The 44690-nt window shown below is 70.4% G+C and carries 44 protein-coding genes; 8 read left to right on the top strand and 36 right to left on the bottom strand.

The window, feature by feature from the left end; translation table 11 throughout:
* Positions 1-128 precede the first annotated feature (128 nt).
* Positions 129-581, bottom strand: coding sequence for a pyridoxamine 5'-phosphate oxidase family protein (locus IEQ44_RS08390; protein ID WP_193637992.1), 453 nt, complete (start codon positions 579-581; stop codon positions 129-131).
* 41 nt (positions 582-622) lie between these two features.
* Positions 623-1180, bottom strand: coding sequence for a hypothetical protein (locus IEQ44_RS08385; RefSeq protein WP_193637991.1), 558 nt, complete (start codon positions 1178-1180; stop codon positions 623-625).
* Positions 1181-1296: 116 nt separating this feature from the next.
* On the opposite strand from IEQ44_RS08385, the gene IEQ44_RS08380 reads away from it, so the two are divergent.
* Both IEQ44_RS08380 and IEQ44_RS08375 read left to right on the top strand, forming a co-directional pair.
* On the top strand, positions 1297-1710 hold the full coding sequence (locus IEQ44_RS08380; protein ID WP_193637990.1) for a DUF3054 domain-containing protein: 414 nt from the start codon (positions 1297-1299) through the stop codon (positions 1708-1710).
* 67 nt (positions 1711-1777) lie between these two features.
* Positions 1778-3349: a molybdopterin-dependent oxidoreductase gene (locus IEQ44_RS08375; RefSeq protein WP_319804574.1), complete on the top strand. Its 1572-nt coding sequence runs from the start codon at positions 1778-1780 to the stop codon at positions 3347-3349.
* Positions 3350-3400: 51 nt separating this feature from the next.
* Here the strand turns inward: IEQ44_RS08375 and IEQ44_RS08370 are convergent, their stop codons facing one another.
* The 18 genes from IEQ44_RS08370 to IEQ44_RS08285 form a co-directional block, all read right to left on the bottom strand.
* The gene (locus IEQ44_RS08370) at positions 3401-4072 is read right to left on the bottom strand and encodes a hypothetical protein (RefSeq protein ID WP_193637988.1); all 672 of its coding nucleotides are present in this window, start codon (positions 4070-4072) and stop codon (positions 3401-3403) included.
* Positions 4069-4365, bottom strand: a complete 297-nt coding sequence (locus IEQ44_RS08365; protein ID WP_193637987.1) for a hypothetical protein — start codon at positions 4363-4365, stop codon at positions 4069-4071. Before IEQ44_RS08365 ends, IEQ44_RS08370 begins: the two co-directional genes overlap by 4 nt.
* A 201-nt stretch (positions 4366-4566) precedes the next feature.
* Positions 4567-4725 (bottom strand): pyridoxamine 5'-phosphate oxidase family protein, encoded by a 159-nt coding sequence (locus IEQ44_RS08360; protein WP_193637986.1) that lies wholly within the window; start codon positions 4723-4725, stop codon positions 4567-4569.
* Positions 4726-4906: 181 nt separating this feature from the next.
* A complete protein-coding gene (locus IEQ44_RS08355) occupies positions 4907-6202 on the bottom strand; it encodes an MFS transporter (protein WP_193637985.1) in 1296 nt (431 codons plus the stop codon).
* Positions 6199-7467 carry a condensation domain-containing protein gene (locus tag IEQ44_RS08350; protein WP_193637984.1) on the bottom strand — a complete coding sequence of 423 codons (1269 nt, stop codon included), beginning with the start codon at positions 7465-7467 and terminating at the stop codon, positions 6199-6201. The genes IEQ44_RS08355 and IEQ44_RS08350 overlap by 4 nt, the downstream gene beginning before the upstream one ends.
* Positions 7460-9913: an ATP-grasp domain-containing protein gene (locus tag IEQ44_RS08345; RefSeq protein ID WP_193637983.1), complete on the bottom strand. Its 2454-nt coding sequence runs from the start codon at positions 9911-9913 to the stop codon at positions 7460-7462. The genes IEQ44_RS08350 and IEQ44_RS08345 overlap by 8 nt, the downstream gene beginning before the upstream one ends.
* A 69-nt stretch (positions 9914-9982) precedes the next feature.
* Positions 9983-10708: a phytanoyl-CoA dioxygenase family protein gene (locus tag IEQ44_RS08340; RefSeq protein ID WP_193637982.1), complete on the bottom strand. Its 726-nt coding sequence runs from the start codon at positions 10706-10708 to the stop codon at positions 9983-9985.
* 11 nt (positions 10709-10719) lie between these two features.
* Positions 10720-12138 carry a class I adenylate-forming enzyme family protein gene (locus tag IEQ44_RS08335; RefSeq protein ID WP_193637981.1) on the bottom strand — a complete coding sequence of 473 codons (1419 nt, stop codon included), beginning with the start codon at positions 12136-12138 and terminating at the stop codon, positions 10720-10722.
* A complete protein-coding gene (locus IEQ44_RS08330) occupies positions 12135-13034 on the bottom strand; it encodes a beta-ketoacyl-[acyl-carrier-protein] synthase family protein (protein ID WP_227487127.1) in 900 nt (299 codons plus the stop codon). Before IEQ44_RS08330 ends, IEQ44_RS08335 begins: the two co-directional genes overlap by 4 nt.
* Positions 13013-14077: a DUF2332 domain-containing protein gene (locus IEQ44_RS08325; RefSeq protein WP_193637979.1), complete on the bottom strand. Its 1065-nt coding sequence runs from the start codon at positions 14075-14077 to the stop codon at positions 13013-13015. Before IEQ44_RS08325 ends, IEQ44_RS08330 begins: the two co-directional genes overlap by 22 nt.
* The gene (locus IEQ44_RS08320; RefSeq protein ID WP_193637978.1) at positions 14074-14319 is read right to left on the bottom strand and encodes a hypothetical protein; all 246 of its coding nucleotides are present in this window, start codon (positions 14317-14319) and stop codon (positions 14074-14076) included. The genes IEQ44_RS08325 and IEQ44_RS08320 overlap by 4 nt, the downstream gene beginning before the upstream one ends.
* On the bottom strand, positions 14316-14879 hold the full coding sequence (locus IEQ44_RS08315; RefSeq protein WP_193637977.1) for an alpha/beta hydrolase: 564 nt from the start codon (positions 14877-14879) through the stop codon (positions 14316-14318). The genes IEQ44_RS08320 and IEQ44_RS08315 overlap by 4 nt, the downstream gene beginning before the upstream one ends.
* Complete coding sequence (locus tag IEQ44_RS08310; protein ID WP_498371222.1) at positions 14876-16546, bottom strand: asparagine synthetase B family protein; 1671 nt, start codon at positions 16544-16546, stop codon at positions 14876-14878. Before IEQ44_RS08310 ends, IEQ44_RS08315 begins: the two co-directional genes overlap by 4 nt.
* Before the next feature lie 3 nt (positions 16547-16549).
* Entirely contained in the window at positions 16550-17941 is a 1392-nt protein-coding gene (locus tag IEQ44_RS08305) for a hydroxymethylglutaryl-CoA lyase-like TIM-barrel protein (protein ID WP_193637975.1), read from the bottom strand.
* 1 nt (position 17942) lies between these two features.
* On the bottom strand, positions 17943-18965 hold the full coding sequence (locus IEQ44_RS08300; protein ID WP_193637974.1) for a TauD/TfdA family dioxygenase: 1023 nt from the start codon (positions 18963-18965) through the stop codon (positions 17943-17945).
* Entirely contained in the window at positions 18962-19753 is a 792-nt protein-coding gene (locus tag IEQ44_RS08295; protein WP_193637973.1) for a class-II aminoacyl-tRNA synthetase family protein, read from the bottom strand. Before IEQ44_RS08295 ends, IEQ44_RS08300 begins: the two co-directional genes overlap by 4 nt.
* Positions 19750-20868 carry an acyl-CoA dehydrogenase family protein gene (locus tag IEQ44_RS08290; RefSeq protein WP_193637972.1) on the bottom strand — a complete coding sequence of 373 codons (1119 nt, stop codon included), beginning with the start codon at positions 20866-20868 and terminating at the stop codon, positions 19750-19752. Before IEQ44_RS08290 ends, IEQ44_RS08295 begins: the two co-directional genes overlap by 4 nt.
* Entirely contained in the window at positions 20865-21086 is a 222-nt protein-coding gene (locus IEQ44_RS08285; protein ID WP_193637971.1) for a phosphopantetheine-binding protein, read from the bottom strand. Before IEQ44_RS08285 ends, IEQ44_RS08290 begins: the two co-directional genes overlap by 4 nt.
* Before the next feature lie 299 nt (positions 21087-21385).
* On the opposite strand from IEQ44_RS08285, the gene IEQ44_RS08280 reads away from it, so the two are divergent.
* Positions 21386-21556 (top strand): hypothetical protein, encoded by a 171-nt coding sequence (locus IEQ44_RS08280; RefSeq protein WP_193637970.1) that lies wholly within the window; start codon positions 21386-21388, stop codon positions 21554-21556.
* A gap of 3 nt (positions 21557-21559) precedes the next feature.
* Here IEQ44_RS08280 and IEQ44_RS08275 read toward each other — a convergent pair whose 3' ends face one another.
* Entirely contained in the window at positions 21560-23221 is a 1662-nt protein-coding gene (locus tag IEQ44_RS08275) for an ABC-F family ATP-binding cassette domain-containing protein (RefSeq protein ID WP_193637969.1), read from the bottom strand.
* Between the two features lie 212 nt (positions 23222-23433).
* Between IEQ44_RS08275 and IEQ44_RS17675 the strand changes: the two genes are divergently transcribed.
* From IEQ44_RS17675 to IEQ44_RS08260, 3 genes are read left to right on the top strand one after another with little or no spacing between them, the layout of a single operon-like run.
* Positions 23434-24063: a fasciclin domain-containing protein gene (locus tag IEQ44_RS17675; protein ID WP_193637968.1), complete on the top strand. Its 630-nt coding sequence runs from the start codon at positions 23434-23436 to the stop codon at positions 24061-24063.
* 52 nt (positions 24064-24115) lie between these two features.
* A complete protein-coding gene (sigK, locus tag IEQ44_RS08265) occupies positions 24116-24760 on the top strand; it encodes an ECF RNA polymerase sigma factor SigK (RefSeq protein WP_193637967.1) in 645 nt (214 codons plus the stop codon).
* Positions 24757-25467 (top strand): anti-sigma factor, encoded by a 711-nt coding sequence (locus IEQ44_RS08260; RefSeq protein WP_193637966.1) that lies wholly within the window; start codon positions 24757-24759, stop codon positions 25465-25467. Before sigK ends, IEQ44_RS08260 begins: the two co-directional genes overlap by 4 nt.
* A 42-nt stretch (positions 25468-25509) precedes the next feature.
* On the opposite strand, the gene IEQ44_RS08255 is transcribed toward IEQ44_RS08260, so the two are convergent.
* The 9 genes from IEQ44_RS08255 to IEQ44_RS08215 all read right to left on the bottom strand — a co-directional run bounded on the left by IEQ44_RS08255 (position 25510) and on the right by IEQ44_RS08215 (position 36996).
* Positions 25510-26937 (bottom strand): alpha/beta hydrolase domain-containing protein, encoded by a 1428-nt coding sequence (locus IEQ44_RS08255; protein WP_193637965.1) that lies wholly within the window; start codon positions 26935-26937, stop codon positions 25510-25512.
* Between the two features lie 120 nt (positions 26938-27057).
* Positions 27058-27249, bottom strand: a complete 192-nt coding sequence (locus IEQ44_RS08250; protein ID WP_193637964.1) for a hypothetical protein — start codon at positions 27247-27249, stop codon at positions 27058-27060.
* A gap of 471 nt (positions 27250-27720) precedes the next feature.
* Entirely contained in the window at positions 27721-28884 is a 1164-nt protein-coding gene (locus IEQ44_RS08245) for an acyl-CoA dehydrogenase family protein (protein WP_193637963.1), read from the bottom strand.
* A complete protein-coding gene (locus tag IEQ44_RS08240) occupies positions 28881-30923 on the bottom strand; it encodes an ATP-binding protein (protein ID WP_193637962.1) in 2043 nt (680 codons plus the stop codon). Before IEQ44_RS08240 ends, IEQ44_RS08245 begins: the two co-directional genes overlap by 4 nt.
* 10 nt (positions 30924-30933) lie before the next feature.
* Positions 30934-32580: an acyl-CoA carboxylase subunit beta gene (locus IEQ44_RS08235; protein ID WP_193637961.1), complete on the bottom strand. Its 1647-nt coding sequence runs from the start codon at positions 32578-32580 to the stop codon at positions 30934-30936.
* On the bottom strand, positions 32577-33749 hold the full coding sequence (locus tag IEQ44_RS08230; protein WP_319804573.1) for an acyl-CoA dehydrogenase family protein: 1173 nt from the start codon (positions 33747-33749) through the stop codon (positions 32577-32579). The genes IEQ44_RS08235 and IEQ44_RS08230 overlap by 4 nt, the downstream gene beginning before the upstream one ends.
* Positions 33746-35521, bottom strand: coding sequence for an acyclic terpene utilization AtuA family protein (locus IEQ44_RS08225; RefSeq protein ID WP_319804572.1), 1776 nt, complete (start codon positions 35519-35521; stop codon positions 33746-33748). Before IEQ44_RS08225 ends, IEQ44_RS08230 begins: the two co-directional genes overlap by 4 nt.
* A complete protein-coding gene (locus IEQ44_RS08220; protein ID WP_319804571.1) occupies positions 35518-36318 on the bottom strand; it encodes a TIGR03084 family metal-binding protein in 801 nt (266 codons plus the stop codon). The genes IEQ44_RS08225 and IEQ44_RS08220 overlap by 4 nt, the downstream gene beginning before the upstream one ends.
* Before the next feature lie 66 nt (positions 36319-36384).
* Positions 36385-36996: a TetR/AcrR family transcriptional regulator gene (locus tag IEQ44_RS08215; protein WP_193637959.1), complete on the bottom strand. Its 612-nt coding sequence runs from the start codon at positions 36994-36996 to the stop codon at positions 36385-36387.
* 162 nt (positions 36997-37158) lie between these two features.
* Here IEQ44_RS08215 and IEQ44_RS08210 point away from each other — a divergent pair, with 162 nt between their 5' ends.
* Both IEQ44_RS08210 and IEQ44_RS08205 read left to right on the top strand, forming a co-directional pair.
* On the top strand, positions 37159-38061 hold the full coding sequence (locus tag IEQ44_RS08210; protein ID WP_193637958.1) for a hypothetical protein: 903 nt from the start codon (positions 37159-37161) through the stop codon (positions 38059-38061).
* A 125-nt stretch (positions 38062-38186) separates the two neighbouring features.
* The gene (locus tag IEQ44_RS08205) at positions 38187-38972 is read left to right on the top strand and encodes an SDR family oxidoreductase (protein ID WP_193637957.1); all 786 of its coding nucleotides are present in this window, start codon (positions 38187-38189) and stop codon (positions 38970-38972) included.
* Positions 38973-39014: 42 nt separating this feature from the next.
* Here IEQ44_RS08205 and IEQ44_RS08200 read toward each other — a convergent pair whose 3' ends face one another.
* From IEQ44_RS08200 to IEQ44_RS08175, 6 genes are all read right to left on the bottom strand, one after another.
* Positions 39015-39641, bottom strand: coding sequence for a histidine phosphatase family protein (locus IEQ44_RS08200; RefSeq protein ID WP_193638012.1), 627 nt, complete (start codon positions 39639-39641; stop codon positions 39015-39017).
* Positions 39642-39774: 133 nt separating this feature from the next.
* On the bottom strand, positions 39775-40512 hold the full coding sequence (locus IEQ44_RS08195) for an amino acid ABC transporter ATP-binding protein (RefSeq protein WP_193637956.1): 738 nt from the start codon (positions 40510-40512) through the stop codon (positions 39775-39777).
* Entirely contained in the window at positions 40509-41393 is an 885-nt protein-coding gene (locus IEQ44_RS08190) for an amino acid ABC transporter permease (RefSeq protein WP_193637955.1), read from the bottom strand. Before IEQ44_RS08190 ends, IEQ44_RS08195 begins: the two co-directional genes overlap by 4 nt.
* A 32-nt stretch (positions 41394-41425) precedes the next feature.
* Positions 41426-42298, bottom strand: a complete 873-nt coding sequence (locus IEQ44_RS08185; RefSeq protein ID WP_193637954.1) for an ABC transporter substrate-binding protein — start codon at positions 42296-42298, stop codon at positions 41426-41428.
* A gap of 18 nt (positions 42299-42316) precedes the next feature.
* The gene (locus IEQ44_RS08180) at positions 42317-43894 is read right to left on the bottom strand and encodes a hypothetical protein (RefSeq protein WP_193637953.1); all 1578 of its coding nucleotides are present in this window, start codon (positions 43892-43894) and stop codon (positions 42317-42319) included.
* Positions 43869-44624 carry an ABC transporter ATP-binding protein gene (locus tag IEQ44_RS08175; RefSeq protein WP_319804570.1) on the bottom strand — a complete coding sequence of 252 codons (756 nt, stop codon included), beginning with the start codon at positions 44622-44624 and terminating at the stop codon, positions 43869-43871. The genes IEQ44_RS08180 and IEQ44_RS08175 overlap by 26 nt, the downstream gene beginning before the upstream one ends.
* Between the last annotated feature and the right edge of the window lie 66 nt (positions 44625-44690).

The following is a 44690-nucleotide window of genomic DNA, read 5'->3' as shown; positions in this document are numbered from 1 at the left end:
CACGTCACCCTCGCAACTGGCGCCACCGTCTCCGGATCCCCCACGCGAGCGGGAGCCGGTGTCCTGAGTGACGACCTGATGCGACTCTATTCGAACACCAGTTCGAACGCAACCCCTCGCCGCCCAGTTCAGTCCCCCGCCGAACCGACCGGGGCCTCGGCCAGTGCCGGGCCGTGGAGGATCCGGTCGACCTCGATGCGGATCGCCACTCGGTGGGGGTTCTCCGACGGCTGCCGGTAGCGCCGTCCGTAGAGCTCGACCGCCCGCGCCACCGACTCGGCGTCACTCACCACCCGCGCCGTGCCCTCGATGGTCGACCACTTGGGCCCCGCCACCTGGCAGACGGCCACCCGGGCGCCCTCGGGAGAATCCTGCGCGGCCTCGACGTTGCGCACCTTGCGCGACCCGGCCCGCGTGATGACCCAGGCGCACTCCTGCTCGACGTCGAGCGTCACGCCCACGGGCACGACGTGGGGGCGGCCGTCGGGCCGCAACGTGGTCAACGTGTTGAGGACGTAGTCGTCGTAGAACTCACGGATCGGTCCGGGCACGGAGTCCCAGCCGGGTCGGAAGAAGGTCATGGCGCCATTGTGACGGCCGGACCCTCACGTGGCGGGGCTGGTCAGGGGGTGGTGGTCACCGTGTACATCGCGGCGGCGTCGTCGCCCCCCGTGAGGCTGACGGAGACCGTGACGTCACCCTTCTTGGCGGTGAACATGATGAACTGCTGGCCCTTGCTCTTGCTGGTCATCCGGTCACCCACCGTGTAGCCCGACTCCTCGAAGCCGGAGGTCAGGTGGGTCACCTCCGCGTCGAAGTCCACGTCGGCCAGCGTCATCGTCACGAAGAGGTCCTCTCCCTGGGTGCTGGAGGAGACGATCGAGAAGTCGCTCTCGGGCAGGGGTACGTCGGAGGGGAAGGCGTCGGGCAGGTCGAGGTCCTCGCCGTAGGAGGTCGTGCCCTCGTCGGTCTCGACCTTGACGCTGCCGTCGTCGGAGTCGACGTCGACGTCGGCCGAACCGTCACTCTCGACGGCGCGCTCGATCGCCTCCTCGCTCGCCTTCTCCGCCACCTCACCGCAGCCACCCAGCGCCAGAGCGAGCGCGAGGAGGAGGGCCGGGGCCAGCACGCGGGCGCCACGTCGGGTCATGCCACCACTGAACCTGTCACGACTGCTCACGTCACCCTCCTGACGGTCACGACGTCACTGCGACCTGTGACGCCCCTCCAGTCTGGCACTGCCGCAGCGCCCCCGCCACACCTGGCGGGCAAAGGTTTGTGGGCAGAATCGACCCCATGAGCACGTCTCCGGCCACTCACTCCCCGAGCCCCACCCGCGCCGCGAGCGGCGTCCTGACGGCTCTTGCGGTCGACGCCCTGCTGGTCGTCGTCTTCGCGCTGCTGGGGGCGCGTACGCACCACGACGGCGAGCTGGGGCCAGGGGCGGTTGCCGACGTGGCTTGGCCTTTCCTCGTGTCCCTGCTGGCGGGCCACCTGGCGCTGGGGCTGGCCCGACGCGTGCCGGCGACCGTCTCGTCGGGAGCCGTGGTGTGGGTGACGACCCTGGTGGGTGGCATGGTGCTGCGCCGCGCGACGGGCGACGGCACTGCGCTCGCCTTCGTGGTGGTGGCGACCGCCTTCACGCTGGCGACACTCGTGGGCTGGCGCCTGCTCGTCCTGCTCCTTGCGCGGGTCCGCGTCCGTTCCTGACGCTCGCTCGCCGGCACGACGGCGCACGCCGACCCATCCGTCGAGGCGTCGGCAACGAACAGCATCTGTGCCGACACCCACGAGAACCACCGCGCGTCATGGACTCCACGGACTTGTCGCGACCTGCTTCGGCATGGCCCTGGCGCACCTGCTGGCTGCCCTCACCGTGCCCGACGCCTCCCCCGTCTACGCAGTCGGATCCACCGTCGTCGACCTGACCCCGACGCCGCTGAAGGAGTGGGCCATCCGTCAGTTCGGGACCGCCGACAAGGCCGTCCTGCTGGGCAGTGTCGTGGTGGTCGTCCTGCTCCTCGCTGCCCTGGCAGGCGTCGTGGCGCGGCGCCGGCCGGCTCTCGGGGTCGGCGCACTGGTCGTCCTGGCCGGACTGGCCACGACGGCCGCCGTGACGCGACCCGGAGCGGGTGCCCTCGACCTCGTCCCCGGCGTCGCGGCCGCGGTGAGCGGCGCCGGCGTGCTGCTCTGGCTCGTGCGGTGGGAGGCGCGTACAGCTCCGGCGACCGACCCGGGACCTATCGACGACAGTGCGATCGAAAGGAGTGCTGCCGACCAGTCTGCGGGACCGAGCCGACGCGGGGTGCTGCTGGCCAGCGCCGGCCTCACCGCCGTCGCGGCCGGCCTGGCCACCACCGGCGAGTGGATGCTCCGTCGCGCACGGCAGATCGCCGACGTCGTGCTCCCCAGGGCCGCCGACCCGGCCGGACCGTTTCCGACGGGCCTCGAGGAGACCGTCCCAGGGGTGACACCCCTGCGGACGCCGAGCGGAGAGTTCTACCGGATCGACACCCGCCTCATGCTGCCGCGCGTCGACGTCGACTCCTGGTCGTTGACGATCGACGGAGACGTCGCACGCGAGGTGAGCTTCACCTTCGACGAGCTGACCGCGATGCCGCTGACGGAGCGCGACATCACCCTCACCTGTGTCTCCAACGAGGTCGGAGGGCAGTACGTCGGAAGTGCTCGCTGGCTCGGGGTCCCGCTGCGCGACCTGCTTGAGCGAGCCGGGATCGAGGACACCGGGGCCGACCAGATCCTCTCCACCGACGTCGACGGGATGACCCTCTCGACCCCGCTCACGGTGGCCCTCGACGGGCGTGACTCGATGATCGCCCTCGGCATGAACGGCTCCGCGCTGCCGCTGCAGCACGGCTTCCCGGCACGCATGGTGGTGCCGGGTCTCTACGGCTTCGTCTCGGCCTGCAAGTGGATCACCCGCATGACGCTGACCACCTACGACGCCGAGCAGGCCTACTGGACCGAACGGGAGTGGGCGACCGACGCCCCGATCCGGGTCGCCAGCCGCATCGACACCCCGAAGGCGTTGTCCCGGCAGGAGGCCGGAGAGCTGGTCATCGGCGGCATCGCCTGGGCCCAGCGCGTCGGCATCGAGCGCGTCGAGGTGCGCATCGACGGCCAGGCGTGGCGCGAGGCCGTGATGGGCCCGGACGTCAACGACGACCACTGGCGGCAGTGGTACCTGCCGTGGCGGGCCGAGCCCGGCACCCACTACCTGGCCTGCCGGGCGATCGCGAAGGACGGCACCGTGCAGGAGGCAGTGCGGCGCACGCCCTTCCCCAGTGGCTCCAGCGGCATCCAGGAGATCGCCGTCACCGTCACCTGAGGCGTACGGGCCGCGGAGGGATCGTGGAGCCTGACCGGCCGACCTGTGGCCTCAGCAGACCTCGCCGAGGGCGTACTCGCCGGTGACGCCCCCGTCACCGCGACTGGTGAGGATGAGCGAGGCATCCACCGCGGGCGCCTCCGCCGTCGCAGCACGACTCATGCGCAGTGCCACGACCTGGGTCACGACCGGAGGCAACGCGACCTCCTCGGCGAAGCCGAGGTCGGCGCCCTCCTCGACCTGGTGGTCCACCTCGGAGACCGAGGAGACGAGGCGCGTCTGGAGACCTCGCGACTTCGCCTCGAGCTCGAGGTCCGCGGCCGCGAGCTGGGCATCGGTGCCCCAGTCCAGGAAGGTGACGGTGCAGGTCCGGCGGTGCACCGCGATCACCGACGCGTCATCGGGCAGGGGAAGGGCTCCGGACCACCAGTCCGGCAGCTTCAGCGGTGAGGCCGCCCTCGGGGCGGCGGCCGCCCGGGCCTTGGCCGGGGCGCGCGCGGCCGGCGCCCCGGGCTGCGACTCGTCGGCCGAGGGCGAGCACGCCGCCAGCCCACCGGCCACCAGCGCACCGGCGACCAGCGCCGCGGCCGCACGGTGGGAGCGGTTGACCCCTCGTCCTCGACAGCGCACGTTGACCTCCGGCAGAGCCGGACGGCGTTGACCTCCGGCAGAGCCGGATCGCGGCAGCCCGCGGCGACCTCGATGTCCGGCTGCCGCGATCATGGACCATCCACGGACCGGCGCGGGCAGAGTTCACCGAGGATCCCCAAGAAGACGTAGCCCTCTTGGGGGTCAGGTGACGGTGACCTGCCCCGCCTCGACGTGCCAGCGCCGGTCGACGCTGACGTTGTCGAGCAGTCGCCGGTCGTGGGAGACCAGCAGGTCGACCCGCGGGCCTGGAGCAACGCCATCGCTGCCCAGGTGAGCTCACCACCGCAAAGTCGACCCACGGGGCTGGCGACGTGGTCGGCCTTCGCCAACAGCGTCCGCACGACAGCCCGCACAAGGTCCGGCACGACCCCTCGAACGCGTCGGCCATCCGCAGCGCGTCGTCCAGGCGATGGGCACAGGACGTCTTGCAGCTCTCAGCCCTCCGAGGGAGGCCCAACCGCCGAAGTAGCCGGCCGGTGGACCCGTCCGGTCAGTGCCGGGCTGTGCAGAATCCGGTCGACCTCGATGCGGACGGCGACCCCCTGCTCGTCGTCGTCCAGGCAGCGCTAGCGGGCGGCGTAGAGCCCGACAGCACGGGCGACCGAGTCGGCGTCGGTCACCACCTGCGCGACGCCTTCGATGGTCGACCACCTGGAGCCGGCCAACTGGCAGACGGCCACGCGCGCTCCCCCGGGAGTGCTGTGGGCCGCCTCGATGTTGCGCACCTTCCGTGACTTAGCGCGCGTGACGATCCAGGCGCACCACGCTCGACGTCCAGCATCAACCCCACCGGCACGACGTGTGGCCCTCCGTCAGGAAGGATCGTCGTCAACGTGCTCACTAGGTGCTCGTCGTAGAACTCGCGGAGCGCGTCGGGCACGGCATCCCAGCCGGGACGGAAGTACGTCATGGCATCCCGCCGTCGACCTGGCCTCCGCCGAGGAGGCGGGTGATGGCGACGCTGAACACGACCCACGCCCCGATCAGCAGGGCACCGATGACCACCAGCGCTGTCCGGGCGCCCGTCACGGTCGCGAGGGCACCACCAAAGATCGCACCCAAGGGCATGGCGCCGAAGGCCATCGTGCGGAACGCGGCGCTCGCCCGCCCCATGGCCGAGGCGTGGACGCGTCGCTGGCGCTCCGTGATGCTGTAGATGTTGTAGATCGTCAGCCCGAACCCGTAGCAGCAGAAGGACGAGACGACCAGTACCGAGGTGCTCCACCCGTTCCCCTCGGCCAGCGGCGTCAGGAGGGGGCCGAAGGACGCGGCACCCAGTCCCAGGACGAGCACCCGGACCTGGCCGATCCACCGTCCCACCCAGTCAGCCGCCAGCGAGCCGGCGACGGCGCCGATGCTTCCTAGGCCGATGCACAGGCCGATGACGTCAGTCGTCATGCCCAGCTCCCGCACGGCGAAGACCATGAACACGGTGACGAATGCCTGTTCGCAGAAGTTGAACCACGCTCCCTCCAGCAGCATGGCCCTGAGCACGCGCTCGCGCCACAGGACGCGGAACCCGGCAGTGAACCGCCGCACGAAGCTGTCCTGGGCGTCGGTCCGCTCCTCCCGCTTCTCCGGAGTCCTGACCGACGCGAAGGACACGGCCGCGTACAGGTAGGTCAGGCTGTCCAGTCCCAGGGCGATTGCGGGACTCAGCACCTTCATGAGCCATCCGCCCAGACCAGCGCCCGCCACCTGAGCCACCGAGTACGAAGTCTGCACGCGAGAGTTCGCGGCCACCAGGTGGCGCGCAGGCACCACGCTTGGGAAGTAGGCGTACCAGGCCACCTCGAACATGGAGGACAGCGTGCCGAGGGCCAGGGCACACATGACGAGGGACCAGAACCCCAGCACGTCCGTGACGACGAGCACCGCCAGCAGGGCCAGGAGGACCGCTCGCGCGAGGCTCGTGCCGATCAGGACCGGTCGTCTCGGGATGGAATCCACCAGGTGCCCGAGGATGGGGCCGACCACCAGGATCGGCGCCAGCTGTGCAGCGGAGATCAGGCCGAGCTGGGTTGGACTGACGCCGAGGTTGAGCACGGCGACGAGCGGGATCGTGACCTGTGAGATGACGGTGCCCACCATCGACACCGAGTTGCCACCCCACAACCGCATGAAGTCCTTGTTCTGCGAGAGGCGCTCCTCGGGGACGGACTCTCCGGACAGGACGACCTCATCGGTCTCTGCATCACTCACGCGGACCTCAGCCTCCTTTCGATCAGGAGCAGGGTCTGCTGGAGGACAGCCTCGGCACCCGGCTCCTCGGGGACCCTCAGCACCAAGCGCAGCTGGTCGGACCAGAGGGCACGGAAGTAGAAGCGGGGACCGGTTGCCAGGGGCATCCGCTCCGTCTGGACGTGGGTGCCCCTGCAGGGGGCGCAGGGTCTCGCGCCGCCACTGTCCACCGGGGCTGCAGCCAGCTGCACGAGGTTGAACGACGGAAGGAAGTCCAGGTCACGGGGATCCAGCCCTTCCGCACCCAGGACCCGCTCCAGCTCCTCGACGTCGTATACCCCGGCACGCATCGCCAGCATCAACTCGCGCGCCACCTCCGCGAGGGACGCCCCCTCGACCGGGAGGACGATCGGCGCCCACTGGTTCATGGAGGTGACGATTCGAGCGCGGTCCTCCCCCAGGCGGTTCGAGACCATGGTGCGCAGCACTCGCCTCCCCCCGTCACCGTCGGTGCGCTCCAGCGCAGAGACGAAGGCATGGAGCAGGACGGCCGAGACGGGCACGCGTTCCTCCTCGGACCGCTGCACCACGGTGTCGCGGAGGTCGCACGAGCGCAGGGTCGCCTCGAGCACCCGGTCGTGGTCCGGCGCGGGCGGAAACCCTTCCGCCAGGGCTGAGCGCCATCGACGTAGGGCTCGCTCAGCGCTTCGTAGTCCGGCACTCCTCGTCTCGAGCTCGACGAGCGTCCGAGCCCCGTGCGAGGTCGTGTCGGCCAGCGCCTCTCCTGCCAGGAGGCGAGCGAGATCCTGGACGAGGACGGTCAGCCCGTGGGCGTCGGTCCCGAGGTGGTGGACGACGACGACGACGTGGTCGGCCACCCCTCCACGGGTGACCAGCGCCGCGGACCACGGAAGCCCTGTCCACAGGGGCAGGGGCCGTCGACGCAGACGGGCCAGAGGATTCGCCTCGTCGCCCACCTCCTCGCAGGTGAGCGGGAGCTCGACCTCCTCGAGAGCAAGGATGCGTTGACGTGGACGCGCACCCGCATCCCCACGCTCGAACCGTGTCCGCAGGATCTCGTGCCTCGCAGCCAGCTGCTCCAGGGCGCAGCGCAGGTCCCGCTCGCCCGTGTGCGGCGCGACGGAGAACGAGTCCGCCAGGACGGTGCGTGCCTGGACCTCGGCATGCAGCTCCCGGATGTCGCGCCACACCGAGACCTGGCCCAGCGACAACGCGCAGCTGTCTCCCGAGGACGACCTGGCGGACGCCGCAACCACGTCAGTCATCGGGCTCCGCCCGGAAGACGGCTCGCGTGGTGGCCTCGGCGAGGGCGCGGTCGGTCTCCTCGACCGAGTCGCCCACGGCGATCAGTGCGCCGAACCTGCCCACGGCCGCACGGGGCGGAAGGACGAGCTTCTGTCCCGGACGAGCGAGGGGGATGGCGGAGTGGATTCCGTCGACCTCGGCACACCCGGTCATGTCGACCTCCGCGACGACGCAGTCGCGCTCTGGGTAGAGGAACACGACCTGGGCGACGCTGTCGCGCAACGGCATGTGCTCCGGTGAGCGACCCAGGGCGATGTCCACGGCACAACCGACCAGGTCGACGCCCGTCGCGAGCTCCCCCAACAGCGGGATGAAGTCACCGCCCAGACGACAGTTCAGCTCGACCAGCCGGGGCCCGGCCGACGTCAGGCGAACCTCGGCGTGCGTCACCCCTGCCACGATGCCGAGGCGTGCGTGGACCTTGAGCATCAGCTCCTGGACGTCACCCGCCCAGGGCTCGTGGCGCCACGGGCGGACGACGTGGCCGACCTCCTCGAAGGACGGGGCGTACCCGACCCGTTTGTGGGCGACGTTGGCGGCGGTGGCGATCCCGTCGACGACCGTGCAGTCGACACTGAGCTCCGTCCCGTCCAGGTACTCCTCGACCAGCACCCCAGCCTCGTTCATGAGCCCCGGGAAGCCGGAGGACGCCACGGTGTTGTACGCCTGCTCGAGTTGCGCGAGGGAGTCGACGCGTGTCACTCCGGCACTGCCGGCGAGCGACCTCGGCTTGAGCACGAGGGGGAACCCCAGATCGTCGGCGGCCGCACGGCCCCCCGCGAGGTCGTGGACGAGACGGAACCTGACTCCCAGGCCCTCCTCCCTCTCCAGGGTGGTGCGAGTGCGGAACTTGTCCCGGCAGTTGGCCACGCCTTCGGCGGACGCACCCGGCACCCCGATCTCGTCTGCCAGCTGCGCCACCTCGCCCACGACGGACTCGTCCCAGGTCATCACTCCGACGGCCGGCCCCCCGGCCAGTTCGGCCACCTTGGAGCTCACGATCTCGGCCATCCCCTCCGCGCTCGTGCGGTGGTACGTCGCGTCGCAGTAGGCACGCTGCCAAGTGGCGGGCGAGCGGTTGACCAAGCTCACCCGCGCCTTGCGTGCCGCGCTGGCCATGGCGTATTCACGGTAGGCCTCGCCGCCGCTCCCCACCAGGACGAGCACGTCCTCGGGTACGGGGACACAGGTGAGCCTGACCCTTTCCGCAGCGGCGCGGACCTGTTCCTCGACCACCTGCGAGGTTGCGCCCGCGAAACGGAAGCGGGCGGCGTTGGCATAGCCACCCCCGGCGTGGATCATGGTGCCGGGCGCCGGGACGGAGGCAGAGGCCGCAGACCGCTCCGCGCCCGCCGTGTCCACGGCCTCGACGATGCACGGACGGTTCACCTGCGGCGGCACGAGCAGCCACCCGCCCACGGCGTCCGCGTCCGTCGTGCCGTCGCCGACGAGGTCCTCGAGGGGACGTCCGACCTGGAGGCCCACCGCGACCTCCAGGAGGTCGATCCCGTGGACCTCCCGCCACAGCATGGGAATCTCGGCACCCCCCGCACGACAGGCGACCTCGACCACCGAGAACTCGTCATCGCCCAGGTCGAAGAGCTCGGCGTGGAACACCACCGGCCGGCGCGTGAGAGCCCCGAGCAGCCGCTCGACCACATCCCCCGCGGCCTTGACGGTCCGCGGGTCTTCCAGCTCGAAGGATCCAAGTGATCGGCCGGTCTCGTAGGCCATGCAGGTGCCGAGGTAGCGAGACACGCGCGGCACGACCAGCTGACGCCCGTCGAAGAGCCCGTCCACGTGGACGATGGGTGCGTCGACGAACGACTGGACGACGAGGTCCTCGTCCGGGTCGATCCGGTGTACCTCGCTCGGACCGGAGAGTCTTCTCACGCCCGTGCTGCCGGTGCCTCCACGGGGCTTGAGGACCACGGGCCACCCATGGCGCGCCCCGAAGGCGAGCACATCGTCGGCGTCCCGAGCCGGTGAGGTCGCCGGGGCGCGGAGACCGGCCTCGGTCGCCAACCTGTGCATCTCGTACTTGTCGCGGAAGGGAGCGAGGTCGTCGGGCCTGTCGCCCGGAACCCCCAGGGCCTCCCTGACCTCCGCGGCGACGTCGAGGTCCCCCTCGTGCAGGGCCACCACCGCACACAGAGGGCCGTGACGCTCCACGAGGCGCCGTGCCGCGTCCACGATGACCGCTCGGTCGTCCGCGTCGTTGACCAGCGCTCCACTGGTCTCCACCACCACCGAGGACGCAGCGGTGGGCGGCACCTCCGCCGCCGCAGCAGGGACAGAGATGTAACTGACGGCGACGGTGTCGTGATCGATGTAGGACTCATAGGGCGCCAGCGCCCTGCCGTACCTGTTGATGACGACGACGTGCTCTCGAGCGGCTTGGGACATGTCTCCTCCGGAGGGGTTTCGCCCGTCATGAACTGCTCGACGAGCTGGCGACGCGGACCTGGTTCCTGGTCACGCCATGGAGCGGAGCTCCTCGAGACCCAGGACGTCACGAGCGTGGAACCCGGGGGCTCCGGCGTTGGCGAAGACAACGACCATCCCTCTCCGGTCCTCGGACGAGGTGTTGGGTCCGCTGGCGTGGACGAACAGGCGGTCCCACATCACTGAGTCCCCCGGAGCGAGGTGGAACTCGTGCCGCTCACCCAAGGTGTCGGACACGTGCGTCAGGGTGTCGTGCCAAGGGTGCTCGGCATCGGGGGCGTGCTCGATCACTCCTCCCGCGTGAGACCTCGGGTAGCCGTGGAGTCCCCCGTTGCGTGGCCCCACGTCCGTGAGTGCCGTCCACATGCTGAAGGCACCCGGGTAGTCGTGGGTCCACAACGCCTGGTCCTGATGAGGCGCGACGTGCGTCCCCACCTGGGCCGGCTTCAGAAACGCCGCGTGCAGGATGATCGCGGCCTGCGGGCCGATGAGGTCCTCCGCCAGGTCCGGGGCACCCATACGGTTCAGGATCGGCCCGAAGAAGCCCGGGTCGTTCCAGATCAGGCGACGCAGCTTCCGCAGTCGCCTGGTGTCGCCCTCCCCGTCGTACTGCGCCTGGTATCCGGGGGAGATGCGAGCACCCGAGTCCATGCGGTCGAAGTGCTCCAACAACGCGATCCGGTCATCGTCCTCGAGACGCTGTCCGAGCTCCGCGAAACCCTCCGCCGCCCATGCGGTGACGTCGTGCTCAACCACTGTTGCCTCCATCAGTTCGAGATCATTTCTTGCCAACGGACCATGGCCGCTCGTCGATCGAGCTTCTCCTGGCCGAGTCGTGCCAACGGTTCTGCTGTGAGGACCACGCGGCGGGGCGCCCGCTGTCGCCCGAGCGTCGCGCTGAGCTCCTTCTGGATCGCCTCCGCGGCGGGGACTGTGGGGGCGAAGACGATCAGTCCGACGTCCTCACCGGTCGGGAGGTCGAGTCGTACGGCGACGCTCTCCACGACTCCGGGGATCTGTCCGGCGGCCTCCTCGATCTCGTGCAGGTAGATCGTGAAGCCGCCCTTGAGGACCACGTCCTTGCGACGGCCCGTGATCCAGTACCGGCCCTCTGCGTCCCGCCGACCGAGGTCGCCCGAGCGGACCCACCCCTCGCGCAGCAACGCCGCTGTGTCCTCGTCGTTGTCGTAGTAGCCGCAGCTCTGCGACGGACCGGAAAGCTCGATCTCCCCCTCGCCCTCGCCCTCGACCACCGCTCCTTGGGCGTCTCGCAGGCGGGCCGACACCGTCACGGGCACCCCGATCGAGTGCGTGCCCCTGCCGTCCTCCAGGTCGCCGAAGAAGGCGGCGAACGCGACCTCGGTCATGCCGTAGACGTTGAGCAGGACGGCGTCGAAGCGGTCCTGGAAGAGAGACTGACCAGCGGCCGAGAGAGGCGCCCCGCCGCTCAGGCACGTGACGACCTCGCCCCCGGGGTCCTGTCCCATGCGGTTGAGGAGCTCCACCAGGGGCGGCACGAGGTAGGTGAGCTGGACACCATGCTCCCGGAGGAGCCTCCAGTGGTCTCGGGCCGACGTGAGCCCGAGCTCCGGCAGGACCACGACCGACATTCCCATGACGGCAGGCCACAGGTAGGTCATGCCGAGGACCCCGAGGCCGGACATCCTCATGCTGGCCCCGAAGACCATGGGCTGGTGCCCGAGGTGTTCGCGCATCTTCACGCCTGCGGTCTCGTACGCGTGCAGGAGCTGACCGTGAGTCAGCACGACGCCCTTGGGTGAGGACGTCGACCCCGACGTGTAGCTGATCATCGCCGTGTCGGCGGGCAGAGCAGGTGCATCCGGGTTCGCGAGGGCATTCGGCGAAACACCCCCTGAGTCGAGGAGGTGGGTCGCGCCGGAGCGCGTCAGCACCACCTCCCTCACTTGGCTCCCCCACTCACTGTCGACGGGGACCACCACTCCGCCCTGAGACCAGACCGCCAGGACCGAAGGGACCAGGTCCGGGTGGTCCCTCATGGTCACGGCGACGCGGGCCCGGGGAGGCAACGCCAGGGAGATCTCCCGGGCGCGGTCGACAAGCTGCGCCCAGGTGAACGTGACCTGGTGCGGCGCGCGCGCATGGACGAGCGCGGGGGCACCCGGCGTACGGACAGCCCTCTCCAGATAGACCTCGAGCAGCGTCATGTCCGCTCCATCCGCGCCAGGACGCAGTCCGCGGGACCAGTCGCCAGAGCGAGCACCTCGGTGACGTGCGCCCCGAGGTCAGCCAGGTTCACCAGGATGTCGGGCGTGCCCAGGTGGCTCAGGCGCCCGACGTTGGAAGTGAACACCTCCTCCACTCCCAGGGTGCTGGCGAAGAGCCTGAGGGTCGGCAGGCCATAGTTGTTGCAGACGAGCACCTGGGGCTGGGCCCCGGCGGCCGCACTGGGACGCAATGTCTTGAGTGCCCGCCCCAGGGCCACCAACGACGGGCCGAAGTCCTCGGCGGCGTCGAACTCGGAGATGCCGAGGAATGCCTGGCGTCGCATCCAGTCCAGCCTCCACCCCGCCCCGCCCACGCTCACGATGCAGCTCGCGACGCCATCACCGATCGCAGAGATCGACGGCGCCAGGACGCGGGAGTCGTCGTCCCTCAAGGCCCCGACCGCCACGACGAGCACGGAGTCGGCGCGCTGTGCCTCGACGAGGAGGGAGGCGTACTCCAGCGCACTCATCACGGCCGCACAGCCGCCGAACGTCATGGCGGTGAGGGAGGCGTGGCCCAACCCGAGGTCCGACAGGAGCCGGTGCAGTCGGCCTCTCAACTGCTCGTGCCCCGCCCGTGACTCCGTGCTCGTCATCGTCTCGGTCGCCACCAGGACGTGGTCCACGGTGTCCACCCGGACCGAGGCCAGGGTCTCCCTGACCGACAACTCCACCAGTGAGAACTGGTCCTCCGTCAGCGGGCAGAACCGCTGTCCTCGCGCGTAGAGCGCCTCGGCCATCTCGGCCGAGATGCTCGGGACCTCCTCGAGGAGGGTTCCTGTGCCCACTGCTGTGGCCAGGGAGGAGATCACGCTCACTGCGCCACCGGGTGCCACGACACACCCATGCCGTGGGGGTTCATGCGGCCGAGCAGCATCCGGCGCCCCGTGGGCCACAGCTCACAGGTCAGCTCGACCACGCTCGAGTCGTCGGCGGTCGGCTCCATGGAGACCCACGCGAACGGCCTGTCCTCGGTGGCCGACTCCCCGAGCTCACGGACCGTGGAGACGAACTCGTCGCGCGCCGCCGGGTCGAAGTAGGGCAGGACGATCGAATGGAAGACGACGGTCGCCACCCCCACGTCACCTCCGCGGGCGACCTCTTTCACCCACGGTGTGGCGTCCGACCGGTCGATCCGGAGCGGCGGCTGCGACCGAGCCACCTTGATGGCAGCACGGACGCGTCGCCCACGGTCGACGTGCTCGGGCCAGACGAACGACTCCAGGAGTTGGGCCGAGGCGTCCTGGTGCACGTCGATCGGGTTGAGGTCGCAGCCCCGTCGCTCGACGACGTCGGCCTGGACGGTGGGCGGCGCCCCGTGCGCGAACTGCCCTACGAGTTTCAACGGCGAGTCCGCGGGCCCCCACGACGACGTCCCGGCGTCGACGTAGTACTGGTCCATCAGGAGGTTCAGTCCCCCGCTCGCCCCCACCTCGAGCAGGCGCACCGGAAGGCCGATCTCGGTGGCGACGAAGTTGATCGCGGCGGACAGCGGTGCCGCCCGGCTCACCTCGTTTGTCTGGACGCCGATCTTCATCTCGTTCGACACCTGCGCCAGGTTCGCCTTGAGGAAGTCGATGAACTCCCCTGCCACGCGACTCGTGTCCGTTTCGCCCCCGAGCACGGGGTAGCGCTGGCGGATCCAGGGGGCTGACTGGGCCAGCGCCACCCGGTTCACCGCACCGAACAGGCGAAGGCAGAGCGCCGACTGGACGGGGTCCTGCTCCTCGGACGTCAGGAGCTTGGTGACGACGTCGTCACGCCCGAGCCGTGCGAGGAGCTCGTCGATGAGCGCCACGTACGTAGGTGCACCGTTCTTCTCGCACAGGCGTCGCTGCCACTCGCAGCCCGCCTGCACCTCGGCGATGGTGAGCGTCATGCCATCACCAGCTCGCGGTAGGCGGTGCGGAGGGAGGCGAGGTCCTTGGCCGAGGCCTGCGCCGGGTCGATGGCGGTGCCCGTCAGCTCCTCGAGGAAGAAGAAGAACTCAAGGACGAGGAGCGAGTCGAGCAAACCCGACTCGATCAGCTCCGTGTCGGCGTCGACTGCCGCGGCCCCCTCCCCGAGCCGCTGCCGGAGGAACGTGGCCGCCGATTCCATGAACTGCTGTTCCGAGATCACTCGTGACTCCTCTGTGGTCCGGTCGCGAAGGCCAGGGCGACCTGCGCGACGTCGTGCGTGAATTCGTGTCCCACTCCGGGAACGGTGACGTGGCGGGCCCGCACGGCACCCACGTCCGTGCGGACGTCCTCGGTGCGGACGAACGGGTCGTCCTCGCCGGTGACGGTCAGCACCTCCTCGCAGGGCGGGGCGCCGTCGGGAAGGCGGCCGCACGCGAGGACAACCCGGTGACACAGGGGGCTGTGCCGCAGGAGCGCGGCAGCGACCGACGCCCCCTGCGAGAAGCCCACGAGGACGGTCCGGTCCGGGGAGGCTCCGTGCCTCGCCTGTGCGGCTCGTACGAGCCGGGCCACGTCGGGGGAGACCTCCCTGGACCACTGCCGCACCAGGTCCATCTGCGAGGTAAGCGGATACCAGGCACGCCCTCGTCCCACCAGGGAAGCGCGGACGGGCCCGTCGGGCGCCTCCAAGGGCACGGATTCGTGCCCGGCGCTGAGCGCCTGGGCCATGTCCGCGCCAGTGCCTCCGTAACCGTGCAGGGCGATCAGCAGGGTGGTCATCCCCGTGACTCCAGCCAAGTGAGCCAGTGGATCGTGGAGAGGAGGTTGAAGGCGGTGGGAAAGGCAGATTCCTGGCCGCCGGCAAGGCGCTTCCGCAGCGTCTGGACACCGTCCGGGCATACTCCGAGGCAGTCGTTCAGGAGGCCCACCGAGTCCGCGAGTTCGGCATCGACCCGCGGCAGTAGGCTGCCACCGAGCCACCGTGCCACCGGCGCCCTGAATGGGATCTTCGGCACCTCTCGCCGGCCTTCGCCCACGAGGTCGGAGAAGGCCTCCCGCAGTGCGACCTTGGTCTCACCGCCCCGCACGAGCTGCGAAGGGGTCAGACGGGACGCCAGTGCGGGCACACCTCCGTGGAGGAACGGTGTCCTGCCTTCGATGCCCTGTGCCATCAGCAGGTGGTCGGTGCGCCGCAGCAGGGGTTCGAGGCTGTGTTGGAGTTCGTGACTGCGCACGACCTCGCAGGCAGGTCCCTCGGGAAGCTCACCTCGGAAGGTCTCAACGGCCTCCTCGACGACGTCACAGCCCAGAAGCTCCGTGGCCATGGTGCGCCGTTCCTCGGCGAGGTAGAAGTCCAGGGCGGTCGCGTGCTGTCCCGACCGCAGGTTGGCATACCTCTGGTAACCCCCGAAGAGTTCGTCCGCACCCTCCCCCACGACGAGGACGGTGATGCCGCTCTCACGAGCGAGGCGCGCCAGGCGGGCGTACATCGGGAGACTCGACATGCCGGTCGGCTCACCCATGACCTGCACCGCGGAAGGCAGTTCGTCGAGCAGGTCGGCTGCCTCGAAGGGCGTCCAGCTGTGCTGCCACGAGCGGGTGCCCGAGAGGCCCAGCTCAGCTAGTTCCCGGACCCCATCACTGCTGCCCTCGGGGCAGATGCTGACCGTGGGGAGGTCAGTGACCCCCCGCTCGGCGAGAAGTGCCGCCAAGATCGTGGAGTCCAGGCCACCGCTCAAGGCCAACCCGATCGGTCGGTCGGCGAGCAGGACCCGGTCGACGGCCACAGAGACCGCCTCCCGGAGCTCCGCCGCGGACGGAGTCCCGTTCCCCACCGGCTCGGGCACCGCCACGCCACCGTGCCGGGTGGAGACGACCTTCCCCCCGGACACCGTGAGTCGCTCACCGGGCCGCACCGGACGGATCCCCTCGAAGAAGGAGCCACCGTCCACGACCCTCCGCCCGGTCACCAGGAACTGGGCGAACGCCTCTCTCCGGACAGGGGCCGGCCCGAAGGCGTCAAGCAGTGGGGTGACCTCCGAGGCGATGGCGACGCCCTCGTCGGACTCCCGCACGAAGAGCGGTTTGATCCCGAGGGGGTCCCGCGCGACCTCGAGCCGACCGTCCCGCGTGGCGCTGACCACCGCGTACATGCCATCTGCACCGGGTGCGCAGGCGAGTGCCTCCTCGAGGCCCCCGGCGGGCGTACGACCGCCCGCGTGGTAGACCTCACCGTTCAAGGCGTGCACCTCGTCGCCGGCGGTGAAGGGTACGTCGTCGGACGCCGCGCTGCGGACCCTCAGTCGCGCCATCCCGATGGATGACGAGCCCCGTTCCAGGACACCGCTCCCGTCCGGACCCCGATGGTTCAGCTGCGCCAGGAGTCGCGCCGTCAGGGCGGCCGAGCCCTCGGGGTCACGCAGGCTCACGGCCGCAATTCCACACACGGGTCATACCCCCACGGGGTCGAGCAGGCTGGAGTTGTAGTCACCGGCCAAGACGTAGTTGAGGTAGGTGCCGGCACCGCCGACCACGCGGTAGCTGTGCCTCACGCCCGCCGGGATGAACACCGAGGCCGGGCTCTGGACGGTGAAGTACTCCCCGTCGAGGCTGACCTCCGTCCTGAGTCCCTGGTAGTCGTCGTCGGCACCGAGGAAGACGAAAAGGCTGTCGCAGTGATGCACGTGCTCGTCGACGTGCCCGGCACCGTACTCGTCCAGACGCGGGATCCGGCGGGCGATGCAGTACTGCCCGGAGCCGGGGACGAATCTCTCGTCGACGAGAACGAACCGATCGCCCGGGCCCGCACGGTGGTAGCGCAGCTCCTCCGCCGAGATGATCGGAGGGTTGACGATCCACTCGTTCGGGACGGGTGGCAGCGGGTTGCCGCCCAGCACCCGCTCGACGCCGAAGCGCGCCGGATCGATCCACTCGTACGTCTCCGGATCCCGGCCGACAGCCGTCACGTGCAGTTTCGCGACGTGCCGGAAAGCATTGGCACCCACGACCGGCCGGCGGTCATCGGGGGCGGACCGGGAGTACGCCCCAACCCGACGGCTCAGGTCTCGCATCGTCTCGCCGGCGGGAAGCTCTCTGCCGTCGCGGTATGCGAGGTTGGCCAGGAGCGTCGTCAGGTCGACGATCCCGGCCCGCTCGCCCAGACCGTTGACCGAGGTGGAGATCCAGTTCGCCCCGGCATCCATGGCAGCGAGCGCGTTGGCCATGGCCAGGCCGCGATCGTCGTGCAGGTGTACCTCGAGGTCCGCCTGCCCCACAGCAGCCCTCAGCGACTGGACGACCTCCGCGATGCGCGTGGGTTCCAGTATTCCCACTGTGTCGGAGAGGCAGACCCTGGCGGCCCCGGCCGCGAGGGCGATTGCGTTGGCCTCGAGCATGACCTCGAGGTCCGTACGACTTCCGTCCTCCACGGTGAACCGCACCGCGAGCCCACGCTCACGGGCACAGGACACTGACTCCTCGATCCTGCGGAAGAGGTCGTCGCGTGAGCAACCCGGCATACGGCTCGCCATCGACAGGGGGTTGACGCCGAGGAAGATGCCGACCCACTCCGCTCCCGACTTGGCCACGGCGTCGACGTCGGCCTCCAGCGCCCGGGCGTGGCCGAGCACAGGAATGCGCCCCTCTAGCGCGTCGACCACGGCCGATACTCGATACAGCTCCTCGCTGCCGATGCCAGGGTGCCCACACTCGACGGTGGCGACCCCGCACCCGGCCAACTGCAGCGCAACCTCGATGCTCTGCTCCACCGAGAAGGTGCCGCCTGCGCTCTGCATCCCCTCCCGCAGGGTCGCGTCGATGATCTTCACCTGTCGCTGCTGCACGTCATTCCCCCATCACGTCGGCGGGCCACACACCACCGCGGTACTGTCCCCGACCCGTGGCTCCGAAGAGAGGCGCGTACTCCGGCGGCAGCTCCGGGCTCTCGTGAAAGCTCAGCCACAGGCGGACGAGCAGGCGCCCGCCCTCCCCTGTCCGGTCCCTGAAGGCCGCCCTGGCGTGCAGCAGGTGGAAGTTGTTGATCAACTGGAGGTCCCCCGGCCGAAGGTCCATTGCCAGGGAGACTTCGGGCCGGTGCAGGACCTCGTCGAGGAAATCCATCGCCTCGACCTGCCTCGGTGTGAGGCGCGGAGCGTCGGCGTGACGCTGGGACCCCTCGATGAACCGCCGCACGTACCGCGCGGCGAAGTCACCGTCGGTCCGGCTGAAGACGGGCAGCGGGATCCATGCCGCATCGCCCTCGCGCTGCTCGTCGCGCTGGTCGTTGGGGAACGGGCCGTACAGGACCGACAGCAGGTCGGGACGCTCGGCCAGCACGATGTCGTGGAGCGCCTTGCTCGAGACGACCTGACTGCCCCCTCCTTCCTCGGCAGCACGGATGCAGAGGAGCCCGATCACGTCGGTGCGGTCCGCGTGGAACGGAAGGGCACTCGCGCTGCGATGACCCCGTTGGTTCGGCTCGCTGATGTCTGCGCCCCGGTCGGCCACCTCCACGACGTATTGACCGGCCTTGGTCTGGGAGACGGGGCGCCCGAGCAGGGACCCCAACATCCAGTAGGCACCGACGGCCTCATCGCCCAACGGGAACCCGTTCAGCAGCACCATCCCCAAGTTTCCCGCGAGACGACTGCGCACCTCTGCTGCGAACCGTTGCAGCGCTCTCGAGGTGACCGGAAGGAGCTCACCGACACGGTCCGGGTACGCCGGGTCCACGTCGCGGGCGAGTGCCACCAGCTCGTCGGCTACCTCTGACGGCACCTCCAAGCGCCAACGGCCCGGATCGGTGGACAGCTCAGCACCGAGCCAGCCGTGGCCCACGGGGGTGACGGCGCTGTCGACGACGGTCATGACTGCTCCTCCATCCAGGACTCCAGGCCGGCACCGTGACGGTGACGCAGCGCCAGGACGATGCGGTCGAGCCCGAAAGCGACGCAAGCGCTGTGCAGCTCTTGCCCCTGCGGGTCGGTGATGTCAAAGGTCTCCCCGAAGTGCGCCTTGTGGTAATTGGCCGAGGCCACTGCTTGCTCCAGACCGTCGGCCACGGCGACCATGGCCTCCCACTTGAGTTGCTGGCCGAGCTGGGTCTGAGCCATGAGGCGCCCAGGGCGACCGAAGAACGGGTCGGACGCGGGAGCAAGAGTGGGCTCCAGGCCGAGACTGGTCAGCCACTGCGCCATCTTGTCCAGCTGAATGTCACGCCAGGCCGTCAGTTCGTCGGCGGGGCCGATTCTCACCACTTCGTACATGCGGAACGACCGCAGCCGTCCCGGTTCACTGGACGCCTCGGCCCGGAAGCAGGGGGCCTCCACGCCGAAGGTCAGTGACCGATCGAGCACCCTGTCGGCCACCAACGGGTAGACGTGGTGGCATGCCGCCGGCGTGAGGACGAGGTCCGTCGCGGCGGGGTCACCGCCGTTCGGTGCAGCGTGAACGCTGCCGAGGAGCTGGGGAAACGTGTCCGGGTAGCCTGCACGCTCCGCCGTCCCGCGAGCCATCACCGGGGGCGCCAAGAAGTGGTCGGAGCGGTCACAGTCGAAGACGGCGCCCAGTTGCGACCTGAGCAGTTGCAGCAGTCGCTCCGTCGGGGCCGAGGTCAGCTCCACGCCCCACCCGAGGTCAAGGTCAGTGGCGGTCACGAGTCGCCTCGCAAGGTCAAGAGCAGCTGGGCATTGTTCTCCATGAGCCTGCGATTTCCAATCATGAGGGGAGCGCTGTGGATGTCTCTCAAAATCCGCGCGATCGAATGGGGGCCTGTCTCAGCGAAGGCCGGCATGCCGCACGAACGCAGGGCCAGTCCGACGACCTCCACCGCGGTCTCGGAGACTCCCACCTTCAGGGCGTTCATCTCGAGAGCCAGGGCGAACGTCGACCTGGCCTCTCCTTCCAGGACCGGCTGCGCCGCTCGCAGGCCCGAGTCCAGCTGCGCACCAGCCGCCGCGAGGAGAACGTGGGCCCGCGCGAGCACAGGGTCGGCAGTGGACCTGGCCTTCGCCATGGCGAGGGCGCGACTCACGGCCTCCTGGGCCAGCCCGATCCAGACGGCCGACCAGAGGACGTGCGAAAGGGGAACCATCGTGCTGCCCGCGATTTCCGCGAACGGGACCGGAAATACCTGGTCGGGATCAAACTGGGCCTCCACCTGGAAGGGAGGACTGCAGGTCCCCCGCATGCCCAGCACGTCCCACTCCCCGGTCCGGTTGAGGGTCACCTGCTCCCGGACCGCGAGGACCGCGACCTGATCGCTCCCTCCCGTCTCGTCGTCACGGCGCGCGGTAATCAGGTAGGCCTGCGCGTGCTCGCCGTAGGACACCGTCGGCGCTCGCTTGGAGAGGTGATGTCCTCCATCGCTCACACCCGCCTTGCTGCGGCGCAGGTTGCCGCCGACACCCACCTCGCTGGTGACCGAGGCGATGAGCCACTGCTCCCGCAGCGCACGGTCCAGCAGGGGCAAGGTCGGATGGTGCCTCACCAGGCAGGCGAGCTGGACCTGGTGCATGGCCCAGATCATCGCGGTCGATCCACAGGCCCGCGCCAACCTCTCGGCCACCACCACCATCTCCGACACGGACATACGGTGCGCCGCGCTCAACAGGTCGTTCTCGCGCAGTGACTCCACGGCCTCGTGCGGGAAGCGTGCCTCGCGGTCCACCGCTCGTGCGTGCGCCGCAGCGACGGCGACGACACGGGTCAGCGGATCCGTCGGCTGGTGGGCACCCCTGGGCGGCGAGCTGTCCTCGGCCCGGACGCTCATCGAGCCGACGCGCCGTTGGACTCGAGGACCGCCGAAAGCGTCCGAATGCTCCTGAACGTCTCGAAGGTCAACGCCTCGTCCGGCAGCTCGACCTGGAACTTCTCTTCGAGTACGAGGAGCAGCTGGACGCTGGTCAGCGAGTCCATGCCAGCAGCCCAGAGGTCTCCGTCCTCCTCGATGGAGAAGGCGATGTCCGCCAGCGCTGGAAGTCCGACCATAGTCGTACGAATTTCTTGCACCACAAAATAAACCCTTGCCCGAGATGGCCCTACCGGTCGGTAGGTGAGTGACTGCCTCAATCAAGCCTTTGGCTGCGGCTCACGTCAATGGCGTCCCACATGTTGTCTATGCGGTGGAATTAAGCTTGCCAAGCGCTATAGAGGCCCTGCTCCATCATCAAAGTTGATGATGGAGCAGGGCCCCTCTCGCCTGAAAGCTGTTTGGGGCGTATGGGTCGCAGTCAGGGAAAAACGGGGGCCATGCGGACCGTCGCTGCCCTGGTCCCGGGAGTCGCCGCGTGGCTCACCATGCTGGTCGCCGGCTGTTACCGCGGCGCCTGACCAGCGACGGCACGGCACCGGCCTTCGTGCTGATCGTTACCGGCCCACCCTCGCCACGCTGCTGGGCCGGCGGCTCGTCGCCCTCGTGGCACGGCGTCACCGAGATCCAACCGCTGAGCCGCGGGTGAGCGTCAGACGCGTATGACGCGCCCCGACTCTACGTGCCAACGCTGGTCCACCTCGACGTTCTCCAGCAGCCGACGGTCGTGCGAGACCAGCAGCAGCGTGCCGGGGTAGGACTCCAGCGCCTGCTCGAGCTGCTCGATCGCCGGCAGGTCGAGGTGGTTGGTCGGCTCGTCGAGCACCAGCAGGTTGACCCCGCGCGCCTGCAGCAGCGCCATCGCCGCTCGGGTCCGTTCGCCACCTGACAGTCGGCCCACCGGGCTGGCCACGTGGTCGGCCTTCAGGCCAAACTTCGCCAGCAGCGTCCGCACGTCGGCCGGTGCCATCTCCGACACCACCGCCTCGAACGCCTCCCCCAGCGGCAGCGCGTCGTCGAGCCCGGTGCGCGCCTGGTCGATGCGGCCGACCTGCACCGAGGCACCCAACGAGGCGCGTCCCTCGTCGGGGGCGACCTCGCCCAGCAGCACCGCCAGGAGCGTCGACTTGCCGGCGCCGTTGGGTCCGGTGACCTGGATCCGGTCGCCGGCGTCGACCTGCAGCGAGACAGGCCCGAGGGTGAAGTCGCCGCTGGGGTCGTCCGGCGTCGAGCTGCGGCGTACGACCACCCCGTCGAGCACGGCGGCGACCGACGACCCGCGGGGCGCGGCAGCGATGTCGAACTGCAGCACCCACTCCTTGCGCGGCTCGGCGACCTCGTCGAGCCGGGCGATCCGCGACTCCATCTGGCGCACCTTCTGCGCCTGCTTCTCGCTCGACTCGGCCTGCGCACGGCGGCGGATCTTGTCGTTGTCGGGACTCTTCCTCATCGCGTTGCGTACGCCCTGCGAGCTCCACTCGCGGGTGGTGCGGGCCCGCGCCACCAGGTCGGCCTTCGTCGACGCGAACTCCTCGTAGGCCTCACGCGCGTGCCGCTTCGCCACCGCCCGCTCGGCCAGGAACGACTCGTAGCCACCGTCGTGGACGGTGACCTCCTGCTGGGCCAGGTCGAGCTCCACGACGCGGGTCGCGCAGCGCGCCAGGAACTCGCGGTCGTGGGAGACGAGGACGACGCCGGCGCGCAGCCCCTGCACGAACCTCTCCAGCACCTCCAGCCCGTCGAGGTCGAGGTCGTTGGTCGGTTCGTCGAGCAGCACCACGTCGAAGCGGCTGAGAAGCAGCGCCGCCAGCGCGACCCGCGCCGCCTGCCCACCCGAGAGGGAGGTCATCGCCGCGTCCGGGCCGACGTCCAGCCCGAGGTCGGCAAGCACCTTCGGCATCCGGTCCTCGAGGTCGGCGGCACCCGACGCCATCCAGCGGTCGAACGCCGCCGCGTAGGCCTCGTCGGCGCCGGGAAGCCCGGTGCCCAGGGCGAGGGAGCTCTGCTCCATCTCCACCGTGGCGTCGCTGGCCCCGGTGCGGCGCGCCAGGTAGGCGGCCACGGTCTCTCCCGGCACCCGCTCGTGCTCCTGGGGCAACCAGCCGACGAAGGCGTCCGCCGGGGCGTACGACACCGAGCCCGACAGCGGCTCCAGGTCGCCGGCCAGGATCCGCAGCAACGTCGACTTGCCCGACCCGTTGGCGCCCAGCACCCCGACGACGTCACCCGGTGCCACGACGAGGTCGAGGCCGTCGAAGAGGGTGCGGTGGCCGTGGCCGCCGGCCAGGTCCTTCGCGACGAGGGTTGCGCTCACCCGGACAGCCTAGAAGGCCACCCGCGCCGCCCCCGCAGACCGACGCCGCCCACGGACCGTGGAGGGCAAGGGGTGAGCAGTCGACGAAATTCCTTGAACTTTCTTCCAGCCGGACCAATCCGCCCCGGCGCTCGCTCCGAACTCCCCGTGACGGCAGCAACACGCAGCCGTCAGGCACTGACCGTGAACCATCCGCACGAAAGGCATTCGTCATGAAGCTCTCGCACCGTTCCGTCGGCCTGGCCGCCCTGGCCCTCACCGTCTCCCTCGGCCTCTCGGCCTGCGCCGAGGACGAGGACTCCTCCGCCAACGACACCGCCGAGACCCCGGCCGCCACCCCCACGCCGATGGAGGACGACTCCACCGCCCCCGCCGCTGACGCCGCCTTCGGCCCGGCCTGCGACCAGCTGCCCGCCGAGGGTGACGGATCGGCCGCCACCATGGCCGACCAGCCCGTCGCCACCGCCGCCGCCGGCAACCCCCTGCTGACCACCCTCGTCTCCGCCATCCAGGAGGCCGGTCTGGTCGACACCCTCAACTCCGCCGAGGCCCTCACCGTCTTCGCGCCCACCGACGACGCCTTCGCCAAGATCCCCGAGAAGGACCTCAACGCGCTGCTCGCCGACAAGGAGGCCCTCACCGAGGTGCTGACCCACCACGTCGTGGGCGCCGAGGCCGGCCCCGACGCCATCGCCGGTGACCACGAGACGCTCAACGGCACCACCGTGACCGTCGAGGGCTCGGGCGAGGACTGGACGGTCGACGAGGCCGCCATCGTCTGTGGCAACATCGACACGGCCAACGCGAAGGTCTACGTCATCGACACGGTGCTCATGCCCTGAGCACCTCAGGTGCTGACGACCCCCTGAGCGACCACCCCTACTGAGGATCGCCGTGGACCATCTCCGGCCCGTGCCGCCCCCCGAGGACTCCGCCCCCGCGGAGCCCTCGGGGGCGCTGGCCCCCGCCTCGACGGCCGGCACCGTCGGTCCGGCCGAGCTGGCCGACCTGCTGCGCGCCTCGGCCCGCGGCGACCAGGCAGCCTTCGCCCGCTTCTACGAGGCGACGAGCGCGAGGGCGTACGGCATGGCCCTGCGGGTGGTCCGCAACCCGGCCCACGCGCAGGAGGTCACCCAGGAGGCCTACCTGGAGGTGTGGCGCCAGAGCGCCCGCCACGACAGCAGCCGCGGCTCGGCGATGGCCTGGCTGATGACGATCGTGCACCGCACCGCGGTCGACCGGGTGCGCTCCACAGAGAGCGCCACCCGTCGCGACCAGGTCTGGGAGCGCGAGAGTCGCGAGGTCGACCACGACCAGACGCTCGAGGCGGCACAGGCCTCGCTCGAGGGCCAGAGGGTCCGTCGGGCGATGGCCGAGCTGACACCCATGCAACGCGAGGCCGTCGAGCTGGCCTACTTCGGCGGCTACACCCACACAGAGGTCGCCGCCATGCTCGAGGTGCCACTGGGCACCGCCAAGACCCGAATCCGAGACGGCCTGATCAGGCTCCGAGACACCCTGGGGGTGGGCACACCATGAGCGACTTCCACCTGCTCACGGGCGTCTACGCCCTGGATGCCGTCGACGACGCCGAGCGCGAGCACTTCGAGCGCCACCTGGCCGACTGCGAGGAGTGCGCCGAGGAGGTCGACTCGTTGCGCGAGGCGGCCGCCCTGCTGACCGAGCTCACGGCGGTGACCGCACCGCCGGCCCTGACCGACGACGTACGCAGCGCGGTCGCGCAGGTCCGTCCGTTGCCGCCCGTGGTGCGTCGCCGCGTACTCCCGCGGCAGCGCGCCGGACTGCTCGCCGCCGCGGCAGCCGTCGTGGTCGCCGGCGCCGGCGTGGCCGTGTGGAGCTCGCTGGGCGACGGGCCTGACTCCACCACCCACACCCCGACGGTGGCCGAGCGGGTGCTCGCCGCCGACGACGCGCAGCGTGAGGTCGTCGACCTCGGGGAGGCCGGTCGCGCCACCGTGGTGCGCTCGGTCTCGCAGGACCGCGCAGTGCTGCTAACCGAGGACATGGTCGCCCCGCCGCGCGGCAAGGTCTACCAGGTCTGGTTCGCCACGCCGCAGGACGACATGGTGCCCGCCGGCGTCATGGCCCGCACGCCTGACCAGACGCTGGTGCTCGACGGCTCCGCCCGCGACGCCACCGGCGTCGGCATCACCGTCGAGCCGATCGGCGGGTCGAAGGCCCCGACCTCGGACCCGATCGTGCTCTTCGACCTTGCCGAGAGCTGAGCCTCACGCCGTCGGGCGCCGGCACAGCCGCAATCGCAGGCGTCAGCGAGGGAGCGGAGCCTTCCTCACCGCAGCGATCGCGGCGTGGGCGTCGGACCAGGTCATGTGGCCGCGTGCCGCCGCCAGCATGGTGCGCACGGTGTAGGCGGTCACGTAGGAGTGGCGCGTCGGGTAGAGCTCGCTCAGCCGCTCCGTGGTGAACCTCTTCGTGGTGCCGAAGAGGCCGCAGATGAAGTTGCCCGCCTCGGTCGAGGAGTTGCCCAGCCCGGAGTGGGTGGCGACCGGCACGTCGAGGTCTGGCAGGCGTACGCCTCCCTTGGCGTTGCCGTCGCGGTCGCGCTGGATGACGTTGTCGACGATCTCGATCGGCTTGGCGGCGGGCGGACGGATGCCGAAGGTGACCCAGCGGTCCATCGCCGCGTAGGCCGCGTTGGCGGCGTGGCGGAAGGGGAAGTCGTTGACCGGCTTGTCGCAGCCCATCAGCCAGGCCACGCCCTCCGGGGTGGTCTCCTTGCCGAGCGTCGACTCGACCGTGTGGACGTCGGCGTGGGCCGAACCGGCCACCTCCCAGGTGTGCACCTTGCCGCGGTTGGGCTGACGCACCGACTCCCAGTTGCCGAGGTCGCCCTCGGTCTGGAGCTGGAAGACGGGCACGCCGACGTCGGTGCGGATCGTCGGCGAGTAGTCACCGAAGAAGCCGTCCTCGGCCAGCGGCGCGGAGGGCGCGTAGCGCGAGTGGATGAGGAACCCGTCGAAGACCCGGTCGGCACGGTGCAGGGCGTTGACGTAGGTCGTCAGCCGGAAGGCCGACTGCGACTCACCGGAGGCGATCACCTTGCGCGGGCGCAGGCCGTCGAGCATCTCGGCCGCCTGCTTGCGCACGGCCCTCCCGGCCTGGGCGTAGATGTCGTAGCTGAAGGCATCGGAGGTGATCTCCAGGGGCTCGTAGCGCGGGTCGTTGCGCTTGGCGGCCTCCACACCGGCTCGCTGGGCGGAGACCCCGACCCAGGCGGCCCCGCTGGCCAGGATCCGGTCGCGAGCCTGGACGAAGCTGGGCGCCACGTCGGCGCCCGTGCTGACGTTGAGCCACTCCACCCACACCGTGCCGTTGAAGCGCCTCGGGTCCTCCGGACGGTTGACGATCAACCGGGTGGTGAAGGGCACGTCGGCGCGGTCGACCTCAGCCTCCCACTTGCCGTCGGGCCCCCACTCGCCGACCTCGCTGTAGGAGTCGGCCTCGCCGGAGAGGAAGAACTCGGACTCCACGTAGCCGGCCGGGGCGGTCAGGTCGCCGATCGAAGCCTGGGGCCGCCCTTCGGGCGCCCGGACCAGGCCGTCGGTGTCGGCGACGCTCCGCCCGGAAGGGGAGTCGGGAAGGGCCTGCGCCCCGGGGACCAGGGCAGCTGGTGCCGCCACCAGCGCAGCGGCGAGAGTCAGGGTGGTGGCGAGCAGGCGCGTGCGCACAGACATGTGGGTTCCCTCCCAAGATCCCGGCCGCGCCCTCCAGCACGACTGATCATGTCTAGCGGGTTCCGACGCCTCAGCACAATGGGCGCAGCGCCTCACGATTCAGCGGCTCACAAGGAGACTTCACCGACGGGCAGACCTCGACCCGCGCCACAGGCTCGAGGCGGCGAGCGCCATCAGTCCCAAAACGAGCAACGCGGTGCTCACCCACTTCGCCGCTTGTTCGTCCACCAAGGACCAAGTGCCGACCAGGAGCATCACCGCGATGACGACGACCCACCCATGGCGGCCCAGCCACGTGCCCAGCGTGTCCATGATGATCACCTCGATGTGCAGTGGATGGAGAGACAACTGATCCCATCAACGCTTACGGGTCGTGGTCATCACGATGATCACCACGGCCATGGCCGAGGTCAGCGCCATGATGATCAGGGGCAGGGCCATTCCAAACATCTGAAGTTCACTCCTCTCGCGACGCCGGACGCGGGCCATGTGATTGAGCGGTCCTGCGGGTGTTGCGGCGGGCTGTCGACCGGCCCCCAGGAGCCAATCATGGAACTGACCTGGCGGCAACCAGGACAAGGCGCTCGCGAGCCAATGGGCCGGGCCCGGGGCTCACGATTCAGCAGGCAGTTCACGGCGCCACCCGCCCCCGCTGAGCGGGGACAGACGATGTCGCGGGTCGAAATGCCTGCCGAATCGAGTGCGTGAGGCCGGAAAGACGACAGCCGCCCGGCGCTGGGAGGTGGCCGGGCGGCTGTCGGGTTCTGCGGGGGGGGGGGTGACTCAGTAGGACTTCGGCAGCCCCAGCGAGTGCATCGCCACGAAGTTGAGGATCATCTCCCGGCTGACCGGGGCGATCCGGCCGAGGCGGGCGGCGACCATCATGTTGGCCAGGCCGTACTCGACGGTGAGGCCGTTGCCGCCGTGGGTGTGGACGGCGATGTCGGTGGCGGTGCAGGCGATCTCGCCCCCGGCGTACTTGGCCATGTTGGCGTACTCACCGGCACCGAAGTCGTCACCGGCGTCATACATCGCGGCGGCCTTCTGCCACAGCAGGCGAGCCTGCTCCAGCTCGATCTTGGCCTTGGCGAGCGGGTGCGCGATGCCCTGGTGGGAGCCGATCGGCGCCTTCCAGACGGTGCGGGTCTTGGCGTACTCCACGGCCCGGTCGATGGCGAACTTCGCCATGCCGCAGGAGAAGGCCGCGCCCATGATCCGCTCGGGGTTGAGGCCGGCGAAGAGCTGCACCAGGCCGGCGTCCTCGTCGCCGACGAGCGCGTCGGCGGGCACCCGGACGTCGTCGATGAAGAGGGTGAACTGCTTCTCCGGCGCCGACCAGGCCATGTCGATGACCTGCTTGGAGAAGCCGTCGGCGTCGGTCGGCACCACGAAGAGCGCCGGCTTGAGCTTGCCGGTCTTCGCGTCCTCGGTGCGCGAGACGATGAGGACGTACTGCGCCTCGTCGACACCGGAGATGTAGGTCTTCTGGCCCTTGAGCACCCACTCGTCACCGTCGCGGCTCGCGGTGGTGGTGATGTTGTGGGAGTTGGAGCCGGCGTCGGCCTCGGTGATGCCGAAGGCCATCGTGATGGAGCCGTCAGCGATGCCGGGCAGCCAGCGCTGCTTCTGCTCGTCGGTGCCGTAGCGACCGATGATGGAGCCGCAGATGGCCTGGCTCACGACCATCATCAGCAGCGGGGCACCCTGGCCGGCGGCCTCCTCGAGCACCGCGGCCAGGTCGGACATGCCGCCGCCACCGCCGCCGTACTCCTCGGGAATGTTGACGCCGAGGAAGCCGTTGCGGCCCATCTCCATCCACAGCTCGGTGGTCTTGCCACCCTCGCGGGCCTGCTTCTCGACGTACTCGCGGCCGTACTTGCCGGCGAGCTTGGCGACGGCCTCACGCAGCGCGACGCGCTCCTCGGGCTCGGTGAACGCAACGGTCATGCCTCTGCTCCTTCTGCACTGTCGGAGTCGCCCTCGACGACTGCGAGGACGTCGCCGGCGCCGACCTGGCTGCCGGGCTTCACGTTGATGCTGGCGACCACACCGTCGGTGGGGGCCGCGATGGTGTGCTGCATCTTCATCGCCTCCATGACCAGGACGGTCTGGCCGGCGGTGACCTGCTGCCCTTCCTCGACCGCCACGGAGATGACGCTTCCGGGCATCGGCGCGAGCAGCGAACCCGTGGCGACCTGGTCGGCCGGGTCCACGAAGCGCGGCACCTTGGTGAGCTTGACGTAGCCGCTCGGCGAGTCGACGTGGACCACCGGGGCGGTGACGTCACCGGCGTCGATCGCGACGGCGTACGTCACGGCGACGCCGTCGTGCTCGAGGGTCACCGAGGTCGTCGACGCAGCGAGCACGGTGCCGGCGGCACCGGAGTAGCCGTCGCGGCCGCCGTACCACTCCACGCGGACCGGCTCGTCCGCTCCGTCGAGGGCGAGCTCCGTCACCTGCGGGGCGGAGACGATGTTGCGCCACGCCACCGGGATGCCGCGCTGCACGGTGCGGGCCTCACGGGCGCGCTCCATCAGGGCGACGGTGGCGGCGAAGGCGGAGCGCTCCACCAGGGTCTCGTCGACGCCGGTGCTGCGGGTGGCGAGCTGCTGGACCTCGAAGAAGTCGGTGGAGACGTCACCGGCCGCGAAGACCGGGTGGCGCAGCACCTCGACGAGCAGGTCGCGGTTGGTGGTGAGGCCGTGGACCTTGGCCTTGGCCAGCACGCCGGCGAGCTGGCGCAGGGCATGCTCGCGGGTGGCGGCGTGGACGATCACCTTGGCGAGCATCGCGTCGTAGTGCGTGCCGACCTCGGAGCCGGCGACGAAGCCGGTGTCGAGGCGCAGGCCGCCGGGGGTGGCGCCCGTGGCCGGGTTGGCGAACTCGGTCTGGACGCCCGGGATCTCGAAGGAGGCGAGCGTGCCCGACTGGGGCTGCCAGTCGTTGGCCGGGTCCTCGGCGTAGAGGCGGACCTCGACCGCGTGGCCCTGCGGCTCACCGACCTCGACGGAGACCGTACGACCCTCGGCGACGGCAATCTGCTGCTCGACCAGGTCGACGCCGAAGATCGCCTCGGAGACCGGGTGCTCCACCTGGAGACGGGTGTTCATCTCCAGGAACCAGAAGCGGGTCGGGTCGTTCGCGTCGACGAGGAACTCGACGGTTCCGGCGCCGACGTAGTCGATCGCCGCGGCGGCGTTGCGAGCCGCGTCGTGGAGCGCGGCGCGGGTCTCCTCGGAGAGGCCGGGGGCCGGGGCCTCCTCGATGACCTTCTGGTGGCGACGCTGGATGGAGCAGTCGCGCTCGCCGTAGACGGCGACGTTGCCGGCGCGGTCACCGACGACCTGCACCTCGACGTGGCGGCCGTGCTCGACGTACGGCTCGACGAAGACGGTGCCGTCGCCGAACGCGGACGCCGCCTCGGCCGACGCCTTCTCGACCTCGGAGGCCAGGTCGGCGAGGTCGCGGACGATGCGCATGCCGCGACCGCCACCGCCGGCGCTGGCCTTGACCAGCAGCGGCAGGTCGGCCTCGGTGGCCGTGGTGCCGAGGTCGGCGAGCGCGGGCACGCCGGCGGCCTCCATCAGCTTCTTCGACTCGATCTTGGAGCCCATCGAGACGATCGACTCCGGGTCGGGGCCGATCCAGGCGATGCCGGCGGCGATGACCTCGCGGGCGAAGTCGGCGTTCTCCGAGAGGAAGCCGTAGCCGGGGTGGATGGCGTCGGCGCCAGTCTTCTTCGCGGCCTCGATGACGAGGTCGGCGCGCAGGTAGGTCTCCGCCGGGGTGTTGCCCGGCAGGCGGACCGCCTGGTCGGCCTCGGCGACGAACGGCAGGCCGGCGTCGGCGTCGGAGTGCACCGCGACCGTCTCGATGCCGAGGCGGCGCGCCGTGGTGAAGACCCGGCGGGCGATCTCGCCGCGGTTGGCGACGAGGACGCGGGTGATCGTGCGCGGGGGGATGGCTGGTCTGGTGGTGTCAGTCATGGGTTTTCACTCACATCCTGAAGACGCCGAAGCGGTCGGTGCCCTCGGTGGGGACGGTGTCGATGGCGGAGAAGGCGATGCCCAGCACGGTGCGGGTGTCGCGGGGGTCGATGACGCCGTCGTCGTAGAGCATCCCGCTCAGCACGTAGGGCAGCGACTGCTCCTCGACCATCTGCTCGACGAAGGCACGCATGCCGGCGTCGGCCTCCTCGTCGAACGGCTTGCCCTTCGCCTCCGAGGCGGCACGCGAGACGATCGAGAGCACGCCCGCGAGCTGGGCCGGACCCATGACGGCCGACTTCGCGTTGGGCCAGGTGAAGAGGAACCGCGGGTCGTACGCGCGTCCGTTCATGCCGTAGTTGCCGGCGCCGTAGGACGAGCCGATCAGCACGGAGATGTGCGGCACGGTCGAGTTGGAGACCGCGTTGATCATCGCTGCGCCGTGCTTGATGATGCCGCCCTGCTCGTATTCCTTGCCGACCATGTAGCCGGTGGTGTTGTGCAGGAAGAGCAGCGGGGTGTTCTTCGCGTTGGCCAGCTGGATGAACTGGGTCGCCTTCTGCGCCTCCTCGGAGAAGAGGACGCCCTGGGCGTTGGCCAGGATGCCGATCTCGCGCCCGTGCAGGCGGGCCCACCCGGTGACGAGCGAGGAGCCGTAGAGCGGCTTGAACTCGTCGAAGGGCACGGCGTTGCCCTCGGAGACACCGTCGACGATGCGGACGATGACGTCACGCGGGTCGAAGGGCTCCTTGAGGTCGGTGGGGATCAGGTCGAGCAGCGTCTCCGGGTCGTGCTCGGGCTCTGCCCAAGAAAGACCGGCAGCCGTACGCTCGCCCTCCGGACGCGCCTTCTTCCAGTTGAGGCGGGCGACGATGCGGCGGCCGAGGCGGATCGCGTCGCGCTCGTCCTCGGCCAGGTAGTCGGCCAGGCCCGAGATGCGGGCGTGCATCTCGGCGCCACCCAGCTCCTCGTCGTCGGTCTCCTCACCGGTGGCCATCTTGACCAGGGGCGGGCCGGCCAGGAAGACCTTCGCCTGCTCCTTGACCATGACGGTGTAGTCGCTCAAGCCGGGCACGTAGGCGCCACCGGCGGTCGAGTTGCCGAAGACCAGCGCGATGGTGGGCTGGCGACGACCCGAGGCGCGGGCCAGATCGCGGAAGATCTTTCCGCCGGGGATGAAGATCTCCTTCTGCGTGGGCAGGTCGGCACCGGCCGACTCGACCAGGGAGATCTGCGGAAGGTTGTTCTCCTCGGCGATCTGCGCGGCCCGGAAGGTCTTCTTCAGCGTCCACGGGTTCGAGGCGCCACCCTTCACGGTGGGGTCGTTGGCGGAGATCATGCACTCCACGCCCTCGACGACGCCGATGCCGCAGACGGTGGAGGCGCCGACGGTGAAGTCGGAGCCCCAGCCGGCCAGCGGGCTCAGCTCGAGGAACGCGGTGCCCTCGTCGATGAGCAGCTCGATGCGCTCACGCGGCAGCAGCTTGCCGCGCTTGTGGTGGCGCTCGATGTACTTCTCGCCACCTCCGGCGACGGCCTTCGCGTGCTGGGAGTCGAGGTCGGCGAGCTTGCCGAGCAGATGGGCCCTGCGCTGCTCCTCGACGGTGAGCTCCTCCGTGGCCTCGGCCTCGGTGGCTTCAGTGGTGGTCTCGGTCATTTCGCATATCCCAACAGCTTGGCGGCAAGGTCAGTGAGCACTTCGGTGGCGCCTCCACCGATCGGCAGCAGCCGGGCGTCGCGGTAGTGCCGCTCCACCTCGGTGCCGTGCATGTAGCCGGTCCCGCCGTGCAGCTGCACGGCCTGGTCGCAGACGTAGGTCGCGGCGTTGCAGGCGGTCTCCTTCGCCAGGCACGCCTGGGCGATGACGGCCTCGGTGGGGCCTCCGGCGTCGACGTACTGCTGGGCGACGAGGTGGGTGTAGGCCTTGGCGGCCTCCACCTGGCGACGCATCTCGACGAGCTTGTGGCGCACCACCTGGCGGCTGATCAGCGGCTTGCCGAAGGTGTCACGCTCACGGCAGTAGTCGACCGTCAGGGCGAGCGAACGCTCGGCGATGCCGTAGCCGTGGATGGCCAGGGCCATCCGCTCGACGACGAACTGCTCGGCGATGTACCAGAAGCCGGCGTTCTCGTCGCCGACCAGGTTCTGCACCGGCACGCGCACGTCGACGTAGGAGATCTCTCCGGTGTCGGAGGAGTGCCAACCCATCTTCTGCAGCTTGCGGTCGACCGTGAAGCCGGGGGTGTCGGTCGGCACCACGATCATCGAGATGCCGCCGGCGCCCGGGCCACCGGTGCGGACGGCGGTGGTGACGAAGTCGGCACGGGTGGCGGAGGTGATGAAGGTCTTCGACCCGTTGATCACCCAGTGGTCACCCTCACGCACCGCGGTGGTGCGGATGTTGCCGACGTCGGAGCCGCCGCCGGGCTCGGTGATCCCGAGCGAACCGATCATCTCGCCGGCGAGCGTGGGGCGGACGTACGTGTCGATCAGGTGGTCGGAGCCGTGCGCCACGATGTGCGGGCAGGCGATGCCGTGAGTGAACAGCGCGGACATCAGGCCCGAGGTCGCGCCCTCGGAGAACATGCCCTCCTGCAGCGCGACGGTGTCGAGCAGCCCGCCGCCGGAGCCACCGACGGACTCGGGGAACGAGACCCCGAGCAGCCCGGCGGCCGCGGCCTTGACGTGGAGCTCGCGCGGGAGGGCACCGGCGTCCTCCCACTCCTGAATGTGGGGGGCGATCTCCCGGCGGGTGAACTCGGCAGCTGCGGCCTTGAGCGCAGCGCGGTCCTCCACCGAGGAGAGTTCTTCGGCGACTGCCGTCACAGCAGGCCTCCTTCGACAGTGACGAAACGGGATCGGACCCACTCGCCCAGGGCCTTGGCCTGGGGGTCGACGCGGGTGGACGCGGCGACGCCTGCCCCGAGCAGGCGGTGGATGACGACGTTGACGGCGCCCAGCTGGGGCAGGGCGTAGACGTCGACGTCGAGGTCGGCGGCCTCGGGCACGAGCTCGCGGACGCGCTCGGGCGTCACGAAGTCGAGCAGCCAGGCCACCCGGGCGGCGTACTTCACGTCGGACTCGGCCCCGTTGTCACGCGGGATCCAGAGGCCGAGGTTGGCGTTGCCGCCCTTGTCGCCGGAGCGGGCGTGCACGAGGCGACCCAGCGGGACGGTCTCACCCTCGGCGGTGGCGGGCACGACCGTCGCGGCCCCGCGGGAGGCCGTGCGGCCGGCGTCAGCGACGCCGTCGAGCGGGGCGTACGCGGTGGGGTCGGCGATGAGCTCCCGGGTGCCGTCGGCGTGCACGAGGGTGTGCGCGACCTCGCTGCGGGAGACGTACTCCGGGCGGTAGATGCCGTAGGGCGATGCCGGGGTGGGCGGGCCGACGAGGGTGCAGCCGGGGTAGGAGGCAAGCGCGATCTCGACGGCGGGGGCGGTGAAGCCCTTGCCGGCAACCTTGGCGTCGGCGTCGAGGCACATGACCCGCAGGATCGTGGCGGCCTCGGCCATCGTGGCCGGGTCGTCGACGGGCGGCGGGCCCTCGGACCAGACGACCGTGGCGGGAGCCTTGTCGCCCCACGCCTCGGTGACCTGGCGCTTGATCCAGTCGACCTTCTCGTCGGTGTCGAGGCCGGTGATCAGGAACTCCATCGAGTTGCGCCAACCCCCGAGCTCGTTGACGCAGACCTTGAGGGTCTCCGGCGGGGCCTGGCCGGTCACGTGGGCGATCGCGACCCGGTCCTCGCCCTCCTGGCTGACCTCGATCGAGGTCAGGTCGGCGGTGGCGTCGGGGCCCAGGTAGAGGCCGGACTGGATCTCGTAGACCAGCTGCGCGGTGACGGTGTCGACGGTGACCGCGCCGCCGGTGCCGGCATGCTTGGTGATCACGCTGGCGCCGTCGGCGGCGATCTCGGCGATCGGGAAGCCCATCGCCTTCGCCCGCGCGCCCTTCGGCAGCGCGAGGAAGCCCGAGAAGTTGCCACCGGTGGCGTGGGTGCCGCACTCGATGACGTGGCCGGCGACCATCGCGCCGGCGATCGCGTCGTGGTCGTCGAGCGTCCAGCCGTGGTGGGCGGCGGCGGGGCCGACGATCACCGAGGCATCGGTCACGCGGCCGGTCACGACGACGTCGGCGCCGGCGTTGAGCGCAGCGGTGATGCCGAAGCCACCCAGGTAGGCGTTGGCGGTCAGCGCGTTCGTGAAGCCGAGCTCGGCCGACTTCGGTCGCAGGTCATCGCCCTCGACGTGGGCGATCTTCACGTCCAGGCCGAGCCCGGTCGAGACCTCACGCAGCTTGTCGGCCAGGCCGGCGGGGTTGAGTCCGCCGGCGTTGGTGACGACCTTGACGCCCTTCTCCAGCGCGGTGCCCAGCGCGTCCTCGCACTGGCGTACGAAGGTGCGGGCGTAGCCGAGGTTCGGGTCCTTGAAGGTGTCGCGGCCCAGGATGAGCATGGTCAGCTCGGCGAGGTAGTCGCCGGTCAGGTAGTCGAGCGGTCCCCCCTCGAGCATCTCGCGGAAGGCGGACAGCCGGTCGCCGTAGAAGCCGGAGCAGTTGCCGATGATCGCGGGACGGGCCGCGGAGCTGTCGGTGCTCACTGGTCGTCCCCCTTCGGGGCGCGGCCACCGCCGGCGGGACCGGCGAACGCCTGGGCGATGGTGAGCCACTGCTCGGCGTCGGCGCCGGTGGCGACCAGGTCGGTGTCGTCGCGGTGCACGCGCTGGGTGACCAGTCGGCAGAAGTCGAGGGCCGAGCCGGTGACCTTCTGCGCGGCGTCCTCGGGGCCGTACGTCCACACCTCGCCCGACGGGGCGGTCAGCTCGACGCGGAACTCCTCGGCCGGGGCCTCGAGCTCGTTGTTCTTGAACGAGTAGTTGCGGGTGCGCACGCCGATGTGGGCGACGTGGCGGATCCGGTCGGTCGGCTCCAGCTCGACACCGAGGGCGTCGGCGACGTCGAGCCCGTGGGCCCAGGTCTCCATGAAGCGGGCGCTCGCCATCGAGGCGGGCGACATCGGCGGGCCGAACCACATCATCTTCTCGCCCTCGGGAAACTCCCGCAGTGTCTGGACCAGCGCCGGGCGGGCGGCGCGCCAGCGGGCGAGCAGGTCGGCGGGAGCCGCCTCGGCGCCCTGGAGCGCCATCTCGTCGACGTACCCGGTGGGGTTCATGATCGCGCCCATCACCTCGGCGTCCCACGCCTCCTTGTCGCGTGCCGCCTTGACGGCAACCTCGTCGGTCCAGGCGAGGTGGGCGATGGTGGTGGCGACGTCCCAGCCCTCGGCAGGGGTGGCGGTGCGCCACTCGTCGTCACTCAGGCCGGCGACGAGCTCGTCGAGCCGGTCGCCTTCGGCGGCCAGGTCAGCCAGCACTCCTGTGAGCACGCTGTCAGGCACGGTCACGCTCCTTGGGGGTCGATGGATCTGTGGGGGTCTGGAGAAGGGCTGGAGCGATGCCCCCCGTCATGCGTTGCGAGCCAGTTGGGCGTCGAGGGTGACCGCCCAGGCGTCGAGGATCCGGCCGCGGCGGCGCGCGTCGTCGGAGATGGTGTTGGCCAGGCCGAGGCCACGCACGAGGTCGAGGGTGGCCTGGACGAGCTCGCGGGTGCCGCGGGCCGAGCCGTCGACGCCCAGTGCCGCGGCGGTGAGCTCGTGGGCCTGGCGACCCACGCGCTGCTCGAGTGGACCGACGGCCTCGGCGAGGGTGGGGTCGGTGCGGGCGGCGACCCACAACTCGAGCGCCGCGGCGAAGATCGGCGAGGTGAAGTGCTCGGCGAGCAGCTCCAGCACCGCACGCGTACGCCGCTCCCCCGTGGGGGCGTCGGCGAGCGCGGCGGCGAGCTCGCCGGCGCGGGTGTCGGCGATGTGGGCGACGGCAGCGACGACGAGGTCGTTCTTGGTCGGGAAGTGGTGGAGCTGGGCGCCGCGGGAGACCCCGGCTCTCTGACTGACCAGCGTGGTCGAGGTGCCGGAGAATCCGTGCTCCACCAGGCACTCCACCGTCGCCTCGAGGAGGCGGGCCCGCATGGCACGGGTGCGTTCCTCCTGGGGGACGCGTGTCGGCGAGGTGCTCATGGCGGCAAGCCTGCAACGGCGACTTACAAACAGTCAAGCCTGTTGGTAAGTTTTCTCGGACATTACCGGTCTGGACCGTTGCACCGAGCTGTCACCGAGACTCACTAGGGTGTGCCTCACGCGAGGGGCCGGGTCAGGACGCCCGGACGAGAAGGAGGCGGCGTGTCGACCTACGGCAACGACCCGAACAATCCCTACGGCCAGGACCCCCAGGGGCAGCCAAGCCAGGACCCTTACGGGCAGCCCGGCGGCCAGCAGCCCGGTTACGGCCAGCCGAACTACGGGCAGCAGGGCGGCTACGGCCAGCCCGACTACGGCCAGGCACCCCCGCCCCCGCCCGGGGGCCCCGGGTACGGCGGTGGAGGTGGTGGTGGCGGCGGCTACAGCGTCAGCAACGCCTTCTCGTGGGCCTGGAACAAGTTCAAGGCCAACGCCGCGATGATGATCGGTCTCGTGCTGGCCTTCTTCGTCGTGGTCTTCATCGTGTCGTTGGTGAGCAGCTTCATCACCGGTGGGTTCAGCTCCTCCAACGAGGTCACCGTCAACGACGACGGCACGGTCGACTTCGGCGGCGTCGGCGCAGCGGCCGGCGTCAGCAGCATCGGCTCCATCCTGAGCAACCTCCTCACGACGCTGATCAGCCTCTTCTTCATGGCGCTGCTGGTGCGTGGAGCCCTCAACGTGGCCAACGGCCAGGGATTCACCAACCTCACCCAGGGCATCGACTGGCTGCAGATCCTGATCGCGTCGCTGATCATCAGCGTCGCGACCACGATCGGACTCATCCTCTGCGTCCTGCCCGGTCTGGTCGTCGGCCTGCTGACGATGTTCACCAACTACTTCATCATCGACAAGAACCAGAGCGCGCTGGAGGCCATCAAGTCCAGCTTCAACCTGGTCAAGGACAACGTGGGGTCGGTGCTCCTCTTCGTCCTGCTGTCGATCGTCGCCACCGTCGCCGGCCTGCTCGCCTGCTGCATCGGCATCGTGGTGGCCACGCCCATCGTGATCCTGGCGCAGGCCTACACCTACCGCACCCTGCAGGGTGAGCCGGTCGCTCCCTGAGCCTGACCGGCACCGCGCCGAGCGGCGCAGCACAGGACCCGCCCGGACTTGCCCGGGCGGGTTCTGTACGTCCGGGCCCGGGCCGGACTTCCCGCACCGACCGCACCTTTGCCACACTCGCCCCCATGACTGCCGCCACGCCGCGCCCCTCGCAGACCACGTTGATCACCGGAGCCTCGAGCGGGCTCGGGGCCGAGATGGCACGCCAGCTGGCCGCCCGGGGTCACGACCTCGCGCTCTGCGCCCGACGGACAGAGCGTCTCGAGGAGCTGCGTACGGAGATCCTCGCCGCTCACCCGGAGCGGAAGGTGTCGGTGCGGGCGCTGGACGTCGACGACCACGACGCAGTCTTCGAGGTCTTCCGTGCCTTCCGCGACGAGTTCGCCGCCGACGGCCGCGCGATCGACCGGGTGGTCGTCAACGCGGGGATCGGCAAGGGCGCTCCCCTGGGCACGGGGCGCTTCGACGCCAACCGCGACACGGCGATGACCAACTTCATCGGCGCGCTGGCCCAGACCGAGGCCGCCATGGAGATCTTCCGGGCGCAGGACGGCGGTCACCTGGTGATGATCTCCAGCGTCTCCGCCAAGCGTGGGATGCCGAAGGCGATGACCGCCTACGCCGCCACCAAGGCGGGCGTGGCCCACCTGGCCGAAGGGCTGCGCACGGAGCTGCACAGCAAGCCGCAGTACCGGATCTCCGTGATCCACCCCGGTTTCATCATCTCCGAGATGAGCGACCCGAACCGCAAGCCCGGTCTGCTCATGGCCTCCACGGAGCGGGGAACCACCGCGATCGTCGACGCGATCGTGAAGGAGAAGAAGTCGGTCTCCGTGCCGGGTTGGCCCTGGACGCCGGTCGCGGCCGTCCTCAAGGTGGCGCCGCTCGGCCTGGTCCGGAAGATGGTCTGACTCCGGACGATGGTCTGACGTCGCCGGCACCGGGCGTACGCCTCAGCGGTAGGTGACCTGCTCGCGGGTCAGGTGGTCGTGGCCGTTGAACTGGACCAGGCTCATCCCGCGCCGACCGACGAGGATCTTGGTGATCGAGGCGTTGACCATCACCGGCATCAGGCGACGGTAGGCGGCCTGCCCCCCGTCGAGGAGCCCAGCGCTGAGGCTGGCGATCGGGCCGCCGGAGGTGAAGACCACGGCGGTGCCGTGCTCGGCGACCGCGGCGAGGGCGCCGGAGGTGCGGGCGGTGAACTCGGCGTACGGCTCCTGGCCCGGCTCGAGCTCCTCGCCGGCCAGCCAGCGGTCGGTCGCGGCCTCGTACCAAGCCTGGAACTCGCGCGCGTCCGTCAGGCTGCTGCGCGCCATCCGCGCGGCGCTGCCGACCATCTCGAACTCGTCCCACCTCGGGTCCACCTCGACGGGCGCGTCCCACCCGGCCACCGCGACCGCGTGCTCGGCGGTCTCCCGCTGGCGACGGAGCTCGCCGTGGACGACCAGCTCGGGGGTCAGGCCGGCGAGCGCCCGGCCGAGCGCCACGGCCTGCTCCTGCCCCACGGCGGAGAGCCGGTCGTAGTCGTCGGTCCCGAAGGACGCCTGTCCATGGCGGATGAGCAGCACCTGTCCCATGCGGGTCACTCTCTCAGGAGATGGCCGCGTCCTCACCGGCGCACCGCTCCAGCACGCGGACGGCGTCGCGAAGGACCAGGCTCCACCGACACGGCCGGCTGACACGCCGGGACGCCGCAGGAGCGGCACGGGCTCAGCGCAGCACGCGAGCCAGGAACTGGCGGGTCCGCTCCTCGCGCGGCGCGGAGAAGATCTGCTCGGGTGGCCCCTGCTCGAGGATCCGTCCGCCGTCGAGGAAGCAGACCTTGGTGGCGACGTCCCGGGCGAAGTCCATCTCGTGGGTGGCCAGGATCATCGTGGTGCCCTCGGCCGCCAGCGCCCTCACCGCCCGGAGCACGTCGCCGACCAGCTCAGGGTCCAGGGCGGCGGTGATCTCGTCGAGCAGCAGCAAAGACGGGCCGGTCGCCAGGGCCCGCACCAGGGCGACGCGTTGCTGCTGGCCACCGGAGAGCCGGTCGGGGTGCACGTCAGCCTTGTCGGCCAGCCCGAACTGCTCCAGCAGCACCCGCGCCCGCGCCTGGGCCCCCCGCCTCGGGACCCGGTGGACGCGACGCGGCGACAGGGTGACGTTGTCGAGCACCGTCAGGTGCGGGAAGAGGTTGTAGGCCTGGAAGACCATCCCCATCCGGGCGTGAACCGCCCGGCGGTCGACGCGCGGGTCGGAGATCTCACGGCCCTCGAAGTCGATCATGCCGTCGTCGACGTCCTCGAGCAGGTTGAGGCAGCGCAGCAGCGTCGACTTGCCGGAGCCCGACGCCCCGATCAGGCAGACCACGTCCCCGGCGGCGACGTCGAGAGAGACGTCGTCGAGCACGACCTTGGGGCCGTAGGCCTTGCGTACGCCCCGCACCCGCAGCAGCGGCTCGCTCATCTCGCCCCCGCCCGCTCGCGCTCGGCGTAGCGCCGCTGCAGCCGGTCGGTGAACCGGGCCAGCGGGATCGTCAACGCCACGAAGAAGGCCGCCACCACGACCATGGCGGTGTAGTTGAAGTGGTAGTTGCCGTAGTCGCGGGCCGAGAAGACGGCGTCGAAGATGCCGATCGTCGAGACCAGCGCCGTGTCCTTCTGCAGCGACACGAAGTCGTTGAGCAGCGGGGGGACCACGCGGCGTACGGCCTGGGGCACGATCACGTGGCGCATCGCCTGCACCCGGCTGAGCCCCAGCGTCTGCGCGCTCGCCCACTGCGAGGGGTGGATCGACTCGATGCCGGCGCGGAAGACCTCCGCGACGTAGGCACCGTAGGAGAGCACCAGCGCGACCAGCGCCCAGAAGAAGAGGTCGTTGGTGACCCCGGAGAGGCCCAGCGCGGGGATGCCGAAGCCGCAGAGCAGCACCAGCAGGATGGTCGGGATGCCGCGGAAGAGGTCGGTGTAGCCGATGGCCACCAGCCGCAACGGCGTCAACCACGCCGACGTGCTCTGCCGCGAGAGCGCCACCAGCAGGCCCAGCACCAAGATGATCGGCTCGGCGATGAGGAACATCTTCACGTTGACCCAGAAGCCGGCCAGGATCGCGGGGAAGGAGTCGCGCGCGTGCTCGGGCGAGAAGAACGTCTCCTGCACCCGCTCCCAGCCGGGCAGCTGGGTGGTGCCGACCGCCAGCGCGCCGAAGACGACGACCGTGACGGTCGAGGCGATGAGGAGCTGGCGACGTCGCAGGTTACGCCGGACCGCGCGGCGGGCGAGCTCGCGCTCGCTCGGCTGCCAGGCGGCAGCGCTCCGGCCGCCGGCCGGCGCACCCGTGTCGTTCACGTGGACTCAGTCAGGAAGCAGCAGCGTCGTGATCAGTCGAGGACCGGGACGTCAGCGGTCTCGGAGAGCCACTCCTGCTCCAGCGCGGCCAGGGTGCCGTCCTCCCCCAGCTCCGCGAGCGCGGCGTCGACGCAGCCGACCAGAGCGTTGCCCTTCTCGAAGAGCAGGCCGAACTCCTCCGTCGCGTCGTCCTCGTAGGCGAACTGACCCATGACCGTGGAGCCCTCGATCTCGGCCGCGCTGATGTAGAGCGCCGTCGGCAGGTCGGCGACGATCGCGTCGACCTGACCGTTGAGCAGTGCCTGCTTGGCCGCGTTGGTGTCCTCGAAGACCAGCGGCTGCGCCGTCGGCTCGACCTCCTCGCGCACGGCCGTCAGCGACGTGGTGCCGGTCTGCGCGCCCAGCTTGAAATCCTTCAGCGCGTCGAGGTCGGCGACCTTCGCGGCCGCGGAGTCCTTGAGCGCGACGATCGCCTGGGTGGGCTCGTAATAGCCCTCGGAGAAGTCGACGACCTTCTTCCGCTCCTCGGTGATCGAGATCTGGTTGATGTCGAAGTCGAACTTCTTCGCACCGGGGGCGTAGGAGTTGTTGAAGGGCACCTTGACCCACTCCACGTCGGCGGCCTCGAAGCCCAGCTTCTCCGCGACCGCGTAGGCGACGGCGGACTCGAAGCCCCGGCCGTTGGACGGGTCGTTGTCGGCGAACCACGGCTCGTAGGCCGGCGAGTCGGTGCCCACGGTGAGCGTGCCGGCGGACATCACCTTGTCCGCCGCGCACTCAGCGGGGTCCGTCACCTCGGCGGTGGGGGTCGAGCCGGCGTCGGGCTCCTCCTCGGCCGGGGCACAGGCGGCGAGCGCCAGAGCGAGGGGCAAGGAGACGACGGCGGCAGTACCACGGATACGCATGTGCTGAATGGTAGATGTTCAGGCAGCCACGGTGGTCACGACCACCGCTCGCGCGGACGCATCGGTCCAGACCAGCCCGGCCCGGACCCAGGCCGTGACCGACCACGCCAGGAAGGGCAGGGCCAGCAGCACCACGACCGGCCACGGCGCCGCCCACGACGCCGTGGAGAAGACCATCGCGGTCAGCGTGGTGCTCAACGCCAGCTTCGCGGAGTAGCCGACCATCACGGTCGGCGGCGCAGGGGTGGCCCGCGCCGAGCGCAGGTCGACGGCGAAGGGGCGCCGCACCGACCAGCGCATGGCCGCCGAGACGACCTGCACCGTCACCACCAGGACCAGACAGACGATCGCGGCGGCCTCAGAGGCGGTCGGAGCGCCCGCCCGCAGCGAGGCGAGGAAGACCGTGATCAGCGAAGCGAAGAGCAGCCACTCGGCCATCACCCAACTGCGCGCCGTCCACACGTGCATCGGGTCGACCGGCAGGCTCTCGCGCCACAGGCCACCACGCCCGTCCAACGAGAACGCGTTGACGCCGTAGAGCAGGGCACCACCACTGGCGACCAGGCCGGGCAGGATCACGATGTTGTCCCAGGCCAGCGATCCGGCGAAGGCGATCAAGCCCGGACCGACCGCCAGCACCAGCATGCCGCGGCGCATCGGCACCGCCCGCCACACCGACGCCCGGTCGATGCGCACCAGCACCAACCACGGGCTCGACGGGGTCGGCCGCGCCTGGAAGTGCTTCGTCTCGACCTTGACCTCGTCACGGGTCATCCTGCGGACAGCTGCGTGGCAGGCGGCTCCGCCCAGCACCAGCGCCACCGCGGTGATCGCCAGCAGCGCCGCGATCGCCCCGACCCACGAGGCGCTGAAGCCCTGGAGGCCGGCGACCACGAGCTGCAGCGTCGGCACGGCGTCGAGCACGGTGCTCAAGTGGCCGGCGACCTGCAGCCACCCCAGGAAGAGCGCCAGGGCGACCCCGGACGTACGCACCACGACGACGCCGTGGCGGCGCCGGCGCACCGCCTCGACGGACCAGGCGACGACCTGGCCGAGCGCGGTGGCCGCGACGATCCACAGCACCATGATCGAGAGCAGCCACGGGAACGCGTCCCAGCCGTGGGCGAAGGTGGTGGCCCCGAGCAGGAACCACGCCTGGATGATCCACCCGATGTTGAGCGGCGCCATCAGCAGCGCACCCAGGTGGTCGGTCGTCGGACTGATCGGGTGGGAGACGGCGTGCTCGCCCGAGAGCAGCTCACGACCACCGCCCGAGGCGATCGCGGCGGCGATCGTCAGACCCAGGAATCCGACCATGAAGGTCGGCAGCAGCAGGAAGGTGTTGAAGGCCATCCCGTCCCCGCCAGCCCCCGGGGCGAGCGCCGGGCCCACGACGGCGGCCGTGGTCAGGCCGACCAGCAGCAGCCACGCCGTGCGCACCACGGCTGGACGCCGGACGGTGCCGGCGCGGAAGCGCAGCAGGTGGCGGGTGTCGGCGACGGCACGACGGATCTCAGCCGGCGCCCACGGCGCGGCGGAACCCGCGTACTCCCGGACGGCGGGAGCAGCCTCAGTCGAGGAGGGCGCGATAGGCATCGGCGCCGGCCTCCCCCCGCAGGTCGAGGGCGTCCATGTCGGCGACCCGCGCGCCACCGCGCAGGACCAGGGCCGTCGTGCACGCCTCGATGGCCAGCTCGCGCAGGTGCGTGGAGAGCAGCACCGCCGCACCCCGGGCCCGGGCGTCGGAGACCACGTCGAAGGTGGCCTCCACCCCGATCGGGTCGACGCCGTCGAACGGCTCGTCGAGCAGCAGCACGTCGGGCTCGTGGAAGGCAGCCAGGATCACCGAGAGCCGCCGCCCCATGCCGTGGGAGAAGCCGGCGGTGACGCGGTGGGCCACGTCGCCGAGCTCGAAGCGCTCCAGCAGGTCACGCGCCCGCGCCTCCCAGTCGGTCATCCGGCGCAACGCCGCGGAGAGCTGGAGGTGCTCCCACGGGGTCGCCCGCGGCACGAGCCCACCCACGTCGGGGCAGTAGCCGACGGCACGCTTGACCCCCAGCGGGTCCTTCGTGACGTCGATGCCGGCCACGAGGACGCGGCCGCTGGTCGGTGGCACCACCCCGGCGAGCACCCGCATGGTGGTCGACTTGCCGGCGCCGTTGCGGCCCAGCAGGGCGGTGGCGCGGCCGGGCAGCGCCTCGAAGCCGACGCCGACGACGGCCTCGACCTCCCCGAACCTGACGTGCAGGTCGTCGACCACGACGGCGGGGGGCGGGGTGGCGGAGGCGTGCGGGGACGACCCGGACGCAGGGAGGGGCTGTGTCACCCGTCGATTCTCCCCGGATCGTGACCGACGCGCGGGGGTTTCGCCGAGAGCGGATCCGACCGGAGA

The sequence above is a fragment of the Nocardioides malaquae genome, assembly GCF_015070385.1.
In the GTDB taxonomy this organism is placed as follows: Bacteria; Actinomycetota; Actinomycetes; order Propionibacteriales; family Nocardioidaceae; genus Nocardioides; species Nocardioides malaquae.
This window is presented reverse-complemented; position numbering and strand designations above follow the sequence as displayed.

Coding starts and splice junctions, on each gene's coding strand:
- IEQ44_RS08390 (WP_193637992.1), bottom strand. CDS start 581: ATGACCTTCTTCCGACCCGGCTGGGACTCCGTGCCCGGACCGATCCGT.
- IEQ44_RS08380 (WP_193637990.1), top strand. CDS start 1,297: ATGAGCACGTCTCCGGCCACTCACTCCCCGAGCCCCACCCGCGCCGCG.
- IEQ44_RS08370 (WP_193637988.1), bottom strand. CDS start 4,072: ATGATCGCGGCAGCCGGACATCGAGGTCGCCGCGGGCTGCCGCGATCC.
- IEQ44_RS08350 (WP_193637984.1), bottom strand. CDS start 7,467: ATGACTGACGTGGTTGCGGCGTCCGCCAGGTCGTCCTCGGGAGACAGC.
- IEQ44_RS08345 (WP_193637983.1), bottom strand. CDS start 9,913: ATGTCCCAAGCCGCTCGAGAGCACGTCGTCGTCATCAACAGGTACGGC.
- IEQ44_RS08335 (WP_193637981.1), bottom strand. CDS start 12,138: ATGACGCTGCTCGAGGTCTATCTGGAGAGGGCTGTCCGTACGCCGGGT.
- IEQ44_RS08325 (WP_193637979.1), bottom strand. CDS start 14,077: ATGACGCTCACCATCGCCGAGGTGCAGGCGGGCTGCGAGTGGCAGCGA.
- IEQ44_RS08315 (WP_193637977.1), bottom strand. CDS start 14,879: ATGACCACCCTGCTGATCGCCCTGCACGGTTACGGAGGCACTGGCGCG.
- IEQ44_RS08300 (WP_193637974.1), bottom strand. CDS start 18,965: ATGACCGTCGTCGACAGCGCCGTCACCCCCGTGGGCCACGGCTGGCTC.
- IEQ44_RS08290 (WP_193637972.1), bottom strand. CDS start 20,868: ATGAGCGTCCGGGCCGAGGACAGCTCGCCGCCCAGGGGTGCCCACCAG.
- IEQ44_RS08285 (WP_193637971.1), bottom strand. CDS start 21,086: ATGGTCGGACTTCCAGCGCTGGCGGACATCGCCTTCTCCATCGAGGAG.
- IEQ44_RS17675 (WP_193637968.1), top strand. CDS start 23,434: ATGAAGCTCTCGCACCGTTCCGTCGGCCTGGCCGCCCTGGCCCTCACC.
- IEQ44_RS08260 (WP_193637966.1), top strand. CDS start 24,757: ATGAGCGACTTCCACCTGCTCACGGGCGTCTACGCCCTGGATGCCGTC.
- IEQ44_RS08255 (WP_193637965.1), bottom strand. CDS start 26,937: ATGTCTGTGCGCACGCGCCTGCTCGCCACCACCCTGACTCTCGCCGCT.
- IEQ44_RS08250 (WP_193637964.1), bottom strand. CDS start 27,249: ATGGACACGCTGGGCACGTGGCTGGGCCGCCATGGGTGGGTCGTCGTC.
- IEQ44_RS08245 (WP_193637963.1), bottom strand. CDS start 28,884: ATGACCGTTGCGTTCACCGAGCCCGAGGAGCGCGTCGCGCTGCGTGAG.
- IEQ44_RS08240 (WP_193637962.1), bottom strand. CDS start 30,923: ATGACTGACACCACCAGACCAGCCATCCCCCCGCGCACGATCACCCGC.
- IEQ44_RS08235 (WP_193637961.1), bottom strand. CDS start 32,580: ATGACCGAGACCACCACTGAAGCCACCGAGGCCGAGGCCACGGAGGAG.
- IEQ44_RS08215 (WP_193637959.1), bottom strand. CDS start 36,996: ATGAGCACCTCGCCGACACGCGTCCCCCAGGAGGAACGCACCCGTGCC.
- IEQ44_RS08205 (WP_193637957.1), top strand. CDS start 38,187: ATGACTGCCGCCACGCCGCGCCCCTCGCAGACCACGTTGATCACCGGA.
- IEQ44_RS08200 (WP_193638012.1), bottom strand. CDS start 39,641: ATGGGACAGGTGCTGCTCATCCGCCATGGACAGGCGTCCTTCGGGACC.
- IEQ44_RS08195 (WP_193637956.1), bottom strand. CDS start 40,512: ATGAGCGAGCCGCTGCTGCGGGTGCGGGGCGTACGCAAGGCCTACGGC.
- IEQ44_RS08185 (WP_193637954.1), bottom strand. CDS start 42,298: ATGCGTATCCGTGGTACTGCCGCCGTCGTCTCCTTGCCCCTCGCTCTG.
- IEQ44_RS08180 (WP_193637953.1), bottom strand. CDS start 43,894: ATGCCTATCGCGCCCTCCTCGACTGAGGCTGCTCCCGCCGTCCGGGAG.